General features: G+C 72.1%; 52 protein-coding genes (1 of these 52 only partly in view). 23 read left to right on the forward strand and 29 right to left on the reverse strand.

The window, feature by feature from the left end:
- Positions 1-155: 155 nt before the first annotated feature.
- Genes LNK82_RS01185 through LNK82_RS01200 form a run of 4 tightly spaced genes read right to left on the reverse strand, consistent with a single transcriptional unit; the run spans position 156 to position 5112 of the window.
- Positions 156-1883: a glycoside hydrolase family 13 protein gene (locus tag LNK82_RS01185; RefSeq protein ID WP_230564996.1), complete on the reverse strand. Its 1728-nt coding sequence runs from the start codon at positions 1881-1883 to the stop codon at positions 156-158.
- A gap of 19 nt (positions 1884-1902) precedes the next feature.
- A complete protein-coding gene (locus tag LNK82_RS01190; protein WP_230564997.1) occupies positions 1903-2805 on the reverse strand; it encodes a carbohydrate ABC transporter permease in 903 nt (300 codons plus the stop codon).
- Complete coding sequence (locus LNK82_RS01195; RefSeq protein WP_230564998.1) at positions 2792-3730, reverse strand: carbohydrate ABC transporter permease; 939 nt, start codon at positions 3728-3730, stop codon at positions 2792-2794. Before LNK82_RS01195 ends, LNK82_RS01190 begins: the two co-directional genes overlap by 14 nt.
- A gap of 20 nt (positions 3731-3750) precedes the next feature.
- Entirely contained in the window at positions 3751-5112 is a 1362-nt protein-coding gene (locus LNK82_RS01200) for an ABC transporter substrate-binding protein (protein WP_230564999.1), read from the reverse strand.
- A 191-nt stretch (positions 5113-5303) separates the two neighbouring features.
- Here LNK82_RS01200 and LNK82_RS01205 point away from each other — a divergent pair, with 191 nt between their 5' ends.
- The 3 genes from LNK82_RS01205 to LNK82_RS01215 all read left to right on the forward strand — a co-directional run bounded on the left by LNK82_RS01205 (position 5304) and on the right by LNK82_RS01215 (position 8193).
- Complete coding sequence (locus tag LNK82_RS01205) at positions 5304-6464, forward strand: ROK family transcriptional regulator (RefSeq protein WP_230565000.1); 1161 nt, start codon at positions 5304-5306, stop codon at positions 6462-6464.
- A 37-nt stretch (positions 6465-6501) separates the two neighbouring features.
- The gene (locus LNK82_RS48185) at positions 6502-6789 is read left to right on the forward strand and encodes a hypothetical protein (RefSeq protein WP_230565001.1); all 288 of its coding nucleotides are present in this window, start codon (positions 6502-6504) and stop codon (positions 6787-6789) included.
- A gap of 144 nt (positions 6790-6933) precedes the next feature.
- A complete protein-coding gene (locus LNK82_RS01215; protein ID WP_230565133.1) occupies positions 6934-8193 on the forward strand; it encodes an MFS transporter in 1260 nt (419 codons plus the stop codon).
- Positions 8194-8241: 48 nt separating this feature from the next.
- On the opposite strand, the gene LNK82_RS01220 is transcribed toward LNK82_RS01215, so the two are convergent.
- Together LNK82_RS01220 and LNK82_RS01225 are read right to left on the reverse strand one after the other, a co-directional pair.
- The gene (locus LNK82_RS01220; RefSeq protein ID WP_230565002.1) at positions 8242-9186 is read right to left on the reverse strand and encodes an anti-sigma factor RsbA family regulatory protein; all 945 of its coding nucleotides are present in this window, start codon (positions 9184-9186) and stop codon (positions 8242-8244) included.
- Positions 9183-10007, reverse strand: a complete 825-nt coding sequence (locus tag LNK82_RS01225; RefSeq protein ID WP_230565003.1) for an MEDS and STAS domain-containing protein — start codon at positions 10005-10007, stop codon at positions 9183-9185. The genes LNK82_RS01220 and LNK82_RS01225 overlap by 4 nt, the downstream gene beginning before the upstream one ends.
- Positions 10008-10195: 188 nt before the next feature.
- On the opposite strand from LNK82_RS01225, the gene LNK82_RS01230 reads away from it, so the two are divergent.
- The gene (locus LNK82_RS01230; RefSeq protein ID WP_230565004.1) at positions 10196-10483 is read left to right on the forward strand and encodes a hypothetical protein; all 288 of its coding nucleotides are present in this window, start codon (positions 10196-10198) and stop codon (positions 10481-10483) included.
- A 48-nt stretch (positions 10484-10531) separates the two neighbouring features.
- Here LNK82_RS01230 and LNK82_RS01235 read toward each other — a convergent pair whose 3' ends face one another.
- The 5 genes from LNK82_RS01235 to LNK82_RS01255 are packed head-to-tail and all read right to left on the reverse strand — an operon-like array spanning position 10532 to position 14697.
- Complete coding sequence (locus LNK82_RS01235; RefSeq protein ID WP_230565005.1) at positions 10532-11437, reverse strand: sugar kinase; 906 nt, start codon at positions 11435-11437, stop codon at positions 10532-10534.
- On the reverse strand, positions 11434-12048 hold the full coding sequence (locus tag LNK82_RS01240; RefSeq protein ID WP_230565006.1) for a bifunctional 4-hydroxy-2-oxoglutarate aldolase/2-dehydro-3-deoxy-phosphogluconate aldolase: 615 nt from the start codon (positions 12046-12048) through the stop codon (positions 11434-11436). Before LNK82_RS01240 ends, LNK82_RS01235 begins: the two co-directional genes overlap by 4 nt.
- A 10-nt stretch (positions 12049-12058) precedes the next feature.
- A complete protein-coding gene (gene dgoD / locus LNK82_RS01245) occupies positions 12059-13204 on the reverse strand; it encodes a galactonate dehydratase (protein ID WP_230565007.1) in 1146 nt (381 codons plus the stop codon).
- Between the two features lie 30 nt (positions 13205-13234).
- Positions 13235-13990 (reverse strand): SDR family NAD(P)-dependent oxidoreductase, encoded by a 756-nt coding sequence (locus LNK82_RS01250; protein ID WP_230565008.1) that lies wholly within the window; start codon positions 13988-13990, stop codon positions 13235-13237.
- A complete protein-coding gene (locus LNK82_RS01255) occupies positions 13987-14697 on the reverse strand; it encodes a FadR/GntR family transcriptional regulator (protein WP_230565009.1) in 711 nt (236 codons plus the stop codon). The genes LNK82_RS01250 and LNK82_RS01255 overlap by 4 nt, the downstream gene beginning before the upstream one ends.
- A gap of 129 nt (positions 14698-14826) precedes the next feature.
- On the opposite strand from LNK82_RS01255, the gene LNK82_RS01260 reads away from it, so the two are divergent.
- The 4 genes from LNK82_RS01260 to LNK82_RS01275 all read left to right on the forward strand — a co-directional run bounded on the left by LNK82_RS01260 (position 14827) and on the right by LNK82_RS01275 (position 20114).
- Complete coding sequence (locus LNK82_RS01260) at positions 14827-17118, forward strand: beta-galactosidase (protein ID WP_230565010.1); 2292 nt, start codon at positions 14827-14829, stop codon at positions 17116-17118.
- Between the two features lie 103 nt (positions 17119-17221).
- Positions 17222-18109, forward strand: coding sequence for a carbohydrate ABC transporter permease (locus LNK82_RS01265; RefSeq protein WP_230565011.1), 888 nt, complete (start codon positions 17222-17224; stop codon positions 18107-18109).
- Positions 18110-18348: 239 nt separating this feature from the next.
- Complete coding sequence (locus tag LNK82_RS01270) at positions 18349-18849, forward strand: carbohydrate ABC transporter permease (protein WP_230565134.1); 501 nt, start codon at positions 18349-18351, stop codon at positions 18847-18849.
- A complete protein-coding gene (locus tag LNK82_RS01275; RefSeq protein WP_230565012.1) occupies positions 18846-20114 on the forward strand; it encodes a cellulase-like family protein in 1269 nt (422 codons plus the stop codon). The genes LNK82_RS01270 and LNK82_RS01275 overlap by 4 nt, the downstream gene beginning before the upstream one ends.
- A 48-nt stretch (positions 20115-20162) precedes the next feature.
- Here LNK82_RS01275 and LNK82_RS01280 read toward each other — a convergent pair whose 3' ends face one another.
- Positions 20163-20615, reverse strand: coding sequence for a TetR/AcrR family transcriptional regulator (locus tag LNK82_RS01280; protein WP_230565013.1), 453 nt, complete (start codon positions 20613-20615; stop codon positions 20163-20165).
- Positions 20616-20645: 30 nt separating this feature from the next.
- Here LNK82_RS01280 and LNK82_RS01285 point away from each other — a divergent pair, with 30 nt between their 5' ends.
- The gene (locus tag LNK82_RS01285) at positions 20646-21080 is read left to right on the forward strand and encodes a hypothetical protein (protein WP_230565014.1); all 435 of its coding nucleotides are present in this window, start codon (positions 20646-20648) and stop codon (positions 21078-21080) included.
- Positions 21081-21110: 30 nt separating this feature from the next.
- Here the strand turns inward: LNK82_RS01285 and LNK82_RS01290 are convergent, their stop codons facing one another.
- Positions 21111-22295, reverse strand: coding sequence for a serine hydrolase domain-containing protein (locus LNK82_RS01290; RefSeq protein ID WP_230565015.1), 1185 nt, complete (start codon positions 22293-22295; stop codon positions 21111-21113).
- Between the two features lie 403 nt (positions 22296-22698).
- Here LNK82_RS01290 and LNK82_RS01295 point away from each other — a divergent pair, with 403 nt between their 5' ends.
- The 3 genes from LNK82_RS01295 to LNK82_RS01305 are packed head-to-tail and all read left to right on the forward strand — an operon-like array spanning position 22699 to position 27567.
- Entirely contained in the window at positions 22699-24729 is a 2031-nt protein-coding gene (locus LNK82_RS01295) for an ABC transporter ATP-binding protein (RefSeq protein ID WP_230565016.1), read from the forward strand.
- Positions 24726-26513 carry an ABC transporter ATP-binding protein gene (locus tag LNK82_RS01300; RefSeq protein WP_230565017.1) on the forward strand — a complete coding sequence of 596 codons (1788 nt, stop codon included), beginning with the start codon at positions 24726-24728 and terminating at the stop codon, positions 26511-26513. The genes LNK82_RS01295 and LNK82_RS01300 overlap by 4 nt, the downstream gene beginning before the upstream one ends.
- Positions 26506-27567, forward strand: coding sequence for an alpha-hydroxy acid oxidase (locus LNK82_RS01305; protein WP_230565018.1), 1062 nt, complete (start codon positions 26506-26508; stop codon positions 27565-27567). The genes LNK82_RS01300 and LNK82_RS01305 overlap by 8 nt, the downstream gene beginning before the upstream one ends.
- 131 nt (positions 27568-27698) lie before the next feature.
- On the opposite strand, the gene lipP1 is transcribed toward LNK82_RS01305, so the two are convergent.
- The 12 genes from lipP1 to LNK82_RS47505 all read right to left on the reverse strand — a co-directional run bounded on the left by lipP1 (position 27699) and on the right by LNK82_RS47505 (position 41346).
- A complete protein-coding gene (gene lipP1 / locus LNK82_RS01310; protein ID WP_230565019.1) occupies positions 27699-28598 on the reverse strand; it encodes a LipP1 family hormone-sensitive lipase in 900 nt (299 codons plus the stop codon).
- Positions 28599-28613: 15 nt separating this feature from the next.
- Positions 28614-29582, reverse strand: a complete 969-nt coding sequence (locus LNK82_RS01315) for an alpha-ketoacid dehydrogenase subunit beta (protein ID WP_230565020.1) — start codon at positions 29580-29582, stop codon at positions 28614-28616.
- Complete coding sequence (locus tag LNK82_RS01320; RefSeq protein ID WP_230565021.1) at positions 29582-30580, reverse strand: thiamine pyrophosphate-dependent dehydrogenase E1 component subunit alpha; 999 nt, start codon at positions 30578-30580, stop codon at positions 29582-29584. The genes LNK82_RS01315 and LNK82_RS01320 overlap by 1 nt, the downstream gene beginning before the upstream one ends.
- Entirely contained in the window at positions 30568-31467 is a 900-nt protein-coding gene (locus LNK82_RS01325) for a phytanoyl-CoA dioxygenase family protein (RefSeq protein ID WP_230565022.1), read from the reverse strand. The genes LNK82_RS01320 and LNK82_RS01325 overlap by 13 nt, the downstream gene beginning before the upstream one ends.
- 13 nt (positions 31468-31480) lie before the next feature.
- Complete coding sequence (gene hppD, locus LNK82_RS01330) at positions 31481-32563, reverse strand: 4-hydroxyphenylpyruvate dioxygenase (protein WP_230565023.1); 1083 nt, start codon at positions 32561-32563, stop codon at positions 31481-31483.
- A complete protein-coding gene (locus LNK82_RS01335) occupies positions 32544-32840 on the reverse strand; it encodes a hypothetical protein (protein WP_230565024.1) in 297 nt (98 codons plus the stop codon). The genes hppD and LNK82_RS01335 overlap by 20 nt, the downstream gene beginning before the upstream one ends.
- A 4-nt stretch (positions 32841-32844) precedes the next feature.
- Entirely contained in the window at positions 32845-34254 is a 1410-nt protein-coding gene (locus LNK82_RS01340) for a class I adenylate-forming enzyme family protein (protein ID WP_230565025.1), read from the reverse strand.
- A gap of 108 nt (positions 34255-34362) precedes the next feature.
- Entirely contained in the window at positions 34363-35712 is a 1350-nt protein-coding gene (locus LNK82_RS01345; protein ID WP_308257137.1) for an aminotransferase-like domain-containing protein, read from the reverse strand.
- On the reverse strand, positions 35709-37382 hold the full coding sequence (locus tag LNK82_RS47500; RefSeq protein WP_230565026.1) for a condensation domain-containing protein: 1674 nt from the start codon (positions 37380-37382) through the stop codon (positions 35709-35711). Before LNK82_RS47500 ends, LNK82_RS01345 begins: the two co-directional genes overlap by 4 nt.
- A gap of 3 nt (positions 37383-37385) precedes the next feature.
- On the reverse strand, positions 37386-39032 hold the full coding sequence (locus tag LNK82_RS01355) for a class I adenylate-forming enzyme family protein (RefSeq protein WP_230565027.1): 1647 nt from the start codon (positions 39030-39032) through the stop codon (positions 37386-37388).
- A gap of 173 nt (positions 39033-39205) precedes the next feature.
- Entirely contained in the window at positions 39206-40207 is a 1002-nt protein-coding gene (locus tag LNK82_RS01360) for an alpha/beta fold hydrolase (protein ID WP_230565028.1), read from the reverse strand.
- Positions 40204-41346, reverse strand: a complete 1143-nt coding sequence (locus tag LNK82_RS47505) for a glycosyltransferase (protein ID WP_230565029.1) — start codon at positions 41344-41346, stop codon at positions 40204-40206. The genes LNK82_RS01360 and LNK82_RS47505 overlap by 4 nt, the downstream gene beginning before the upstream one ends.
- A 57-nt stretch (positions 41347-41403) precedes the next feature.
- Here LNK82_RS47505 and LNK82_RS01370 point away from each other — a divergent pair, with 57 nt between their 5' ends.
- From LNK82_RS01370 to LNK82_RS01380, 3 genes are read left to right on the forward strand one after another with little or no spacing between them, the layout of a single operon-like run.
- Positions 41404-42333 (forward strand): 3-oxoacyl-[acyl-carrier-protein] synthase III C-terminal domain-containing protein, encoded by a 930-nt coding sequence (locus LNK82_RS01370; protein ID WP_230565030.1) that lies wholly within the window; start codon positions 41404-41406, stop codon positions 42331-42333.
- 28 nt (positions 42334-42361) lie between these two features.
- Positions 42362-42643, forward strand: coding sequence for a phosphopantetheine-binding protein (locus LNK82_RS01375; protein WP_230565031.1), 282 nt, complete (start codon positions 42362-42364; stop codon positions 42641-42643).
- Complete coding sequence (locus LNK82_RS01380; RefSeq protein ID WP_230565032.1) at positions 42640-43419, forward strand: hypothetical protein; 780 nt, start codon at positions 42640-42642, stop codon at positions 43417-43419. The genes LNK82_RS01375 and LNK82_RS01380 overlap by 4 nt, the downstream gene beginning before the upstream one ends.
- Before the next feature lie 47 nt (positions 43420-43466).
- On the opposite strand, the gene LNK82_RS01385 is transcribed toward LNK82_RS01380, so the two are convergent.
- Genes LNK82_RS01385 through LNK82_RS01395 form a run of 3 tightly spaced genes read right to left on the reverse strand, consistent with a single transcriptional unit; the run spans position 43467 to position 46373 of the window.
- Positions 43467-44888 (reverse strand): condensation domain-containing protein, encoded by a 1422-nt coding sequence (locus LNK82_RS01385; RefSeq protein WP_230565033.1) that lies wholly within the window; start codon positions 44886-44888, stop codon positions 43467-43469.
- The gene (locus LNK82_RS01390) at positions 44881-46116 is read right to left on the reverse strand and encodes a beta-ketoacyl-[acyl-carrier-protein] synthase family protein (RefSeq protein WP_230565034.1); all 1236 of its coding nucleotides are present in this window, start codon (positions 46114-46116) and stop codon (positions 44881-44883) included. The genes LNK82_RS01385 and LNK82_RS01390 overlap by 8 nt, the downstream gene beginning before the upstream one ends.
- Positions 46113-46373, reverse strand: coding sequence for an acyl carrier protein (locus LNK82_RS01395; RefSeq protein WP_230565035.1), 261 nt, complete (start codon positions 46371-46373; stop codon positions 46113-46115). The genes LNK82_RS01390 and LNK82_RS01395 overlap by 4 nt, the downstream gene beginning before the upstream one ends.
- 127 nt (positions 46374-46500) lie before the next feature.
- Between LNK82_RS01395 and LNK82_RS01400 the strand changes: the two genes are divergently transcribed.
- From LNK82_RS01400 to LNK82_RS47510, 8 genes are all read left to right on the forward strand, one after another.
- Complete coding sequence (locus LNK82_RS01400; protein WP_230565036.1) at positions 46501-47946, forward strand: AMP-binding protein; 1446 nt, start codon at positions 46501-46503, stop codon at positions 47944-47946.
- Positions 47937-48713, forward strand: coding sequence for a hypothetical protein (locus tag LNK82_RS01405; RefSeq protein WP_230565037.1), 777 nt, complete (start codon positions 47937-47939; stop codon positions 48711-48713). The genes LNK82_RS01400 and LNK82_RS01405 overlap by 10 nt, the downstream gene beginning before the upstream one ends.
- Positions 48707-49216 carry a phosphopantetheine-binding protein gene (locus LNK82_RS01410; protein ID WP_230565038.1) on the forward strand — a complete coding sequence of 170 codons (510 nt, stop codon included), beginning with the start codon at positions 48707-48709 and terminating at the stop codon, positions 49214-49216. Before LNK82_RS01405 ends, LNK82_RS01410 begins: the two co-directional genes overlap by 7 nt.
- Before the next feature lie 2 nt (positions 49217-49218).
- Entirely contained in the window at positions 49219-50688 is a 1470-nt protein-coding gene (locus LNK82_RS01415) for an AMP-binding protein (protein ID WP_230565039.1), read from the forward strand.
- Positions 50689-50696: 8 nt separating this feature from the next.
- The gene (locus LNK82_RS01420) at positions 50697-51620 is read left to right on the forward strand and encodes a thioesterase domain-containing protein (protein WP_230565040.1); all 924 of its coding nucleotides are present in this window, start codon (positions 50697-50699) and stop codon (positions 51618-51620) included.
- Positions 51621-51625: 5 nt separating this feature from the next.
- Positions 51626-53380 (forward strand): condensation domain-containing protein, encoded by a 1755-nt coding sequence (locus tag LNK82_RS01425; RefSeq protein ID WP_230565041.1) that lies wholly within the window; start codon positions 51626-51628, stop codon positions 53378-53380.
- Positions 53381-53502: 122 nt separating this feature from the next.
- Positions 53503-55488 carry a WD40 repeat domain-containing serine/threonine protein kinase gene (locus tag LNK82_RS01430; protein WP_230565042.1) on the forward strand — a complete coding sequence of 662 codons (1986 nt, stop codon included), beginning with the start codon at positions 53503-53505 and terminating at the stop codon, positions 55486-55488.
- Positions 55473-57437, forward strand: a complete 1965-nt coding sequence (locus LNK82_RS47510; protein ID WP_230565043.1) for a WD40 repeat domain-containing serine/threonine protein kinase — start codon at positions 55473-55475, stop codon at positions 57435-57437. The genes LNK82_RS01430 and LNK82_RS47510 overlap by 16 nt, the downstream gene beginning before the upstream one ends.
- 147 nt (positions 57438-57584) lie before the next feature.
- On the opposite strand, the gene LNK82_RS01440 is transcribed toward LNK82_RS47510, so the two are convergent.
- Positions 57585-57671, reverse strand: partial view of a cellulase family glycosylhydrolase gene (locus LNK82_RS01440; RefSeq protein WP_230565044.1) — the 3' portion only. The gene runs 1449 nt beyond the window's last position; 87 of the gene's 1536 nt are visible here — the last part of the coding sequence; its start codon lies off the right edge, out of view — the gene reads right to left on this strand; it ends in the stop codon at positions 57585-57587.

Raw genomic sequence — 57671 nt, forward strand, 5'->3', positions numbered from 1 at the left:
GCCCCCCCCGCGCGGCCCCCCCCCCCCCCCCCGCCCCCGCGCCGCGCCCGCCCCCGCCGGGCGGCGCGCCCCCCCGCTCGACTCAGTCTTGTTGCGGGCATGGCGAAGTCCCTCTTCTCGTCATTGGGAAGGGTTTGCGTCGTGCTACTGCGGCCTCATGCCATGAAGACGTGAGCGGACCACGGTTCCATGGCGATTCGGCCGTTCACGGCCGTCGGCTCGTCGACATTGGACAGCAGCAGGTCGGCAGTCGACCAACCGCCGTCCAGGGCGGCGGTTTGCGGTGTGCCGCTGAGGTTGGCCACGACGAGCAGCCGGTCGTCGTTCAGGGTGCGTTCGTAGGCGTAGAGGTAGGGTTCGTCGGCCAGGAGCATCCGGAAGTCGCCGCGGGCGATCACGGGGAGCGCGTGGCGCAGCTCGATGAGCCGTCGGTAGTGGTTGAAGACGGAGGTCGGGTCGTCGTACTGGGCGGCGGCGTTGAGCCAGGTGTGGTTCGGGTTGACCGCGATCCACGGTCGGCCGGTGGTGAAGCCGGCGTTGGGGGTGGCGTCCCACTGCACGGGGGTGCGGGCGTTGTCGCGGCCCATCGCGCGCAGGCCGCGCAGGACCGCTTCGGGGTCGGCGCCGGCGGCGACGGCTTGGCGGTAGTGGTTGAGCGACTCGACGTCGCGCATGTCGTCCACACCGGCGAACGGCGCGTTCGTCATGCCCAGCTCTTCGCCCTGGTAGACGTATGGCGTGCCGCGGTGCAGGTGGAGCACGGTGGCCAGCGCGGTGGCCGACTCGCGCCAGTACCTGCCGTCGTCACCGAAGCGGGAGACCGCGCGGGGCTGGTCGTGGTTGTTCCAGTAGAGGCTGTTCCAGCCGACCTCGCCCAGCGCGGTCTGCCACCGGCCCAGCGAGGCTTTGAGGTCTCGCAGGTCGAGCGGACGCGGGTCGAACTTGCCGCCGGGGCCGTGGTCGAGCGAGACGTGCTCGAACTGGAACACCATGTCCAGCTCCCGCCGTCGCGGGTCGGTGAACAGCCGGGCGTCCTCCCACGTGACGCCCGGCATCTCCCCCACGGTCAGCAACTCCCCCGACCGGCCCTCGAACACCTCGCGGTGCATCTCCTGGAGGAACTCGTGGATGCGCGGTCCCGTGCCGTAGTGCGGGAACCCGTCGCCGAGGCCTCCCGCGCCGGTGGTCGCCCCGTCGGGCAGGGCGGGGTCCTTGGAGATCAAGTTGATGACGTCCATCCGGAAGCCGTCGACGCCCCGGTCCAGCCACCACCGCATCATCGCGTAGACGGCCTCCCTGACCTCGGGGTTCTCCCAGTTCAGGTCCGGCTGCTCGGGTGCGAACAGGTGCAGGTAGTACTCGCCGGTCGTCTCGTCGAGGGTCCAGGTGGGGCCGGAGAAGAACGACTCCCAGTTGGTGGGCTCCGCGCCGGGCTCCCCGGCTTCGAACCCGTCCCGCGGTGGTCGCCACCAGTACCAGTCCCGCTTGGGGTTGTGCTTGGAGGAGCGGGACTCGACGAACCACGGGTGCTCGTCGGAGGTGTGGTTGACCACCAGGTCCATCACCAGCTTCATGCCGCGGGCGCGGGTCTCGGCGAGCAGGCGGTCGAAGTCGTCCAGCGTGCCGAACGCGGGGTCGATGGCCTGGTAGTCGGAGATGTCGTAGCCGTTGTCGGCGTGCGGGGAGGCGTAGACGGGCGACAACCAGATCACGTCGACGCCGAGCCGTTCGAGGTGGTCCAGCCTGGTGATCAGGCCGGGCAGGTCGCCGACGCCGTCGCCGTCGGAGTCGGCGAAGCTGCGCGGGTAGACCTGGTAGACCACGGCCGAGGTCCACCACGGGGCGGTGTCCACGGTGGTGGTCGCCGTCTGCTCGAGAGTCATGTACGTCCTTCGTGGGGTGTTATTTGACCGCGCCGAGGTTCACGCCGCGCATGAGCGTGCGTTGGAAGAGCAGGAAGAACACCAGTGCCGGCAGGATGCCCGCCAGCGACGCGGCGGCCAGTGCCGTGGGGTCGCTGGTGTACTGGCCGCTCAACGCGCCCAGCGCGACCGACACCGTTTGGTTGTCCGCCGAGGGCAGCAGCACCAGGGGCAGGAAGAAGTCGTTCCACGTCCAGATGAAGAAGAACGTCATCAGCACCGCCATGGTCGGCCTGGTCAGCGGCAGCACGACGAGCCGGAGCACCTGGAAGCGGGAGGCGCCGTCGAGCCTGGCGGCCTCCAGCACCTCCGGCGGGAAGGTGCCCAGCACCGAGGACAGCATGTAGGTGCCGAACGCGCTCTGGAGCACGGCCAGGATGATGATGACGCCGGTCATGGTGTCGTAGAGCCCGAGGTCGCGGGTGAGCACGAACAGCGGGTACACCAAGGCTTCCTGCGGGATGGTGAACGCGAGCATGAACAGCGCCAGGATCCACACCCGCCCGCGGATGCGGCCGATGCCGATGGCGAAAGCGGACAGCAGGCTCAGCGCGACCGCGATCAGGGCGACGCTGCCGCTGATCACCACGCTGTTGAGCAGCTTGCGGTTGAAGTCGACGCCGACCCAGAAGTCGACCAGCGCGGAGAGGTCCAGCTCGGCGGGCAGCGAGACCGGCCCGTTGGCGATGTAGTCGGGCGCGGGCTTGAACGCGTTGATGATCGCGATCCAGAACGGGAACAGCATCAGCAGACCGACACCGGCGACCAGGGCGAGCACCACCCAGCCGCTGACACCGCGCTTGCGGCGCTTGACCCGGCGCACGGGGGGCTCGGACGGGGGCGTCACGGTCACGGCCGGCTTCTCCAGGCTATCCACGGCCATCTTCGAACCCTTCGGAGTTGCGGGTCTGGTAGCGCAGCAGCGCGACCGCGACGACCGAGATCATCAGCGCCAGCACGGAGGCCACCGCGGCGCCGTAGCCGACCTTGGTGGTGGTGAAGAAGTTGGAGAACGAGAAGTAGGCGGGCACGATCGTGCTGGTGCCGGGACCGCCGCGGGTGAGCACGAAGATCGGCGCGAACACCTTCAGCGCGGCCACCGACGTGGTGATCAGCACGACCGCGATCTCCGGCCGGAGCTGGTTGAGCGTGATGGTGCGGAACTGCTGGAACCAGGTCGCGCCGTCCAGCTCGGCGGCTTCGTACAGCGCCGGGTCGACCCGGGACAGCCCGGCCATGAACACGACCACGGTGTAGCCGATCTGGAGCCAGACCAGGACGTTCATCACCGCGTAGATGGCCAGGTCGGAGTCGCCGAGCCAGTTCCGCGCCAGGCCGTCGAGCCCGAGGTCGCGCAGGGTGGTGTTGATGATCCCGTACTGGGGTTGGTACATCCACTTCCACAGCACGCCCGCGACCGCGATGGGCAGGATCTGCGGCAGGTAGTAGGTGGCGCGCAGGAAGCTCGCGACCTTCGACCCGAACTTCGGCGAGATGTAGTTGAACAACACGGCCGCCACCACCACCCCGATGGCGGTCGGGAGGATCGCCATGGCCACGATGAACGCCACGCTGTGCCGGAACGACGCCCAGAACAGCGGGTCGCCCAGCAGCCGCTGGTAGTTCTCGAACCCGATGAACACCGGGTCACCGACACCCCGGAAGGAGGTGAGGCTGTACCAGAGGTTCATCCCGAAGGGCACGGCGACGACGGCGAGGAAACCGAGGGCGCCGGGCAGGACGTACCACCAGTAGCCGCCGCGGCGTTCGGACGTGCTCCTGCGCCGCACGGCGGTGAGCGAGGACATGGCGATCCCTTCCCGGGCGGTTACGCGGTCGGCTTGCCGGCGTCGTAGGCGGTCTTGATCGCCTCGACCACCTGGTGCGGGGGCGGGGCGCCCCCCCCCCCCCCCCTGGGGTTGGCCCGCAGCCCCTCGTTAAGCCCCGCCCCCCCCCCCGCCCGGTGCGGTGACGCGTCACCGCCGACGAGGTCCGTGGTGTTGGCCAGCAGCACGTCGTTCAGCCCGGCCACCGGCCAGTCCGGGTACAGCGCGAGCCCGCCGCGGTCGCCGGACAGCAGCTCGGTGAACCGGTCGCCCACCAGCAGCCCCATCGCCGAGCTGGCCGAGCCCGGCTCCGCCGCCACCGGCACACCGCCCTTGTCGGCCAGGAAGTTCTGCACCTCGGGCCGTTGGGTGATCTCCAGGAAGTCGTAGGCGAGGTCCTTGTTCTTGGCCTTCGCGGGCACGACCCACAGGTTGCCGCCCGAGCCGGGGTGCAGTTCGTTGCCGGGGAACAGGAACTGGCCGGTCTTGAACGTGGGCTGCTCGGCGAACTGGCCGGACCACCAGGTGCCGGAGACGAACATCGGGTACTGGCCGGCGATGAACGCGTTGCCGGCGTCCTGGGCGGGGATGCCGGTGGAGTCGGTGCTGATGTACTTGCGCTCCACCCACTGGCGCATGGTGGTGGCGGCCTTCTCCCACGCCGACCAGTCGACGTCACCCTCGAACCGCTGGTAGGCGGCCAGGGACTGCTCGTCCATGTGGGCCAAAGCCAGCGAGTACAGCAGGTGCGGGCCGGGGTAGTCGGCGGAGCCGAGCGCGAGCGGCGTGACGCCCTTGTCGGAGAAGGTCTTCAGCGCGTTCTCGAACTCGGCCAGGGTGGTCGGCACCTGCACGTTGTGCTGGGCGAACAGGTCCTGGTTGTACCAGACGCCGACGTACTCGCCGTAGTTCGTGATCCCGTACCGCTTGCCCGATCCCATGAGCCCGTTGTCGTCGTAGAGGCCGACGTCCTGGGCGGTGTTGTCGAGCTTCCAGCCCCGGGTCTTGGCGACCTCGGTCAGGTCGCTGAGCAGACCCGCCTTGGCCACGACGCCGGCGGTGGCGTTGCCCTTGAGGTACTCCAGCACGTCGGGGGTGTCATTGGAGTCGAGGATGAGCTGGCCGGACTGCTGCATCTGCTCGTAGGTCTTGAGCTCCTGCTTCACCGTGACGCCGGGGTGCTCCTTCTCGAAGATCGAGACGGCCTGCTTCCAGGCGGCCGACAGCGCGCTGTCGTCGGTCTCCCACCACCACACCTTGAGCGTGTTCGGGTCACCGGAGTCACCTCCGCTCGAACACCCGGTCATCACCAGCGCCAAGGCGGCGGCCACCGCGGTGGCCAGCCGTAGGGGGTGCTTGCGCATGTCGATCCTCCAGAGTCGCGACGGCGGCGTCGCCTACCGAGGTTTTCTTTGTCGCAACATTAAGGGTGACGCCACTGTAACGCGTCAACCCGCAGCTAGTCACGTTTTCGTCACGCCAGAGGTCTTGCCAGGTAGTTTCGCGGCGGTACTATTGCGGTCCGGTTACCCCCGACCTCGACGAGGAGCGCACGGTGCTCGACGCCGCCTCACCCTGGGCACCCCTGCTGCCCTCCGCCCGCCGCGTGACGCTGGAGGTGCTGCTCCACGGCCCGCTGGCCCGGTCGGAGCTGGCGGATCGGTTGGGCCTGTCCACGGCGAGCCTGACCCGGCTGACCAAGCCCTTGATGGACGCCGGCCTGCTGCGCGAGGTCGCCACGCCGAACCCGCGCGGCGGCGGGCGACCACTGCAACCGCTGGACGTCGACCCGGACGTGCAGCGGTTCATCGGCATCAAGCTGGCCGGGTTCCGCGCCTACGGCGTGCTGACCGACCTGCGCGCGGACATCCTCGGCAGCGCCACCGTCGAGATCACCGACCAGAGCCCGGAAGCGGTCGTGTCCAGGATCGCCGAACTGGTGGACACCCTGGACGACCGGGCACGCCCGGTCGCGGCGATCGGCATCGGCATCGGCGGTGTGGTCCGCGACTTCACCCGCGTGCAGCGGGCGGTGTTCCTGCACTGGGGAGAGGTCGACCTGGGTGCGGCGGTCGCCGGGGCGACCGGCAGGCCGACCGTGGTGTCCAACGACCTCGACGCCCTGCTGGAGGCCGAGCACTGGTTCGGCGACGGCCGGGACGTGCAGAGCTTCGCCGTGCTCACCATCGGCGCCGGTGTCGGCGGCGGGCTCGTGATCCACGACCACCTCGTCAGCGGTCCGGACTCGGGCCTGGGCCTGCTCGGGCACTTCCCCGTCGACCCCCTCGGCCCGGCCTGCCCGGAGGGGCACCGGGGCTGCGTGAAATCCCTGCTCACCACCGACGCCATCCGGTCGCAGGCCGCCCTGACGCTGGGCCGGCCCGTCACGTACGACGAGGTGCTCGACCTCGCCGAAGCCGGGAACCAGGTCGCCGACCAGCTCGTCGGCCGCGCCGCGCACGCGTTCGGCACGCTGATCGCGGCCGTCGCCAACATCGCCCAACCCGAGCGGATCATCCTCACCGGAGAGGGCATCCGCCTCGCCCAGGTCGCCGAGTCACGCGTGCGGGCGGGCATCGCCCAGGCCCGGCACGCCGAGGCCTCCCCCATCGACCTGCGCTTCATCACCGACGACCCGACGCTCTGGGCCCGGGGCGCCTCCGCCGTGGCCATCCAGCGCACCGTGCTCGCCACGCTGCCCCTGCGCACCACTTGACCCCATCGCACGAGCCCTTCCCGCGGCGGTAGCAGCCGTGACGCTGGTGCTTCTGCTGGTGGTCGGGGAACAAGGTGATGAAGTACTCGCTCCAGCCACCCATGCGGACGCGCAGCCAGGTGATGGTGAGCAGGTTGGAACCGGTGCCGCGGGCGAACTCCTCGATGACCTCCACGAGGGCTTCGATGCGGCCGGCGCCCACCGTCGAGTCGATGAACGGCTCGGCCACGGACTCGCCCCAGTCGCACATCAGGGGCTCGACCAGTTCGGGCAGCGAGGTGGCGGCGGTGGGGTCGTAGACGAGGTGCTTGATCGCCAGAAGTGAGTTGATGGCGTTGGGCAGGGGCGATCAGGCCGGGTTCGAATCCCGCGAATGCGCCTGCGGACGCGCGCGTCTTGGCCTTGGATGGACCGAGACCCGCGTGGCCCGTGCCGGTGGGGGGACCGGGAAGGCGGTCTTGCGTTGATCATGCTTCGGCTCACGCCTGCCCCGCTGCGGGATCCCGCTTTTCGCCGGTACTTCACCGCGCGATCGTTCTCCCACCTCGGCGACGGCCTGATCTCGATCGCCCTGCTCTTCGGCGCCCTGCGCCTGGGCGCCTCCCCCACCGAGATCGGGTTGCTGCTGCTGGCGAGTCGACTGCCGGTCGTGGTGTTCACGGTCCTCGGCGGGGTGATCGGTGACCTCGTGTCCCGACGCGCGGTGATGCTCATCGCCGATGTCGTCCGTTGCGGCACCCAAGGGCTCACCGCGGTCCTGCTGCTGACCGGCGTCGGCACCCTGTGGCACCTCGCCGTGCTCCAGGCAGTGGCCGGCACGGCGACCGCGTTCTTCAACCCCGCCGCGGCCGGCCTGGTCGTCGACGTGGTGCCCGAAGAGCACAGGCACCAGGCCAACGCGCTCCTCACGGCCACCCAGAACGTGGCCATCCTCGTCGCGCCGGTGATCTCCGCGATCCTCGTGGCCACCGTCGGCGCGGGCGCCTCGTTCGCGGTGGACGCCGGCACGTTCGTCATCAGCGCCGTGGCGCTGATGATGCTGCGAGTCCCCGACCGTCCCGTGCACCAACGCCCGGGGATGCTCGACGCCGTGCGCCACGGGTGGCGCGATTTCCGCTCGCGGCCGTGGTTGCAGGCGACCACGATCCAGGTCGCCGTCATCAACGGCGCCTGCATCTCACCGTTCCTCGTCTTGGGGCCGATCATCACCGACGAGCGCCTCGGAGGACCGCTGTCCTGGGCCTTCATCGGCAACGGCTACGCCGCCGGCGCCTTGGTCGGCAGCGCCATCGCGATGCGGTGGCATCCCCGCCGTCCCCTGCGGGTAGCCGTCACCATCCCCGTCGCGCTGGCACCGCTCCTCGTCCTGCTCGCCGCCGGCGCCCCGGTGTTCCTGCTGGCCGCCGCAGCCGTACCGGCCGGCATCCAGTCCGCCATCTACGCGGTGCTGACCGACACCGCGCGGCAGACGCACGTGCCTCCCGACCTGGTAGCGCGCGCCACCGGCTTCTCGACCGTCGTCGGTCTGGCCGCGGCCCCCGTCGGGATGGCCGTCGCCGGCCCCGCCGCCGAGCGAATCGGTTCCGGCACCGTCCTGGTGATCGGCGCGGTCATCGCCGTCGTGAGCGTCCCGCTGGCACTCGCCGTTCGCGCGGTCCGCGACCTGCCCGCGCGACCGGAGTCCGCCCCGGCTCCGGACGGCGAGCCGGCGATCGCGGGGCACGGCTAGACGGGTCGCCCCGGCTCGGCATTCCGCGGACTCACCGTTCCGCGGCCGTCACCGGGTCAAGCGCAGGAAGGTGGTGACGGTGGTGCCGCGGGCGCCGGTGTGGGTGCGCACGAGGTCGGCGAGTTGGTTGACCAGCAGGAGGCCGCGGCCCCCGTGCTGGCCCGGTTCGGGTGGTCGACGACCGGCCAGGGGGTCGGCCAGGTGTCCGTGGTCCTCGACCGCGAAGACCAAGTGCTCCTCGTCGCGCCAGATCCGCACCCGGCACCCGGCGCCGGTGTGTCGGAGGCTGTTGACCACCAGCTCGGTGGCGATGAGTTCGAGGTCGGCCGTCCGGTCGGCGTCCAGTCCCGACAGCCGCGCTTGGTCGGCGACGAGCCTACGGACGTCGCGGAGCCCGTTGGTGGTCGTGACGGGGAGGTCGACGGCGTCCGGGGCGACTGTCAGCGGCTGGTTGTAGCGGTCCACCACGACGTCGGGAGCGTAGTGGTCGCTGTCGTAGCGGCCGGTGGCGTCCCACACCGTGGGGTGGGTGGCCAGGGCGTCGGTGAGCACGTGGTCGTCGAGGGCGCGGGTGTCGTAGGGACAGACGATCGTGACGTCGCGTCCGGCGAAGGCCGGGTTGATCAGCGCTTCGTGCTGTGCGCAGGCGGGGTACTCGAGCTCGGTGCGGCCGGCCCAGATCGGCTCGCCGACGATGCGCACGTGCCCGGAGCGGTGGGCGTCGGCGAAGCGTCGCAGCACGGTCGCGATGATCCGGCCGGGGTTGCGGCCGGCCACTTCCATGTCCAGCATCAGCACGTTGTCCGCGGCTGCGCCCAGGGCATCGCGCAACAGCCTCAGCCTCGCACCGGGTACCGCCACGGCGGCGGGTTGCGCTTCGGCCAGCCCCTCGGTGAGGAAGGGCACGAGTGCGCCCAGGTACTCCTCGTCGGAGCCGTAGAACAAGGCCGGGTGGACGAACCCACCTGGCGACGGCACGACCGGGGCGGTCACGCGACTTGGTCCACGCGTACGTCGCGGAGCTCGAGCAGCTCCACGAGGCGGCCCAGTCCCGGCCAGGAGGCCCGGATCGCCAGGGACGCGCCGCGGTGGGCGGCGTGGTCGGCCAGGCGCAGCAGACCGCCGTGGTCGAGGAAGGTCAACCCGGTGGCGTCGAGCACCAGCTCTCCGTCCCGAACGCGCAGGTCGACGCGGTCCAGCGCTTGGGCGAACAGGGCACCGGTGGCCGTGTCCACCTCGCCGCCCAGAGCGGTGACGTGATCGCCCGCGGCGTGCAGTCGGAAACCGGGCCACTGCGCGTTGGTGTTCGGGTGCAGGCACGCCAGCTGGGCGAAAGCCGAGTCGCCGACCTCGCCGACGGAGTAGGCGCACATCGCGGAGAACGGGTGGTCGGCCATGTAGTGGTCCATCAGGTGCTCGTAGCGGGTGAAGGCGGCGAGCTGCCGCGGGGTGCGGACCAGCGGGGTGGCCTCGGCCACCACCCGCAGCCCGGCGAACCCGTCGGCCACGGCGGCGTCGGTGGCCGCGGCGTAGGCACGCACCTGCGCCTCGGGCTCGACCACCGCGTCGATCGCGTACGTCGCGTCCACCGAGGCGACCTGGGCCGCGCCCTCCCGCAACGCCCGGTCGAGGCCGTCGATGCCCCGCAGGTCCTCCACCAGCGCTTCAGCATCCCCGGAGGCCACGTAGCAGACGCGGTAACCCTGCTCCAGCCCGTCGGCCAGGAACTCGCGGGCGCGAGCCCGGAACTCCCGCACGTCGTCGTAGCGCCAACACACGTGGTCGTGTACCCCCAACCCACGTGTGTCATCCACGAACCCAGACCTGCGCATCGCCCCAATGCTACCGACCCGGCCCTCGAAGGCCACACCGGTCACCCCTGCGTATGACGACCCGCCACTCGGATGCCCGTGGCACTCGGCCAGGGCGACGGCGGGATCACCGGCAGGTTCTTCGCCAGACGTCCAGGCCGTTGGGTTCGGGGCAGTCGGGATGGTGCTCGTTGATCTCCGGAACGGAGCCGTCTCCGCCGCCTCGGCCGCGGCGCGCCGGAGCGCCACCGAGATCATTCGAATCGCCCAGACCCGGGGACCACGCCACGCCCTACCTGCGCAGGGTCCTGGCCGAGGTCTTCGGCCTCGACCTGCACGTCGCCGAGGCGGAGTTGACCCACGCGTTCTGGAGCCCGGAGATGGCGTCGCTGCGAGGGCTGGCCGAAGAGTCGTCGAAGACGGGGCAGGAACGGGCCGCCGAGCACGGGCTGCGCGTCGCCCGGCTGATCAGCGCCTGACCACCCTGGGGATCGCCTGGCCAGCGTTCCGCCGACGCGCCACTGGCATCAGCGCAGGGTCGAGCCGCCGGCCAGGTCGAGCAACGACAGCTCGGACCTGGACGGCAGGCCCTCCCAGTCGCCGGTCGTCATGACCGCGAAGGCGCCCGTGGTGTTGCCCCTGGCCAGGCACTCGGCCGGGGGCAGCCCGTCGAGCAGGCCGGACAGGTACCCGGCGGTGAACGCGTCACCCGCCCCGACCGGGTCCACGGCTCGCACCCGGTGGGCGGGTGCGGACCACGTGCCGCCGTCGACACGCACCCGGGCCCCGTCGGCGCCCAGTTTCGTGACGACGTGGCCGGCGGCGTGGTCACCGCCCACGAGGTCGATCTCCTCCGGTGAGCCGATCAGCACCGACGCCCGACGCGCCAACGGGGTGAGGACCCGCGACGCCTCGTCTGCCGACCACAGGCGGCTTCGGTAGTTGACGTCGAAGGACACCAGCCCGCCCTGGTCCAGCACGTGGTCGACGGCGGCGTGCGCGGCGGCCAGCGGGCCGGGACCGAGGGCGGGGGTGATGCCGGTGACGTGCAGCAGCCGGGTGCCGCCGGTCAGGCCGGTGAGCGCGTCCTGTTCGGTCAGGCGCGATCCGGCGGAGCCACTGCGGTGGTAGATCACGCGGGTCACGTCGGGTGTGCGCTGTTCGAACAGGATGAGGCCCGTGGGTGCGCCTTCGTCGCGGGCAACCGCGGACGTGTCGACTCCTTCGGCCCTCAACGTGCGCAGCACCAGCTCACCCGGCTCGTCGTTCCCGACGCGACCCACCCAGCGGGCGGAGTGGCCGAGGCGGGACAGTCCGATGGCGACGGTGCTCTCCGCCCCGGCGATGGAGGTGGTGGCCGTGGCGCCCGAGCGCCACGTGCCGGTGGACCTCAACGACATCATGGTCTCGCCGAGGACGACGACGTCGATCACGGCCGGACCGCCTGGTCGACGAACGCGCGGACGCGACGGGCCAGGTCGACCGGATCTCCCCCGTCGGGTGCGTCGCCGGTGAGGGGTGAGCCGACACCGACCGCGAGCGCGCCCGCGGCGAGGTACCGCCGCACGTCGTCGGCTCCGATGCCACCCACCGGGACGAGCGGGATGTCGGGGAAGGGGGCGCGCAGCGCGGTGATGTGCCCGGGTCCGAGCGAGGAGGCCGGGAAGATCTTGACTGCGGTGGCTCCGGCGCGGTGCGCGGCGAGCACTTCCGAGGGGGTGAGCGCGCCCGCGAGCACCGGCAGGCCCAGTTCCACCGATGCCGTCACCCCCTCCCCCAGCGCCGGGGTGACGGTGAAGCTCGCGCCCGCGTCGCGGGCGTCGCGGGCGTCGGCGGCGGTCAGGACGGTGCCCGCGCCGACCTGCACGCCCGACGCGGCTACGCGTTCGATGACCTTGAGCGCGTCGGTCGACGTGAGGGACACCTCCAGCAAGGAGATGCCGTTGTCCACCAGCACGGCAGCGGTGCGCACGCACGCCGCCGGGTCGGTGCCGCGGATGACGGCCACGAGGCGGTGTGCGGTCAGGGCTTCGATCAGGGTCATGCTGGTGTCCTCACCACTCGGCGAACGAGCCGTCGTCGTGCCGCCACGCCGGTGGTCGCCACCGGTGGCCGATGGCGTCGGCGCGGCGCACCTCGTCCTCGTCGACGTCGATCCCCAGGCCGGGCGCGTCCCAGCGGTGGATCGTGCCGTCGTGGAAGGTGAACGGGGTGCGGTCGAGCACGTAGTCGAGCAGTTCGGCGTCCCGGTGGTAGTGGATGCCGATGCTCTGCTCCTGGATCAGGAAGTTGGGGGTGGCGAAGGCGACCTGGAGGCTGGCGGCCAGCGCGATGGGCCCGAGCGGGCAGTGCGGGGCCAGCAGGGCGTCGTGGACCTCCGCCAGGGACGCGATGCGCCGCACCTCGGAGATGCCGCCGGCGTGCGACAGGTCGGGCTGCGCCACCGCGATGCCGGCGCGCAACGCGGGCAGGAAGTCCGCTCGTGAGTACAGCCGCTCGCCGCACGCGATCGGCACGGGGCTCGCCCGGACCACGTCAGCGAGCCGGTCACCGTGCTCGGGGAGCACCGGCTCCTCGACGAACAACGGGTGCAGCCCGGCCAGTTGGGGCAGCACGCGCAGTGCCGCGGCGGTGGTGAAGCGGCCGTGGAAGTCCACCGCGACGTCGCGGTCGTCGCCGATGGCCTCGCGCACGGCGGCCACGCGGGCGACGACGGCAGCGGTGTCGGAGCGGGTGGGCACCGGGCTCGTCCGGCCGGCGGCGTTGACCTTCACGGCGGTGAGCCCGGCGGCGACCTGCGCGGCGGCGGCGTCGGCCACCTCGGCGGGTTCGTCGCCGCCGATCCAGCCGTAGACGCGCACCCGGTCGCGGACCGCGCCGCCGAGCAGTTGGTGCACGGGCACGCCGAGGGACTTGCCGAGGATGTCCCACAGGGCCTGGTCGACACCGGCGGCGGCGCTGGAGAGCACGGGTCCGCCGCGGTAGAAGGCGGATTTGGTGGTGAGCTGCCACAGGTCTTCGATGCGGCGGGGGTCGGCGCCGATGAGCACCTCGGACAACTCCTCGACGGCGGCGCGCACGGTCTCGGCGCGCCCTTCCACGACCGGTTCGCCCCAGCCGGTGATGCCCTCGTCGGTGCTGACGCGGCAGAACAGCCAGCGGGGCGGGACCAGGAAGGTCTCGACGGCGGTGATCTTCACGCGGTGCGCTTCTCTCGGGTCGGTGGCCGGTCAGGACGAGGTCTTGTAGACGCTCCACCCGCCGTCGACCGGCACGCAGGCGCCGGTGACGAAGGAGGCGTCGTCGCCGGCCAGGAAGGCGATGACGGCGGCTACTTCCCCCGGGCGGCCGAGGCGTCGCACGACGGTCTGCTCGGCGCTGGCGCGGCGGTCGTCCTCGCCGATGCCGTCCCACGCGGCGGTCAGCACCGGTCCGGGCAGCACGGCGTTGACCCGGACCTCGGTGCCGTACTCGGCGGCGAGTTGGCGGGTCAGACCGGTGAGACCGGCCTTGGCGGAGGCGTACGCGGCCCGCCCCGGCAGTCCGATCACGGCGTGCACGGACGAGACCAGCACGACCGCGCCACGCCCGTCGCGGCGCAGGTCGGGCAGGCACTCCCGGACGCCGAGGAACGCACCGGTGAGGTTGACCGCGAGCTGCCGCTCCCACGACCGCGTGCTGGTCTCGTGCGCGGGTCGCACGTTGACGGTGTAGGCGTTGTTGACCAGCACGTCCACCGGCCCCAGCCGGTCACGGCACGCGCGCACGGCGTCGGCCCAGTCGGCTTCGGAGCTCACGTCGCAGCGCAACGCGATCGCCCGGCCGCCGGCGGCGGTGACGTCCGATGCCACGGCTCCGACCTCGGGGGACACGTCGAGCAGGGCGACGACCGCGCCGTCACGGGCCAGCCGGTGCGCGGTGGCCTCACCGATCCCCCGCGCCGCGCCGGTGACCACCGCGACCCGGCCGGCGAGCGGCCCGGTCACCGGTGCTCCGCGCGGGCGGCGATGGCGTCGATGTCCTCCAGCGCCTTGGCCAGCAGGTCGAGCATGGCCAACTCGGCGCGCGGGGCGTCGCCGTCGCGCACGGCGTCCAGGACGGCGCGGTGGCTGGGCACGGGATCATCCGCGCCCACGTGGGCGTGCACCAGCCGGTCGCGAGCGCGCAGGCCGGGTTCGAGCAGGAGGTCCATCCGCGCGAACAGCTCGTTGCCGGTGGCGGCGAGCAGGGCGCGGTGGAAGGCGGCGTCGGCTTCCGCGGCGGCCGTCGCGTCGTCACCGGCCGTCGTCATGGCGTCCAGCGCGGCGTCGAGGGCGTCCAGATCGGACTCGGTGCGCCGGAGGGCGGCGCGGTGGGCGACGGCGGGCTCGATGACCGACCGCAGGTCCGCCAGGTCGCGCAGCACGCGGTCGGCGTCGCCGCCGTCGATGCGCCAGTCGATCACGTCGGCGTCGAGCAGGTTCCACGCCGAGCGCGGCCGGACGAACGTCCCGCGCTTCTGCCGCGCGTCGACGAGTCCTTTGCCGGTCAGCACCTTCAGCGCTTCGCGCAGCACGGTGAGGCTGACGTCGAGCTCCTCGCCCAAGGCCCGCAGGTCGAGCACGTCGCCGGGCGCGTACCGGCCGCCGACGACGCGCGAGCCGATGTCCTGCACGACCTGGTAGTGCACGCCGCGGCCGGTGTAGCGGGCCATGTTGCTCCTCCCCAGCGGTGGTGAGCCTCAGCGTAGCAAGTCGTCATTATTTATGAATAATTCTTGACACCGGTCTGACCGGTGCCCACGATGAACCCGCTGCCGACCACAGGAGTTCAGGAGCACCACATGCTCTCGCTGCACGTCCACGATCCCGTTCCCCCGCTGGTGGGGCACCTGCCCATGGGCACGGCCCCCGACGACCCCCGGCCGGTGCGGGTGGACAGCCGCGCGGTGGGTCGGGACGGACGCCCGTGGCTGCCCGTGATGGGCGAGTTCCACTTCAGCCGGTTCCCCGAGGCGCGGTGGCGGCGCGAGCTGCTGATGATGAGGGCCGGCGGGATCGACCTCGTCGCCACCTACCTGTTCTGGAACCACCACGAGGGCAGCCGCGGGCAGCTCCGCTTCGACGGCGATCGCGACGTGCGCCGGTTCGTCGAGCTGTGCGCCGAGCTCGACCTCGCCGTGTCGGTGCGGATCGGACCTTGGTCGCACGGCGAGTGCCGCAACGGCGGCTTCCCCGACTGGCTGGCCGATGTGGACTGCGCGCCGCGCACCGACGACCCCGCCTACCTCGACCTCGTGCGGCCCTACTACGCGGCCATCGCCGAGCAGCTCGACGGTCTGTGGTGGGCAGACGGCGGCCCGATCGTCGCCGTGCAGGTGGAGAACGAGCTGTACGACCAGCCCGACCACCTCGCCACGCTGCGCGCGCTCGCCGAGGAGGTGGGCATGAGCGCACCTTTGTGGACGGCGACAGGCTGGGGCGCCGCACAGCTGCCGCCCGACGTGGTGCTCCCCCTCTACGGCGGCTACCCCGAGGCGTTCTGGGAGGACGCCTCGGACGGCTGGGCGCGCGAGGTTCGCCGCCACTACTTCCCCACCCCGATCCGGGACGACCACGCGATCGGCGCGGACCTGCGCACCACGGCGCCCGAGGGCAGCGGCCCCGACGACACCCGCTACCCGTACGCGACGTGCGAGCTGGGCGGAGGCATGGCCATCGCCTACCACCGCAGGCCGCTGGTCCCGGCCGCCGACGTGTCCGCGCTCGCGTTGACCAAGCTCGCGAGCGGGTCGGCGTGGCAGGGCTACTACCTCCACCACGGCTGCTCGCAGCGCCTGGACCTGTCCACGCCGAACCAGGAGTCGCACGCCACCGGCTACCCCAACGACCTGCCCGTGGTGAACTACGACTTCCAAGCGCCGCTCGGCGAGTACGGGCAGGTGCGGCCGTCGTTCGCGGCGCTGCGGCTCCAGCACCTGTTCCTGCGCGACAACGGCGCGGACCTCGCGCCGGCCGAACTGCACCTGCCCGACGTCACACCGGCGGACCTGGACGACCGCGCCACGCTGCGCTGGTCGGTGCGGTGCAGCGGTGGTCCGGCTTTCCTGTTCGTCAACAACCACCAGCCGCACGAGCCGCTGCCCGACCACCACGACGTGCGGTTCGAGGTCGTGCTCGGCGACCGGACCGTCCGACTGCCGGCGGAAGGCGTGACCATCCCGTCCGGGGCGCACTTCGCCTGGCCGATCGGCTATCGGGTGGGTGAGGTCGACCTGGCCTGGGCCAGTGCGATGCCGGTGGCCAGGTCGACGTGGGACGGCGTGCCCACGGCCGTGTTCGTCGCCACCGCCGGCATCACCCCGCAGTTCGCCCTTCCCGTCGGCACGGAGGTCGACGGGGCGCGGGTGGACGAGCACGGCGTGACCACCGTCGCCAACCCCGGCGTCGACGCCCTGGTCACCGCGACCACGCCCGATGGCGCGACGGCACGGCTGCTGGTGCTCGACGAGGCGAACGGGCCGCGGTTGCAGCGCCTCGACGTGTCCGGGGTCGACACGCTGGTCCTGTGCGACGAGCCCGTCGTGGTCGACGGCGACTCGACCTGGTTGGAGACCGGCGTGGAGCAGGTGGAAGTGTCGTCCCTGCCCGCACCGGGGGTCACCCGCGTCCTCGCCGGCGCACCGCCCCTTCCCACACCGACGGTGGAGGTGGTGCGCGCCGAGGCCGAGGCCCCTCCCGCGCGGACGGGCGGGTCCCGGGACAGGGCGTCGGCGCCGCTGGACGAGGACTTCGAGCACGCCGCCGTCCATCGCGTCGTGGTGCCTCCCGAGGCGTTGGCCGGTGACGACGAAGTGCTCCTGGTGCTCGGTTACACGGGGGACGTGGCCCGCGCGTACCTCGGCGGCCGGCTCGTGGCCGACCACTTCTGGCACGGCCCGGAGTGGGAGATCGGGTTGCGCCGGTTCGCCGACGACGTGCTGGAGCACGGCGTCGAGATCCGGGTGCTGCCGCGTCCGGCGGAGAGCGCGGTGTACGTGGACCAGTCGGTGCGCGCCCAGTACAAGGCCTCGTTGGACACCGCATCGGTCGACTCGGTCCGGCTCGTCCGCCGCACCCGGGTGGAGCTGTGGTGAGCCGGCCGAGCCGGAGTTCCCTGCTGCTCGGCGCACTGGGCGCTGCCGCCGCACGTGCCGCGATCCAGGCGGGTATCGCGGCCTACCGGCAGCAGGTGGAGCGATGAGCACACCCACCCTCGAACGGCCGCCCACCACGGCTTCCCCGGCGACCGGACAGGGCTCGTGGTGGTCGCGGCACCAGCGGGAAGCGGCGCCGCACGCGTTCGTCTCACCGTTCTTCGTCCTGTTCGGGCTGTTCATGGCCGTGCCGATCCTGGTGGGCCTGTACCTCAGCTGCACCGGGTGGGCCGGGTTGGGCACGCCGAAGTGGGTGGGCTTGCGCAACTACGCGGATCTGCTGACCGACGCGAGCTTCTGGACCTCGGTCGGGAACACCGCGCTGTACGTGGTGTTCACGCTGCTGGTCGTGGTGCCCGCCGCGTTGCTGACCGCCCAGGCCCTCGACGCCCGGGGGCTGCGCGGGCGGGACGTGTTCCGGCTGGCGTTCTTCATGCCGGTGGTCATCTCACCCATCGTCATCACGCTGGTGTTCGGGCTGTTCTTCGACACCGAGTTCGGCATCGTCAACGGCGCCCTCAAGGCCGTGTTCGGGTTCGGCGGCATCGACTGGACCGGTGACCCGTCCTGGGCCAAGGCCACTGTGGTCATCCTGGTGCTGTGGCGCTGGACCCGATACCTGACCGTGTTCTTCCTCGCCGGTCTGCAGAACGTGCCGCGTGAGCTGCACGAGGCCGCCGCGATCGACGGCGCGGGACCGCTGCGGCGCTTCACCAGCGTGACGCTGCCGGCGCTCAAGCCGGTGACGGCGTTCGTGGCCGTGACCGTGCTGGTGAGCACGCTCAGATCTTCGACGAACCGTTCCTGCTCACCCAGGGCGGGCCGGGCGAGTCGACGTTGTCGGTGGCGATGTTCGTCTACCGCGCCGGTGTCCAGCGCCAGCAGCTCGGTTACGCCGCCGCCGCGGGCGTGGTGTTCCTCGTCGTCGTAGCCCTCGGGCTGCCGGCCAACCGCCTGCTCGGCGTGGGAAGGAACTCGCGATGAGCACCATGACCGCCCGTCGTTCGCCCGCCGGCCGCGTGCTGTACGGGTTCCTGATCGCCCTGCTGGCGGTCTTCGCGCTACCGCTGCTGTGGGCGCTGTCGGCGTCGTTCAAGAGCCGCACCGACATCTCTGCTGGAGGCGCAGCCGTTCTGGAGCTGGTTCACCATCAGCACGGTCGTCGCCGTGATGTTCAGCTCGTTGGCCGTGCCGTTCGCGGTGATCGTCGTGCCGCTGTTCATCATGGTCGCCAAGGCCCGGCCGACCGATCCCTGGTTCGCGCTCGTCGTGCCGTGGGTGGCGCCGGCGTTCGGGATCTTCATGATGCGCCAGTTCACCGAGCGGGCCGTCCCCGACGAGTTGCTGGACGCCGCGCGCATCGACGGCTGCACGGAGTTCGGCCTGTTCCGCCGGGTCGTGCTGCCCCTGCTGCGCCCGGCGCTGGGCGCGTTGGGCGTGTGGTCGTTCCTCGACAGCTACAACAGCCTGCTGTGGCCGCTGATCGTGATCATCGAACCGGAGGACTACACGTTGCCGATGGGAATCCAAACGCTGTTCGGCGCCACCGGGCGGCAGTACGACCTGGGGCTGGCGGGGTCCGTGTTGGCCGCCGTGCCGAGCCTGCTGGTGTTCTTCCTGCTGCGCAAGCAGTTGCCGGAGGGCTTGACCGCCGGGGCGGTGAAGGGGTGACCCCGGAGAAGCTGACCATCACGCTGTGGGACTTCACCTGGTACACCCGCACCGGGCCCGGTGAGCCGTTCGAGGACCTCGACCGGGCGTTCGCCGAAGCCGTGGAACGCGGGTACAACACCGTGCGGATCTGCGCCATGCCGCTGCTGCTGTTCGGATCCGGCGTCGACACCTCTCGACTGCGCCTCGGCCCGTTGGGCGGTGGTTACGGCTCCCGGGTGCGGTGGTACGACGTGGGCGCGGTCACCGTGATCGACGCCCGTGCGTGGTTGCTGGCGCTGTTCCGCGCCGCGCGGCGGCACGACTGCTTCGTCGTCCTGTCGAGCTGGGAGTACCAGCAGAGCCCGTCGTTCGCCCTGGACCGGGACTGGCTCGACGCCGTGGTGGCGATCGACCCCGAGGACCGCGCCGTCGCCCTCGCCGACGCGCTGGCCGACCTGGTGGACTTCCTCGCGGCGCACGGGCTGGACGACCGCATGGCGTTCACCGAGCTGCACAACGAGGTGCAGGCCGGTCACCTGGCCGACGGCCTCGACGGCGACCACGTGGTGGCGCTCCGGCCCCGGTTGGAACGCGGGATCGCGCGGTTCAAGCAGCGCCACCCCGACCGACCCGTCACGGTGAACTACGCGCGGGTCCCGGTCGGCTCGATGCGCGGCATCCCGCGCGGCGTGGACGTCGCGGTGTTCCACCCGTACGTGTACGGCGTGCTCGACGAACTGCTCGACGAGTTCGCGTTGCGCGACCCCGCCCGCCCGTTCCCGCAGGAACGGGCCCACCGCGAGCTGCTGCGCCCCGGCGCGCCCGACTTCGCCGACTGGCAGCCGCCCCGGGACCAGCGGTGGCGGCTGGACGCCACGATCGTCGGGCAGCGTGAGGTGTACGTGCACGACTGGTGCGACCCGGACAAGTGGGACGCCTGGCTCTACGACCGCTACGCCACCCACCGGACGGCCATGCGGCAACAACTGACCACCTGGATCGACGCCGCCGCCGACTGGGCCGCCGAGACCGACGTCCCCCTGGTCTTCGGCGAGGGCTGGATCGGCTACACCCCGTTGCACGGGACCTTCGAGGAAGGCCCGGTGGGGGCCGCTTTCTGCCGCACGGCCGCCGCCGAGGCCGCACGGGTCGGGGCGTGGGGCTCCGTCGTGTGCTCCAACGCCGCCCCGCACCACCCGATGTGGCAGGACGTGACGCTGCAACGCGAGTGCAACGCCCTGCTCCGCGGTGACCGACCTCCGGCTCCGGAACGTGCGCAATGACCCGCACCCGTCGACGGGCACGTAGAGGCCGGGGCTGAGCACTGTCATTCAGCTCCCTCCGGGGTGGGGGTCCTCCCCTTCCGCCGGTCGGGCGAGGATGTCGGTGGTGAGGTCGTCGAGGTTGTCGAGGACGAGTCGGGCGAGGTCGGGTCGGGCGTCGCCGGCCTGGTGGAGGCGGGTTGCGGTGACGCGCCGGACGAGCCCCTCGAAGCCGGCGAACACGGCGGCCATCCCGGCGTGCAGCGCCGGGGTGTCGGCGACGAGCCGCAGCCGGATCAGTTCCCGCTCCGGCTCGGCGGCGTAGTCCGCCGCCGCCCGGACGATCACCGCGTGCAGCGAGGCGAGCAGCGGTTCCCCGTCCGGGCGACGGGCGAAGAGCTCCCCGGCGAGGTCGAGATGGGACCGCAGCCGCCCGAGCACCAGGTCTTCCTTGGAGGTGAAGTAGCGGAGGAACGTCCGCAGCGACACCACGGCGTCGGCGCAGGCGCCGACCCGGACCACGGCACCCCGCGCCCCGCTTAAGGTGCCGGGATGGCGGAGGACGGGTTCGTCGAAGTACGCGGGGCCAACCGGGGCAACAACGTGGTCCTGCACCTGTTCGCCGTGGCGTTGATGGTCACCGGACCGATCGTCTACGCGGCCGACGACGACGGCGGCACCGTCGGCATCGTGCTCACCGTGGTCCTGCTGCCCCTGGGCATCGCCGTGTGGCGCGGTATCGCGCGCGCCAAGCGGCGGCTGCTGCGCCTGGACGAGGTGGGCCTGCCCGCGACCGCCGAGGTCCTGTCCATGGAGCCGATCAGCGAGGACTCCGCGGTCCGCGTGCGGCTCCGGATCAGCGGCCCGGACGTGCCCGAGTTCGAGATCGAGCACGACGCCGGGTACCACCCCGGTCTGAGGCCGGGGAACAAGCTCGTCGCGGCGGTCGACCCCGACGACCACCGCGACTTCGAACTGGACTACTGAGCCACGTCGCGCACCGGTCGACGTCGTCGGTCAGTCGTCGATCGCCTGGTAGACAGCGGTCCAGAGGTCGTGCCACAGCGGCAACCTCTGGTCACCCGTGTGCCCCCGCTGCAGGAAGAAGATCGCCGTCAGGTCCTCGGCCGGATCGTTGTACCAGGCGGTGCCGTAGAAGCCGGACCACCCGTAGCTGCCGACCGACGGGCCGAACCGACTGGGGTGGGTCAGGACCGACATCCCGAAGCCCCAGCCCAGCTCGTTCCCCAGCCAGAACCCGGGGACCGCCTTCTGCGCCGAGGTCAGGTGGTCGGTGGTCATCAGCGTGACCGACGGTCGGGAGAGCACCCGCCGACCGCCGTGGGAACCGCCGGCCAGCAGGGCCGCGGCGAAGGCGAAGAAGTCCTGGGCGGTCGTGACGAGCCCGCCGCCACCTGATTCGAACGCCGGCGGTCGGCTCCACCGCCCGTCGGGGCCGTCGTCCACGACCGGCTCGCCGGTGGCCGCGTTGTCGCGCTGGTACGCCGTCGACAGCCGGGCGATGTCCTCGCCGCTGACGCTGAAGGCGGTGTCCTTCATCCCGAGCGGATCGCAGACCCGTTCGCGCAAGGCGTCCCCGAAGGACATGCCGGTGGCCCTGGCGATGAGCACGCCGGTCACGTTGGAGGCGGTGTCGTACATCCAGTGCTCACCCGGCTGGTGGGAGAGCGGGAGCTTGCCCAGCCCGCGCACCCACTCGTCCGGCGACGAGTAGTCGAGCGCGTTCACCGCGTCGACGATCGGGACCCGTCCCGGCTTGGTCGGCAGCACGCCGATGCCGCAGGTGTACGTCAGCAGGTTCCGCAGCGTGATCGGGTGTCGCGCCGCGACGGTGTCGTCCAGCGGCCCGTGGGGATTGGCGAGCACGGTCATGTCCGCCAACTCCGGGAGGAGGTCGTCGACGGGGTCGTCGAGGCGCAGGGTGCGGTCGTCGACGAGCGTCATCGCGCACGCGGCGACGATCGGCTTGCTCATCGAGGCCAAGCGGAAGATCGTGTCGGCCGCCATCGGGGTCCCCGAGCCCGCGCCCTCGAACGCGAGGGTGCCCGTCGCTTCGACGTGCACCTCGCCGTGGCGGGCGAGAACGCCCACCGCACCGGGCACGAAGCCGGACTCGACCTGGCGCTCCAGCAGCTCCCGCACCCGGGCCGGCCGTTTCGACGAGAAGCCACCAGTGGCCATCCGCGCCCACCTCATCCCATCCGCCCGCACGTCGCCGTGGCGCGACGACCGTAGCCTCCCGCGACGACGCCGGGGAGAAGCCTTCGTCCCGGCACTACGGCTTGTCGGCATGTCGGGCTGCACGCCCTTCGGGTGTTCAGTCCAACGTGACGTCCTCTGTGGACAGCGCACTGGACCGACCGGAGCAACGTCCGGCGAGGTGCACGAGAAGACCCGTGCGGAGTCACGCAATCACTTCCTTGAAGGTGCTCGCACCCCTGTGCTTGGATGCCCTGGGGCCCCTGGCCGACCGGTTGAGGATTGGCGCCCATTCGACGTCACGAGAACCGTGGCACTGCGCCCGCGCCCAATTCGACGAGCCGTTGGTCGACGAACCGCACCACCGGAGAACCGCGGGAGCGCCATGACGACCGGAACACCTCCCGCGACGCCCTGGTTGCGCGCCACGTGGGCGAACTGGGTGGACGAGGCGGTGCGGCAGCGGCTGCGGATCGCGCGGTTGCTGCCGTCCGGGGGTGTGGGCCTGGTCGTGTTCCTGGCCGTGCTCAACCTCGTGCTCGGCCTGCTACCGGTCGCCTTCGTGGTCGCGACGAGCATGATGGTCGGCGAGGTGCCCGCCGCGGTCGACGGCGGGATCGGCAGCGCGGCCTGGGACCGGCTGACCTCGATCTTCCTGCTCGCCGCCGCCGCGTTCCTGCTCACCCAGATCCTCACCCCCGTGGGCAACGCCCTGGGCGAGCAGTTGCGCCGACGGGTGGACAGCGCGCTGCGGGACGACGCGATGGCGTTGATGCTGCGGCCGGTCGGCATCGGGCCGTTGGAGGACCAGCGCACGCTGGACGAGCTGAACGAGGCCGTGCGCGCCTTCGACCGCGACTGGGGCACACCGGGGCAGGCGTGCTTGGGCATGGTGGCGCTGATCGCCCGCTACACCCGCCTGCTGGCCCTGGTGGTCGTCATCGGACTGACGATCGGGTGGCCCGCGGGGCTCGGGGTCGGCGCGGCGGTGATGGCCTTCCGCTACGGCCAGCGCGGCGGGTTGCGCAAGTACTCGCGGGTGGGGCGCGACCTCATCGGCAGGATGCGCGAGATCGGCTACCTCAACGAGCTCACGATGACCGACGTGGCGGCGAAGGAGATCCGGGTGTTCGGCCTCACCGGCTGGCTCGCGGATCGCTACGCGGACGTGTGGAAGACCGTGCGCAACACCCTCGAACGGGCGCGCCGCCGCGTCTACCTGACCCCGTACCTGCTGCTGACGGCCGTCGGTCTGCTGCTGGCCGGTGCCGCGATGGTGTACGCCGCTCAACTCGGTGCGACCGGTCAGGTGAGCCTGACCGCGTTGGCGCTCGGGGTGCAGGCGGTCGCGTTGGCGATGTCGCTCGGCGGCCACTACCCCGAGTCGGACACCAGCACGCAGTTCGCGATGCAGTCGCTGACCGCGCTGCAACGGTTGCGCGACCGGCTCGACGAGCTGGACGAGGGGCAGCCGCGGCCCGGTCGGCTCGAGGTGCCCGCGGGCACGCCCGCCAGGTCGCTCGCCTTCGACCGCGTCGGCTTCCACTACCCCGGCTCGGACCGCACCGTGCTCGACGGCATCGAGCTGGAGCTGCCCGCCGGGCGCTGCACGGCGGTGGTCGGGGTCAACGGCGCGGGCAAGACCACCCTGGTGAAGCTGCTCGCGCGGCTGTACGAGCCGACGTCGGGTGCGGTGCGCGCGGACGGCGTGGACATCGCGGAGTTCGACCCGGTGCGGTGGCGCCGCCAGGTCGGGGTGATCTTCCAGGACTTCGTGCGCTACGAGTTGACCGCGGCCGAGAACATCGCGCTGGGCGCGGCGCACGTGCCGGTGGACCGGGCGGTGGTGCTGCGTGCCGCGCAACGGGCCGGGATCGCCGACGCGCTGCTCGCCCTGCCCGACGGCCTGGACACGCCGCTCTCGCGCGCCTACCCGGGCGGGACGGACCTGTCCGGCGGGCAGTGGCAGCGCATCGCCATCGCCCGTGCGTTCTACGCCTTGGAGGCGGGTGCGACGGTGCTGGTACTGGACGAGCCGACCGCGGCGCTGGACGTGCGCGCCGAGGTGGCGTTCTTCGACCGGTTCGTGGAGCTGACGCGCGGGGTGACCTCGCTGCTCATCTCGCACCGGTTCTCCAGCGTGCGGCGGGCCGACCACATCGTGGTGGTGGACGGCGGGCACGTGGTGGAGCGGGGCTCGCACGACGAGCTGGTCGCGGCGGGCGGCCACTACGCACGCCTGTTCGCCTTGCAGGCGAAGCGATTCGCCCGCGGGCTGGACGCCGAGGACGCCGAGGACACCGACGCCGTGGACGACGACGCGCCGGGCGCCGGCACGGCCACCAGGCACCCGGCAGATCAGCCGGCGGTCGATGGCGCGGCGGCGGACGTCGTGGTGGAAGGGGTCGGCCGGTGATCGAGGTCGTTCGCGGTGGCTGGGAGTTGTTCCTCATCGCCTGGCGGGAGAGCCGGTACCGGTTGGTGCTCGCCATCGTGCTCATGATCGCCCAGGCGTCGGCGATGCCGCTGGCCGCGCCCGCCCTGGCCGCGTTGGCGGACTCGGCGCTGGCGGGGGACGTCCGGGGCGCGTCCGTGGCGGCGGTGCTGGTCGTGGTCGCGGTGATCGCCGCGCTGACCGCCGGGCACTTCGCCCACATCTTCTACTTCGAGCTCGGCGACCGCGCGGTGCCGCGCCTGGAGCGCGAGCTGATCGAGATGACCAACGGCTCGGCCGGGCTGGAGCACCACGAGCGACCCGAGTACGCCGACAAGATCCAGGTGCTGCGCAACGAGCTGCACCGGGCCGGGTGGGGCTCGATGGAGGGCCTGCTGAACAGCCTCGGCCTGCTGGTCGCGATCTCCCTCACCGCGGTCCTGCTGGCGCGGCTCAACCCGCTGCTGTTGCTGCTGCCGCTCGCGGCCGTGCCGCCGGTGCTGCTCGGGCGGCGGGCGGAGTCGATCGTCAACGGCGCGCGCGAGCGTTCGGCGCTGCCGTCCCGGCGCGCCAAGCACCTGTTCGGGCTCGTGGCGAACGCGGCGTCGGCCAAGGAGCTGCGCGTCGGCGGGTTGGAGTCGGAGCTGCGTGCGCGCCAGCGCCGGGCCTGGGACGACGCGTCGGCGCAGCTGTGGCGCGGCGAGCGCCGGGCCGTGCTGCTGCGCACCGGCGGTGAGCTGTTCTTCGCCGTGGCCTACGTGTTGGGCACGTTGCTGGTGCTGCGTGACGCGGTGGCGGGGCGGCGCGGCGTGGGCGACGTCCTGCTCGTGCTGACCTTGGCGTCACAGGTGAACCAGCAGGTGACCTCGTCCGTGGCCACGTTGCAGGAGATGCAGCGCACCGGGCGGGTCATGGGCAACATGCGCTGGGTCCGGGCGCTGGTCGCGAGCCAGGCGCCGCCTCCGCCCGACCGGGACGTGCCCCGACGCGTCCGGGACGGCATCGAGCTGCGCGGCGTGTCCTTCACCTACCCGGGCACCGACCGGCCGGTCATCGCCGACGTCGACCTCACCCTGCCCGCGGGTGGCACCGTCGCGTTCGTCGGTGAGAACGGCGCCGGGAAGACCACCCTGATCAAGCTGCTGTGCCGGTTCTACCCGGTCACCACCGGCACGGTCTCGCTGGACGGCACGGACTTCACCCGCTTCCCCGTGGACGGGTGGCGCGCCCGCATCGCCACGGGGTTCCAGGACTTCGCCCGGTTCGAGATGCTCGCACGTGAGAACGTCGGCGTCGGAGAGCTGGCCGAGATCGAATCGGCCGACGCCGTGCACGACGCCCTGCGCCGCGCGCGCGCCGAGGACGTCCTGGACCGCCTTGAGGACGGTGTCGAAACCCGGCTCGGCAAGACCTACGCCGACGGCGTGGAGCTGTCCGGCGGGCAGTGGCAGAAGCTCGCGCTCGGCCGGGCCATGATGCGCCGCGAGCCGTTGCTGCTCGTCCTCGACGAACCGACCTCGGCGCTCGACGCGCAGGCCGAGCACCGGTTGTTCGAGCGGTACGCGGCCGGCGCGCGTGAGGTCGGCCGGCGGACCGGCGCCATCACCTTGCTCGTCTCGCACCGGTTCTCCACCGTGCGCATGGCCGACCTGATCGTGGTGGTGGCCGGCGGGCGGGTGGCGGAACACGGTTCGCACGACGAGCTCATGGCCGCGAACGGCCTGTACGCCGAGCTGTACTCGATGCAGGCGGCGGCTTATGCGTGACGTGTGGTCGACGGCGGACGTCGAGCGGTTGGCCGCCGAGCGGTCGGCGCCGGACGTGTGGGACTACATCGCGGGCGGCAGCGGTGAGGAGGTCACGCTCGCCGCGAACCGGGCCGCGTTGGACCGGGTCGCGGTCGTGCCGCGGGCGCTGGTGGACGTCTCGACCTGCGACACGGGCTGCGAGCTGTTCGGTGTCACGTCGACGCTGCCGCTGGCCGTGGCTCCGATGGCCTACCAGCGGCTGATCCACGACGGTGGCGAGCGCGCGGTCGCGGCCGCCGCGGCGGCGGCCGGTGTGCCGTACGTCGTGAGCACGCTGAGCTCCGACCCGATCGAGGACGTGGCCGCGGCGGGCGGCACGACGTGGTTCCAGCTGTACTGGCTGCGCGACCGCGAGGTGATGGTGAAGCTGCTGCGCCGTGCCGAGGAGGTGGGGTGCGGTGCGGTGGTGCTGACGGTCGACGTGCCGGTGCTCGGGCGGCGGCTGCGGGACCTGCGCAACGGGTTCGCGCTGCCGTCCTGGGTGAAGCCGGTGAACACCGACGGCGAGGTGGGTGAGCGGGTGGAGGGCGACTCGGTGATCGCCCGGCACACCAGCGCGGTGTTCGACCCGTCGTTGAACTGGCGTGACCTGGAGTGGATCCGGGCGCGCACGAGTCTGCCGCTGGTGGTCAAGGGGGTGCTCGACGCGGGGGACGCGGCGCGGGCCGTCGACCTCGGGGTGCAGGGTGTGGTGGTGTCCAACCACGGTGGGCGGCAGTTGGACGGTGCGGTGCCGAGTGCGGTCGCACTGCCGGCGGTCGTCGCCGCGGTGGGCGGGCGGTGCCCGGTGCTGCTGGACAGCGGGGTTCGCAGCGGGGTGGACGTCTTGCGGGCGTTGGCGCTCGGGGCCGCGGCGGTGCTGGTCGGCAGGCCCGTCCTGTGGGGACTCGCGGCGGGTGGTGAGCAGGGTGTGACAGCGGTGCTGGACGTGCTGCGGGCCGAGTTCGAGACGGCGCTGCGCCTGGCGGGCTGCCCGGACGTGGCCTCGGCCCGTCACCTCACCGTCGCGTGAGTCCTACGCTCACGCCGCGAGAGTCCTACGTTCAGAGCACCTGAGTTCAACGCTCACGCCTAACGCCGTTCGCCGTGAGCGTTGAACTCATGGTCCGCGAGCGTAGGACTCTCGGCACGTGGACGTAGGACTCACGGGATCGTGAGGTGCTGCCGCAGGAAGGTGGCGACCTCGGCCCTGGCTTCACGTGCCGCGTCCACGACACCCGACATGGCGAAGAAGCCGTGCGCCACACCGTCGTAGCGCGTGGCGACCACGGGCACACCGGCCTCACGCAGGCGTTCGGCGTACTGCTCCCCCTCGTCGCGGAGCGGGTCGTGCTCGGCCGTGATCACCAGGGCCGGCGGTAGGCCGGTCAGGTCCTCGGCCAGCAGCGGCGAGACGAGTGGGTTTCGGCCGTCGTCCGGGCTCGCCAGGTAGTGGCTCCAGTACCACGCGACGGACCGGCGGTTGAACGCGGCGGGGTCGTCGTTGACCCGCATGGACTCCGTCCCGCCCCGGTGGTCGGTGTTGGGGTAGACCAGCACTTGCGCGGCGAGCGCGAGTTCGCCGCGGGTGCCGAGGGCGGTCACGGCCGCCAGGTTGCCGCCCGCGCTGTCACCGGCCACGGCGAGGCGGTCGGGGTCGACGCCGAGGGAGGCGGCGTTCGCCGCGATCCAGGCGACGGCCGTGCGGCAGTCGTCCACGGCGGCGGGGAACTTGTGCTCGGGCGCCAGGCGGTAGCCGACGGTGATCACCTGGCACGGCACCGCGTTGGCCAGCGCGCGGCAGATCTCGTCGGACGTCTCGATGCTCCCGAGCGCCCAGCCGCCGCCGAAGAAGTAGACCACGGTGGGCAGGGGCTCGGCCGTGTCCACCGGCCGGTAGATCCGGATCGGCAGGTCGCCGTCCGGTCCGGGCAGGTGGTGGTCGGTGACGTGGCGCACCGGCTCGCCCTGGCCCGCCGCCGCCCGGATCGCCGCGAGGTCGGCCTCACGGGCTTCCTCGACCGAGAGCGTGTACAGCGGCCGGACCTGCGGGTCCAGTGACATGCGGACCTCCCGTGGTCAGTGTTTCAGCACCTTCTGGATCGCGGCCGTCAGCTGGGCGCGATCGGGCTGCACGGCGTGGTCCAACGCGAGGGCGAACGGCACCACGGCGCCGTCCGGCCTGGTCACCCGGACCGGCGGGGCGAGCAGGTCGAACCGCTCGGCCGCGGTGGCGAGGACCTCGGCCGCGATGCCGCACATGCGGTTGGAGTCGTCGACCACCACCAGTCGACCGGTCCGCGCCACCGACGCGGCCAGCCCGTCCCAGTCGAACGGGTACGCGGTGCGCGGGTCGAACACCTCGACCGACACCTCACCGGCCAGTTCATCGGCGACCGCGAGCGCGTCGTGCACGAGGTGCCCGACCGCGACGACCGTGACGTCCTCGCCCTCGCGGTGGATCCGGCCGACGCCGAGCGGCACCGGGGCCAGCGCGTCGAAGTCGACGTCCACCCGCACCCCGAGCGCCGCCGCCGGCGCGAACACCACCACCGGGTCGTCGTCCCGGACGGCGGTGACCAGCAGGCCGTAGGCGTCCTCGGGGGTGGCGGGCACGACCGTCTTCACGCCCGCGTGGGCGAACAGGGCGTACGGGTGGTCGGAGTGCTGCCCGGCCCAACCGGTCTTCGACCCGGAGCCGGGCACCAGGTAGGTCACCGGCACGCGGGCCTGACCACCGGTCATCAGCGAGAACTTGTGCGCCTGGTTGACGATCTGCTCGAACGCCAGGTACAGCAGCGCCGGGATCTGGAACTCGATCACCGGCCGCCGCCCGCGCAACGCCGCCCCGGTGGCGAAGCTCGTGAACGCCTGCTCCGACAGCGGCGTGTCGAGCACCCGGTCCGGCCCGAACCTCTTGAGCAGGCCCGCGGTCACGTTCGAGACCGCCACGCGGACGTCCTCGCCCAGCACGAACACCGCCGGATCGCGCGCCAGCTCGTCACCGAGCGCCCGGTTGAGCGCCTTCTGGTAGGACAACCACGGCATCACCCACCACCGCCCGGACGCGCCCGCATCCCGGTGGCGTACAGGTGGTCGAGCGCGCCCACCGGGTCGGGGTGGGGGCTGTCGAGCGCGAACGCGACCGCCGCGTCCACAGTGGACTCGACTTCGGCGTCGACCCTGGTCCGCTCCTCACCGGTCAGCCGCGCGCCCTGGATCTCGACCGGATCCCTTTCGCGTCCGCTGTGGACCTCGTCGTCGTCGCGGTAGCGGACCCGGGCTCTGTGCTCCCACGTGTGGTGCGCGTCGAACCGGTAGGTCAGGCACTCGACCAATGATGGCCCGCCGCCCGCACGAGCGCGGTCCACCGCCTCACGTGCCGCGTCGAGCACCGTGCGCGGGTCCATCCCGTCCACCGTCACCGACGGCATCCCGAACGCCGCGCCACGCCCGGTGATCGTGCCCGCCACCGCGTCGGCGACGGTCAGGGTGGTGGCGTAACCGTTGTTCTCGCAGACGAACAGCGCCGGCAACCGCCACAGGGCGGCCAGGTTCATGGCCTCCAGCAGCACGCCCTGGTTGACCGCGCCGTCACCGAAGAAGCTCACCGCGACCTGGTCGCCGCCCTCCTGCCGGGCGGCCCAGGCCGCCCCCGCGGTGATCGCGCCGTTCGCGCCGACGATCGCGTTCGCGCCGAGGATGCCCAACGCGAAGTCCGCGGCGTGCATCGATCCGCCGCGCCCCCGGTTCAGGCCGGTGGCGCGGCCGGCCAGCTCGGCGAGCACCCTGGCGGGATCGGCGCCCTTCGCGAGCACGTGCCCGTGCCCGCGGTGGGTGCTCGTGATCATGTCGTCCTCGCGCAGCGCCGCGCAGACACCGGCCGCGATGGCTTCCTGGCCCGTGTACGGGTGGATGCCGCCGACGATGTCGCCGGAGCGGACGAGCTCGACCGCCCGCTCCTCGAACCGGCGGATCAGCCGCACCGTCCGGTACAGGCCGATGTCGGTGTCCGGCGCCGGCCGCACCACGGTCAGGCCCGCCACACCGGAGGGCAGAACTCCGGGTCGGCGTAGTCGGGCCTGCCGTCCGGGGTGCGGCGCACGACGGAGTCGTGGTTGTAGAAGGCGAGGCTGCCGTCGGAGAGGGGGAACTCGCGGTAGGCGTTGTCACCGTCCTGGAGGTGCAGCGAGATGGCCTGCCGCGGCCGGGCCGCGCGGTTGGGTCCGCTGCCGTGGTAGGTGCGGCAGTGGTGGAAGCTCATGTGCCCCTTGGGGATGATCATCGGGATCTTGGTCACCTGCGTGCCGTTGTGCGCCGCGTTGACCGAGAGCAGGTCCTCCAGGTGGTTCGCGTCCCGCTCGGCGAAGTGCTTGGTCGCGCTGTCGTCCGAGCCGACCTCCTCCCAGCGGTGGCTGCCGTCGACCATGGTGATCGTGCCCAGTTCCTCGTCGCAGTCGTGGAGCGGGATGAACGCGGTGAGCATCCGGTCCGACGAGGACGACGACCAGTAGTGCTTGTCGAAGTGCCAGGGCACGACGTTGGACGGCTCCGCGGCGATCGGCGGCTTGTAGATCAGGGTCGACTGGAACACCCGGATCTCGTCGGCCTGCGCCAGGCGTGCGGCCACCGCGCCGAGCAGCGGCTTGAGCAACGCCTTGGCGATGCCGTCGCTCTCGTAGTGCACGTAGTCGTTGTGCCGCTGCACGTCGCCGTCCTCGGGCGTCCAGTAGGCCAGCCGGGGAGGTCGGGTCGGCAGCCGGCGGCTCCGCTCACCCGAGTAGTACCGGTCGACCGCGGCGGCCAGCTCGTCCACCTCGTCGTCGGTGAAGACCTTCTTGGACAGGTACCAGCCGTGCTCGGCGTAGAACCGGACCTCGTCGTCGGTCGGGAGCAGGGCGCGCTCCTGCTCGGTCAGCGTGAACTCGTGCACCGTGGTCACCCCTTCAGCCGGCCGTCGTGCCGGACAGTTCGCCCTGCTTCGCCTCGTACAGCGCCTTGATGTTCCCGCTGCCGAAGGTCAGCGCGCCCCGTCGCTCGATGATCTCCAGGAACAACGTCCGGCGCACGTGCATCGACTCGGTGAAGATCTGCAGCAGCTGGCCCCAGTGGTCCCGGTCGACCAGCACGCCGAGCTCGCGCAGCTCGTCCAGCGGTGCGTCCAGGTGGCCGACCCGATCTTCGAGCGTGTCGTAGTAGGTGCTCGGCGTGCCGAGGAACCGCACGCCCTTGTCGCCGAGCGTGCCCACCGCCTTGACGATGTCGTCGGTGCCGAACGCGACGTGCTGCACGCCCGCGCCCGCGTGCCAGGTCAGGAAGTTGTCGATCTGGCCGGGCCGGCGCTGCGGATCGGGCTCGATCAACGTGAAGGTGACCTGCCCGGACGGGCTCTGCACCACCTTGGAGTCCATGCCCTGGCCACCGACCTCGACGTACTCCTCGAAGATCTGCGTGAAGCCGAACACGTCCACGTAGTACCCGGCGGTCGGGGCGAGGCCGCCCGCGGGCACGCAGATCGCGATGTGGTCGATGGTGCGCAGCAGCTTGTCGTCCGTTTGCGGTTCGGGGTCGGTCACCTCGATCGCGCCGGGCAGGAACGCGCGCCGCGAGCCGTGCCGCTCGACCAGGCGGTGCGTCACGTCGGAGAAACCGGACACCTCGGCCGTGATCACCCGCTGGTCGCCCGCCCCTTCGGCCACGTACTCGCGTGGCGGCGAGACCGATTCGGCGCCGCGCTCGGTGAGGCCGCGGTAGGCGGCTTCGACGTCGTCCACGCCGATCCCGATGACCGCCACGCCGTCGCCGTGCCGGCGCACGTACTCGGTCGCCGGGTGGTCGGGCACCAGACCGGTGGTCAGGACGACCTGGATGTCGCCCTGCCGCAGCAGCAGCGAGCGCCGGTCCTCCAGCCCGGTCTCGGGGCCGCCCTGGCCGCACACCTTGAACCCGAAGGCGGTGCAGAGGTAGAACGCCGCTTGCCTCGCATCGCCCACGTACAGCTCGATGTGGTCAATCCCGGAGATGTTCATCAGGCATCCCGATCACTTCCCGGAGCACGTCAACGGCTCCCGAGACGGTGGTCATGCGGCCGTACTGGCCGCTGTCGAGTTCCATGCGCACGCCGTAGCGCTGTTCCACCTGGTGCACGAGCCAGGCCAGCTCCATCGACTCGATCAGCTCGGGGACGTCGTCCGCCGGTCTGCCGTCGAGGCTGGCGAGCATCGCCAGGATGTCGTCCCGATCGGGGGTGCCGTCCTGGCTCACCGCGGCACCGCGTTCCCCGCCGTCGTCCCCCGCTGTCCTCATCGGATCACCTTCCACCACGCGCGACCTCGCGGAGCACCGAGCGGTCGCGAACCAGCTTTCCCGTCGTGGTGCGCGGCATCGCGTCGAGCACGTGCACCCGACGTGGCCTCTTGTAAGCGGCGAGCCGTTCGGCCAGCCCCGCCTGGACGGTCGCCGCCGTGGCCGGGGCGTCGAGCTGCGCGTAGGCCGTGATCACGTCATCGTGCAGCACGACGGCCGCGACCACCCCGGGCAGTTCGGCCAGCGTCGCCTCCACCTCGGTCAGGTCGACCTTCAGCCCGCCGACCGACACCTGCGAGTCGAGGCGCCCCTTGACCGTCACCAGGCCGGTGTCCGGGTCGACGGCGCCCGCGTCCCTGGTGCGCAGCCAGCCGTCGGCCCAGCGGTCCGGGTCGGACAGACCGACGTAGGGCGACTGCGGCCGGCTCACCAGCAGCTCGCCGTCGCGCTCGACCACCGCGAGGCCCGGCGCGGGGGTGAGCGCGGGCCGGTGCTCGCCGAACAGGTCGGTCGCGATCACGCCGACCTCGGTCATCCCCCACATGTTGCCCAGCGGCACGCCGTACTTGTCCGTGAAGGCGGTCGCGGCCGCGGCGGGCACCGCTTCGCCACCGGTGGTCATGCGCTTGAGCTGCGGCAGGGACGGGGGGTCCACAACGGACGCGAGCAGACCGATGTGGAACGGCACGCCCAGCACCGTCGCCGGTGTGGCTTCGGCCGCCACCGCGTCCAGCACGCTGTCGCCGGTGAGCCGTTCGGGCGGTCTGACCTGCACGCCCGCGTGCAGGCCGTAGAGCAGCGCGCCGACGAGCCCGAGGACGTGCACCATCGAGGCCAGCACGACGATCCGCTCGCCCGGCAGCGGCACGCCGTCGATCCGGGTGTACCGCTCGACCTCGGCGATCAGGTCGGCGGCCGTGCGGCCGATCACCTTGGACGGACCGGTGGAGCCGGAGCTGAACTGGATCACCGCGTGCGGTGTCGCCGCGGGACGGCCGGGGCGGGTCGTGACGGTCTCCTCCACCTCGGCGAACGCGCTGAGCGGGCTGCTGGTGATCCGTCCCGGCTCGACCACCACCTGCGGTGCGAGCCTGCCGAGCGCGGCGTCGACCTCGAACGCGGTCAGCCGGTGGTCGAGGAGGCTGACCTGGGCGCCGATGCGCCACCCGGCGAGCAGGTTGGCCACGTACGCCACCGACGGCGGCAGGCGCAGCGCGAGCGACCCGCCCGCGCGCAGTCCCGCCTCCGCCAGGCGCGCCTGCCGGTCGGTGACCATCCGGCGCAGCGCGGCCCGGTCGACCGGGCCGCCCGAATACAGGCAGACATCGTCGTCCGCGCCGCGGAGCAGGATCTCGTCCACCCATTCCGGACTCGTCCCGAGTTCGAATCCGGGCGACGCCAGGCCTTTTGTCATCAGGTCTCCCGCCTGGTCCCGCGCAGCTCTTCGAAAAGTTTCGCAGAAGTTCTGCGATCAATCACGGTCCGAGTGGGCAGAATCGTACGTCACGGTTCACCCGACGCACTATCGGCCAATCGGCCGCGATGGATCATCACGTTCGCCGGTCGGGCGCACGTCATTGATCAGTGCGGCCAGCCGATCGAGGCCGAGGTCGATCTGCTCGACCGAGACGGCGCTGCACGAAAGGCGCAGCGCGCGGACTTCCGAACTGTCGTCATAGAAATAACTCATTGGTGTCCACAACACGCCGTAATCGCGCGCCGAGCGTTCCAGGAGCCGGTCGTCCACCACGAACCCGACGGTGACCACGACGAAGAACCCGCCGGTCGGCACGGTCCACGTGACGCCCGATCCGGGTGGGAAGCGCTCCGCCAGCCCGGTCACGAGGCGCCGCAGGTTCCGGTCGTAGAGTTGCCGTTCGGGGGCGGTCGCACCGGCGAGGCGGCAGCCGTGCGCGAGCAGCTTGCCGCCGACGACGGCCTGCGCGATCGGCGACGTGTTCACCGTGAGCATGCTCTTGATCTTCGACAGCTGGTCGGCGAACAGGCCGATCGTGCCGTCGGCGCCGACTACCCGCTGGTCGGCGACCACGTAGCCGACGCGTGCGCCGGGCAGCACGGACTTGGCGAACGAGCCCAGGTAGACGACGCGGCGGTCGGCGTCCAGGGCCTTGAGCGTCGGCACCCGGTCCGCGTCGCCGTGGAACAGCCCGTACGGGTTGTCCTCGATCAGCAGGACGTCCTCGGCCGCCGCGACCTCCAGCAGTCGCTGCCTGGTCGCCAGGTCCAGGCTCAGCCCCGACGGGTTGGTGAAGTCGGGGACGACGTAGCAGGCGCGCGGCCGGCGGCCGGCGGCGCGTTCCCGGCGGATCACCGCGACCAGGTCGTCCAGGTCGATCCCGCTCTCCCCGGTGCGGACCGGGCGCACGGGCAGGTCGACCAACCGGGCCGCGCCGGTCAGCCCGACGTACGTCGGCGACACCGCGAGCAGCACGTCGCGTTCGTCGGCACGCAGCGCGCGCAGGACGAGGAACATCGCTTCCTGACAACCGGCGGTGACCACGACCGATTCCGGGTCGACGGGTATGCCCTCGTCCAGGCCGAGGTTTTCCGCCACCAGTTCGTGGATGATCCCCTTGGTCCGACCGTACTGCAATACGGTGCGCCGCACCTGTTCCTCGGTGAGGTGCCGGCCGAGGTGCTGGGAGAAGATGCGCAGATATCGGTGCACGTCCTCCAGTTCGAAGAACTCCTCGCTCGGCCTCCCGGCGGCCAGCGGTATCGCGTCCGGATAGTGGATCGCCACCTCGTTGAGGAAATTCATCGAGTTCAGAGCGGGATCCTCCAGTGCGCCGAACAGCGTGCCGGTGGCCAGGTCGGCGATATTCTCGGCGGCGGTGGTCGTGGTGCTCACCCCCCGGTCGACCGGCGGCGTTCGCGGGTGGCCACGACGGCGCGGAGCAGGTCGTCCAACTCGTCGTCGGACAACTGCGCCAACCGGGCCGCCCGGTCGGCTTCCGCCACCCGATCCGCTCGGGTGGCCTCCAACTCCGCCGACACGAACTCCGCGAGTGCCGCGATGGTCGGCGAGGCGAAGATGCGCGGGAGGGGCAGGGTGACGCCGTAGGTGTCGGCGACGAGTGAGGCGAACCGCACCGCCGTGAGCGATCCCCCACCCAGGCCGAACAGGTTGTCGTGCACGCCGACCTCGTCGAGCCTGCGGAGCAGGTCGGCCCAGGTCTTGGCCATGACCTGCTCGATCTCACCCCTTGACGGCACCGGGCTCACGTCCACCTCAGCCTCAGCGGCCTCTGTGGCGGCGGACCCGACCGCGCCGTTCCGCGACAGCTCGGTCGGCAACGGCTCGGTCGCCGCGGACCACGTGCCCTCGGGGACCGGCACCGGCAGTTCCGCCACCGCGCTGTCCGCGGCCACGTGCTCCAGCACCGCCACCACCGACGACAGCAACCAGTCGGCGAACGCCGGGTCGGTGCGGTGGTCCAGGGTCAGTGCGCCGTTCTCGTCCGCACGCAAGTCGAGATCGGCCTCGGCGGCGACGGTCAGGACGACCTGGCTCCGCACGGTCACGCCGGGCAGGTCCAGCGCGGGCGTGGCAGGCGGCGGGGAGGTGAACCGCACCGCGCCGGAGAGGTCGACCCCCAGTTCCTCGGCGAGCACGGTGAGCGGAACCTCGGCGTGCGACACCGCGTGTGCCGCGGCGTCCCGCACCCGGACGAGCAGGTCGGCGAAGGCCGGTTCACCCGCCAAGGACACCCGGACTGGCACCACGTCGGCGAACGGACCCGCGATCGGCGCCAGCTCCACCCTGATGCGACCACTCACCGGGACCCCGATCACGACATCGGTCCGGCCCGCGTACCGGGACAGCACGACCACGTACCCGGCGAGGACCGCCGTGGACAGGGTGGCGCCGACCTCCTCCGCCACCGCGGCCAGTCGCCGGACCGCGGCCGAGTCGACCACCGCGGTCAGCGAAGCGGCACGGTGCCCGGCCGGGAGTCGCAGCGGTCCGGGAACGTCGCGCAACACCTCGCGCCAGTGCTCCAGCTGACGTGCCAACTCCTCACCGCGCAACCACTCGCGTTGCCACACGGCGTAATCACCGTAGTCCATCCACGACCCAGGCAACTCCGACGATCCGTCGCGGTACACAGCGGACAGTTCCGCGAGCAGCATCGCCAGCGCGGAACCATCGGCCACGACCCGGTGTGCCACCAGCGCGAACAGCCTGCGGTCCACGCCGACCTCGATCACCGCGGCCCTCACCAAGGGCTCGCGCGAAAGGTCGAACGGCCGCTCGGCCAGCTCCGCGGCGATCGACTCGGCCCGCTCCACGTCACCGCGCAGCACGACGTGCTCCACCACCACGCGCCCCGTCTCCGAGACCACCTGCTCCCCGGAGTCGGTGACGTGCGTCCGGAGCGTCGAGTGCCGCGCGACCACGACGTCCATCGCCCGTTGCAGGGCGACGGGGTCGACCGGACCGTCCAGCCAGGTCGCGTGGGACAGGACCGCGGGCCGGGAGAGCGCCCACTCCTGCGCGAACGAGAGCGGATACCGCACGAGCTACCTCCCGTGTGGCGCGTCCGCCAGGACCCGTTGGCGCATCAGGAACTTCCGCACCTTCCCGGTCGGCCCGACGGTCAGCTGCCCGTCCGGCACCACGTCGATGCGCCGCACCGTGCGCGCCACCGCCTCGCCGAGCGCGGCCCGCACCGCCTCGCCCCGGTCCAGCCCCGGATCGGCCCCGTCGTGCAGCACCAGCAGCACGTCGGTCACCGGGGTTCCGTCGTCCTGCTTCGACGCGAGCACCGTGCAATCGCGCACGTCCGGGCAACGGGCCAGGACGCGCTCCTCGGACAACGCGGTGTAGAGCCAGTCGCCGTCGCCGAGGTCGACCGCGTCGTTGGCCCGGTCGAGGTGGTAGTAGTACCCCTCCTCGTCCCGGTACATGAGGTCGCCGGTCAGGTAGTAGCCGTTGAGGCGGCTGCGGTAGGTGGCGGTCGAGTCGTTCCAGTAGCCGGGCGCGATCGTCGGCGACTTGAGCCCGCACTGCCCGACCTGGCCGACCGGCACCTCCTCGCCCGTCGTCACGTCCAGCAACGCCACCTCGGCGAACGGGTACGGCTTGCCGACGCACCGGTCGTAGCGGTCGCTGCCGGGCCGGTGGCTGATGGCGAACGCGCTGTGGCCCATCTCGGTCGAGCCGAGCGTGTCGATGAACTTCGAGCCCGGCTCGTCCACCACGCCGTCCGGCGTCCACACCGGGTGGCTGCCGACCGCGACCAGCTTGCGGATGTGCGCCTCGTGCGCGCAGTCGCCGGTGCTGGACCAGTTGCGCACCGAGCTGAGGTCGCGCTTGCCCAGGTCGAACCGCGCCAGCTCGGCCCACGTGACGGCGAAGCCGAACACACCGGTGGGTCGCCAGCGCTCGATCGCGTCCAGCACCACCTCGCCGCTGCGCTCGAACGGCCCGCCCTGCGCGGACAGGCACAGCAGCTCGTAGCCGTTGCACAACGCCTGGTTCACCACGATGATCCCGGCGGCGTGCGCGGCGGGCAGCACGGACATCTCGCGCACCTGGCCGTACGGCCTGGCCTCGGTGAGCCGCACCGCGCGCACGGCGGCGAACAGGCTGTGGTGCGAGTGGACGACCGGCGTCGGCATCCGGGTCGTGCCGGAGGAGTGCGTGATCGCCACGGGGTCGTCGCCGTGGTGGCGGTAGGGCGGCGGCGCCTGGTCGGGGTCGCCGGTGCCGGTCTCCGACGCGTCGCCCAGGACGGGCACGCCGAGTTCGTGGTCCCGCAACGCCGCGTGGTCGGCGTCGAGGAGCACGCCGACGCCGCGCAGCCGGCGGACGAACTCCGCGGCGATCTCGATCGGCATGCTGCCGTTCATCAGCGCCGGGATCGCGCCGAGGTGGTTGAGCGCGAAGAAGTTGAGGAACACGTCGGCCGCCGAGGTGACGAACACCGCGACGGGGTCGCGTCGGCCGATCCCCTTGCGGGCGAACCAGTCCGCCCGCGCCGCGACCCGTTCGACCAGGTCGCGCAGCGACAGCGGGGTCCACGCGGGTATGCCGTCCACGTCGACGTCGAAGGTCATCCGCGGGGCGTCGAGGTCGGCGCCGTGCTCCACCAGCATGGGCAGCACGTTGCCCGCGCCCACCCGCATGTCCTGCGCCAACGCGGTGCGCAGGTTCGCCCCGCTCATCGGACCTCCTGGTTGCAGCGAACAGTGCACCGCCGAAAACGGTCGCCACCGAGCGGGGTTCCCGCATCGGCGGCGGCGTGGGTTCGGACGGTGGGCGGTGTCCCGCCGACTGCGACGCCGACCGCAGGTCTCGTGAACCGGGCGAGGGGCTGACGCGGACTCCTACCCAGAGACTAGGTTCGCGATTCCCCTGTAGCAATAAGGCTTTCGGATGCGGCCGCGGTCGGTTCGGGCGACTTCGGGTTTGCACCGGGTCGGGGCGGGACCGCGCCACCGAGGCGGGCGGAGATCGCGGCCCCGATCCGGGCGACCGGCGCGGGCAGCAGCATGTGCTCGTGCAGGCAGTCCACTTCCACCACGTCGACCGGTCCGCCCACGTGGTCATCCCATGAGGCCACCTTCGCCTCGGTGGTCAGCTCGCTCTCGGTGGCGGAGAGGAACAGCACCGGGCAGCGGACGCGCCCGGCGGGATGGCGTTGTGCCACCGCGAGGTTGTTCCTGATCACGTGCGGCAGCGCGAGCAGCTGGCGATCCGGCCACTCGTGCAGCCCCAACCCCGGCCGACCGCGGACCACTTCCAGCATCCGGCGCACCGGGTCGGGGTCGTCCGGCTCGACCACGGGCTGGTAGCCGAACTCGCGGAGCACGAAGTCGCACACCAGCCACAGGTTGTCGTCGGCCACGCTGAGGCTGTTCGGCAGGCCGGGCATCGCGTCGCCGATGACGAGCAGGCCGACCTCGTGGCCGCGCTGCTCCAGTTCCTCCGCGATCGCGTGCGCGGTGGTGCCGCCGATCGACCACCCGAAGAGGTGGTACGGGCCGTGTGGCTGGGTGAGCCTGATCTGGTCGGCGAAGTCCCGCGCCAGCTCGGCCATGTCGACCGGCAGCGGTTCGGGCCTGCGCAGCCCACGCAGTTGCAGGCCGTAAACCGGGTGCTCGGGCGCGAGGTGCGGCAGCAGCGCGAGGTAGCACCAGCTCGCCCCGACCAGCGGCGGCGCGCAGAACAGCGCCGGCCCGGCACCACCTTCCCGCAGCGGCAGCACGAGGTCGAGCACGCCACCCGCGCGGCGGATGTCGGCCCGCCGCTGCCTCGCCCACGCGAACTCCTCGGCGCCCGGCAGCGCCTTGACCCTGGACCCGTCCACCAGACCGTCCTCCCGCTCGCGTGTGGTCACGTGCCGGACGCCAACTCGACCAGGTGGGCCGCGGCCGTCGCGGCCCCACCGGCGGCGGCGAACTCCGCCCCGATCCGACGGGCGTGGCGCCGGTAGTCCGGCTCGTCCAGCACCGCTCGCACGGCGGTGTCCAGCTCGGCCACCGTGACGTCGAGGATGGACACCTCGATGCCCGCGCCCGACCGGGCCACCTGCCGCGCCAGCGCCACCTGCTCGGCCCGGACCGGTGCGACGACCATCGGGACCCCGAAGGTGAGCGCTTCGTTGACCGCACCTCCGGCGTGGCACACCACCGCGTCCAGCTTCGGCATCAGGTCGAGCATCGGCACCAGCTCGGCGGTGATGGCGTTGTCCGGGAAGGACTCCGCGGCCACGCCGGAGGTCACGAAGATCGCCTGCACCTCGTCCGCCATGGGCGCGAGCACCGCCGCGGCCCGGTCGTAGAAGTCGCCGATCATGTGACCGACCAGCGTGCCGACCGTGACCAGCACGTGCCTGCGGTCCGGATCCCAGCGGTGCCAGGGGAAATCGGGTGCGTTCGGCCTGGCGCCCAGCGCCGCGCCGGCGAGCACGCAGCGGTCCGGCAGCTCGACGTCGCCCACGAGCCCGGGTGTCATCAGGGCGATCACCAGGTGCGGCGAGAACCGGGGGTCGATCGGCGCGTCGGACAGGCCCGCCATCGCCACCGCCTGCGCCATCTTGTCGGCCACGTAGTCGTCGAAGCCGAGGAGGTCGGCCGGCGGTGTCAGCTCCAGCGTGCCGGTGCACAGGGTCGCCCACGGCACGCCGTGCCGGTGCGCCACCAACGCGCCGGCCAGCGCGTACTGCTCGGTGACCACGACGTCCGGCTTGTGCTCCAGCACCGCCTCGTCGACGGGGCCGAGGGTGAAGCGGGTGAACGGGATCAGGTACCCGTCCCACATCGCCCGCACGCCGGCCATGCCCGTCTCGTCGTAGCGGCGGTAGGCCCGCGCGCCGGTGGCGTGCACCGTCGCATCCGGACCGACCAGCGGGCGCAGCACGTCCTCCGGGCCGCACCAGACGACTTCGTGACCCGCGCGGGCGAGTTCCTGCCCGATCGCGAGCATGGGGTAGAGGTGGCCTTGCAGCGGCAGCACGACCAGCAGAAACCGCGACACCGCAACATCGTGGCACACATTGACGTTCCCGGGAACGACGTGGTGGGATCCCGAAGTGTGACCGCTCTCGACGCGGTGTCGGTGTACACACCGGCTTTTCGCGTCCCCATCGAGGACTTGGCCGACCCGCTCGGCCTGACCGACATCCAGGTCAGGCTCTTCCGGCGGTTCCACGGGCTCGACCAGGTCCGGTTCGACCCGGACCGGTCGCCCGCCGAGCTGTTGCGCGCCGCCGCCGAAGGGCTGACCGAGCTGCGCGGTCAGGAGCACCGGGTGCGGTACGTCGTCCACGGCCGGGCGATGCCGGTCGTGGTGCCGTACCCGCACAACCCGCTGCACGAGGTCTGCCGTCGACTGGGACTCGGTCACGCGCTGGCTTTCACCGTCACGCAGCAGAGTTGCGCGAGCGGGCTGCTGGCGGTCGAGCTGGCAGGCCGGCTGCTCGCCGGTGATCCGGACGAGGACGCCTTGGCGCTGGTGCTGACGGGTGAGAAGGCGTTCACCAGGCACGCGCGGCTGATCCCGGGCACGTCCCTCTTCGGCGAGGGCGCGTCCGCGTGCCTGGTGAGCGCCAACGGACCACGTGACCGGATGCTGTCCTTCGTGTGCGCTCAACGCGGGGAGTTCGACGGCGAGTTCGGCGATCGCGAGGACGAGTTCCAGCGCCAGTACCGCCCGTCGCTGGCCGAGGTGATCAACCGGGCGGTCGCCGACGCCGGGCTCGTCCTGGACGACATCCGGTTGGTCCTGCCGCACAACGTGAACGTCGTGACCTGGCAACGCCTGTGCTCGCTCATGGGCTTCCCGGTGCAGCGCGTGCTGCTGTCGAACGTGCCCGACAACGGTCACCTGTTCTGCACCGACGCCTTCGCCAACTACCGCACCGCCCGGGAGCGCGACCTGCTCCGCGAGGGCGACCACTACCTCGTCGCGACCGTCGGCGCCGGAGCCGGGGCGACGTTCTCCGCGATGGTGTTCCAGCACTGATCCCCCGTCCTTACGCCAGGAGGCCGACATGACCGCACCCGACGCCCAGGTCGACAGCGCATTACGGGACCGCGTTGTCCAGGCGATGACCACCGTCCTCAAGCGGCTGGTCGAGCGCGCCGAGCCCATCACCGAGGACATGCACATGGCCGACGAGCTGGGGGTCAGCTCGTCGCTGGGGTTGGAGCTGCTGCTGGAGGTGGAGGAGCAACTCGGCATCCAGATCGACGTGGAGCGGATGCGCCCGGACGAGCTGCTGACCGTCGGCGAGCTGGCCACGTTCATCGCCGGCCACAGCCGGCCCTGGTGATGCGCCTGGTCCGCGCCGGGCGCAGGGGTTTCACCGGTGACGCCGCCGTCCTCGCCGACGACGACCACCGCGCGCAGGTGACCGACTACTTCGCGGACCTGGTCCGCCCCTTCGGCGCCGAACCCGTCGCCGTCCTGTCCGGCCACTCCTACGGTGAGATGGCGAAGGAGTTGGTGGCGGAGGTCGTGCCCGCGGCGGAGCCGGTCGACCTGCTGGTGCTGGCGTTCTCCGTCCACGACGTGTGGCCGGGCCGGGCGACCGCGACCTACCTCAGCCACGTCTGCCCCGGCACGCCGATGTCGTTCGCCATCTGCGACCAGGGCAGCGCTTCACCGTTCACCGGTTTGCGCGTCATCCGCGACTACGGCGTGCGGCGGGCGTTGCTGGTGGTGGTCGAACAGGCTGCGCTGCCCTACGAGTCGACGGCCGCGACACCGTTGGCACACCGGGGCGTGGCCATGCTGTACGAGGACGGGGCGGGCACCCGGGTGACCGACGTGCGCCAGTACCCCGACGTGGGGCCGGAGGCCGTGCCGGAGGTGGCTCGCCTCGGGGTGGCCGAGCTGTCGGCCGGCCACCCCGGCGCGCGGGTCGTGCTGAGCGACTCGCTCGCCGCGGCCTGGCCGGGCAGCCCCGACCACACCCGCGTGCCGTCCGGGCAGCCCACCACGGGGGTGTGGTGGCACCTGGCCGAGGAGCGCGAGGGCGCGGTGCTGGTGGGTGACTACGACCGGGAACTGCGCTACCTCTGCTTCGCCGTGGTCGCACAGTCCTGAGTGGACGGACGCGCCGCGACCCGGCAGGGCGGTGGCCGGAGCCGGCGCTACCTCGATCCGGTGACGGTGACGGCCGGTCGCGGTGCCGCGCCGGTCGGCACGTCCGAGTGGAACGCGGCCTCGATGGCCACCTCCTCCACCGCGTGCAGCAGTGCTTCCACCTGCTCCGGGGGGAAGACGTCCATGTCGCTGACCACCTGGAGGTGGACGGTGTCCGCGTGGTCCTCGATGTTGACGAAGAGCTGGTCGGTCCACCGGTAGACGAACTTGTGCCACTTGAGGTACGTCTCGGGCTGCCTGGCCCGGATCTCGTCCTCGGTCGACGGCGGTGCGCCCACCACCGCGTCGGCCCGGGTCCTGGTGCTGAACCGCCGGTCGTTGATCCGGCACGTGATCCGTGCCGGGTAGCCGCGTTCGGCGTCCAGGCGCTCGGCCAGCTCCGCCAACTGGTCGGGGTCGTAGTAGGAGTGCATCAGGGCCGAAGTCGTGGCTCGGCGGGCCTGCGCGATCACGTCGTCGACCGTGCCGTCGAGGTCGAGGGTGAGCACGGCGTTCTGGACCACCGAGCCGATGACGTCGGCCAGCCCGGGTCGGTACCGGTTGCCCGAGGCCACGTGCAGGGTCAGGGGGGTGACGCCGGTGGTCCGGGCGATCGCGGTGGCGATCACCGCGAGCAGCACCGGTCCGGTGTCGGTGCGGATCCGCCGGGCGATCTCGACCACGGCCAGGTAGGTGGCCCGGGACTGGAACCGCACGTTGCGGCACCGCCGCCCGGCCTCGTAGTCCGGCGCGCCCGACTCGCCGAACGTCAACGGCGGCAGGGACCGGAGGTGGCCTTCCCAGTAGCGCATGGCCCGGTCGCTGATCCGCCGCGCCTGCGGCGTCGCCTCCCACCGGGCGAGGTCGGCGAGCCGCACCGCGTCCGGGTCCACCGGGCGGCCGACCAGCTCGCCGAGGTCGAGGTCGGTCATGAGCAGCAGCCCGCCCACGCCGTCGACGACCATGTGGCCCAGGGTGAGCACCAGGTACACGGCTTCGCCCCGGTACTGCATCACGCCCATGCGCAGCGGCCACGGGGTGTGCTCTTCCAGCGGGGTCGCCATCCACTTGAGCCACAGCCTGTTGCCGTGGTCGACGGCGTCGGTGCGGTCGAGGTGGTCGGCGAAGGTCATGACCTCCAGCTCGATCTCACCGGACCCGTGCACGACCTGGCACGGCTTGCCGTCCTCGTCGGTGCCGAACCGCGTCCGCAGCGCGGGGTGCTTGCTCATGAGCCGGCCGAGGCGTTCGGCGACGTCGGCGACGGTGAGGCCCTCCGGCACGTGGTGCGCACCGCTGATGTTGTAGGTCCAGTCGCTGTTGCGCATGTCCTGGAGGATGGCCCTCTGGCCCCAGCTCAACGGCGCGGTGCCCGCACCGGGGCCGGAGAACGGCACGGCGACCCGGTCGTGGACGATCCGTTCACCCATCGGCACTCCCGAAGATCACGCTCACGTTGTGGCCGCCGAAGCCGAACGAGTTGGACATCACCGCGCCCACCGCGGCGGGCACCGCCTCGCCGCGCACGTGGTTGAGGTCGCAGGCCGGGTCGGGGTCGTCCAGGTTGTGGGTCGGTGGGAGCAGTCCCTTGCGCATGGCCGTGATGCCGATCGACGCCTCGACCACACCGGACGCGCCGAGCATGTGCCCGGTGACCCCCTTGGTCGAGCTGACCGGGGGCATGGCGTCGCCGTACACGCTGCGGATCGCGGTCGCCTCGGCGGTGTCGCCCGCCTTCGTGCCGGTGCCGTGCGCGTTGAGGTAGTCGATGTCGCCTGTGGACAGTCCGGCATCCCGAAGTGCGATCCGCATGCTCTCCGCCGCGCTGGAGCCGTCCGGTCGGGGCGTGGTCGGGTGGTGCGCGTCGTTCGTCGCACCCCAGCCGAGCACCTCGGCGTGCACGGCCGCGCCGCGCGCCCGCGCGAAGTCGTACCGCTCCAGCACGAGCACACCGGCGCCCTCGCCGAGCACGAAACCGTTGCGGCGCCGGTCGAACGGGCGGCTCGCCATGGCGGGGTCGGACCAGCCCCGGGAGAGCGCGAGGGCGTTGCCGAAGGCGTCGGCGAACGTCGGGAACAGCGGTGCTTCGGTGCACCCGCACACCACGACGTCGGCTTCGCCCGACCGGAGGATGCGCATCGCCTCACCGATGGACTGCCCGCCCGCGGCGCACGCCGTGCCGGACGACGACGTGTACCCCCGAATGCCGAACTTGATCGCGACCCGCGCCGCCGCCATGTTGGGCAGCACGCCGGGCAGCATGAACGGGCTGACGCCCAACCGTCCGCGCCGGGACCGCTCGACCGCCTGTTCCGCGAACGTCCCGAGCCCGCCGACCCCGGAGAGCACGACCGCGACGCGGTACGGGTCGACGTCCCGGCCGACCTCGATCCCGGCGTCGGCCAAGGCGTCGCCCGCGGCCCGCACGGCCATCACGATCGAGCGGTCGACGACCCGCGCTTCCTTCGGCGGTATAACGCTTTCCGGGTCGATGACCGGCCCGACCCCGGCCGCGTCGACCACACCGTGCAGCGGGTGGTCCTCCGGCGGGCGCACGATCCCGGACCGGCCGGCGCACACCGCCTCGAAGACCTCCTCGACCGCGGTGCCGACCGGGCTGACCAGCCCGATCCCCGTCACGGCAACGCTTCGGCTCACGTCGCCGTTGCGGTCTGCGCGCGCCGGGCCACCTCGGCGCAGAACTCGCCGACCGTCATGGCGGCGAACCGCTCGGCCTCGTCCTCGTCGAACCGGACGCCGAAGTGGTCCTCCACCCGCAGCGAGAGCTCGGCCAGGGCGAGCGACTCGAGGTCGGCGCCTGCCGGCCCCAGCACCGTGTCGTCGTCCATGTCGGCGGTGCTGTACTTCATGACCGTCAACGAGTCGAAAAGGAACTGGCGGATCTCGGAATCCATGGCGGCACTTCCCCTCTCCGGGAGGTCAACGGGAATCTGCACCACCGGGGTCGAGGCCGTCAAGCACGAGATCGGCACCGCATACGGGCTATGGACCGCGGTCCGGAACAACCGCAGAATGTGCGCCATGCCCTCGGCGATGCTGGATCTCGTGACGCACGAAGAGGCGCCGCCGCGGTCCCCTGCCGTCCACCTCGTCGGCGGACGGACGCTGTCCTACGGCGAGTTGGCCGCACTGGTCCGCGAGGTCGAGCGGTCCCTGCGCCACGACACCAAGGCGTTGGTGGTGTGCGCCGGGGACCGCGACCTGCCCACGCTGCTGACCTACCTCGCCGCTCTGCGGCTCGGCCACACGGTCGCGTTCATGCCGGCCTCGGCCGAGATCCTCTCGGCGTACCAACCGGAATTCGTCGTGCCGGGTCCCGGTGACGGGCCGGACCTGGCCGACCTCGGCTACGTGCCCGGCGAGCCGGCAGGAGGGTCGCCGGTCCTCCGCAGGCGCTCGGCGCAACCGGCGGGCGACATCTTCCCGGACACGGCGCTGCTGCTGTCGACTTCCGGAACGACGGGGAGCCCCAAAGCGGTCCGACTCTCGTACGACGGTCTGGCCGACAACGCCGAAGCCATCGCGCGCGTATTGGACATCACCACCGCGGAACGCGCACCGACCACTCTTCCTATTACTCATGCCTATGGGTTATCGGTGCTCAACAGTCACCTCCGGTCCGGCGCCAGTATCGTGTTGAGCGACCGGACGCCGCTCTCGCTGGCCATGTGGGACCACCTGACCAGAGCGGGCGCCACCTCGTTCGCCGCCGTGCCGACGACCTACGCGGCGTTCGGCCCAGCGCACCTGAACCTGTTGGAGCGCACGGAGATCCGCACGATGACCCAGTCGGGCGCACGTCTCGGCGACGAGCTGACCATGCGGCTGGTGCGGATGATGCAGCGGCGGCGGGGCCGGTTCTTCCCCATGTACGGCCAGACCGAGGCCACCTCGCGGATCACGTGCCTCGACCCGGCCGACCTCCCGGACCGCCTCGGCTCGGTCGGAAGGGCGGTGCCCGGCGGCGTCATCACGATCGCGCCCACCGAAGCGCACCACCGGGCCGCACCCGGCGAGGGCGCCGTGCACTACCGCGGTCCCGGCGTGATGCTCGGCTACGCGACCGGTCGCGACGACCTCGCCCGAGGCCCCGAAGTGGACGTCCTGGACACGGGCGACCTCGGCTACCTGCGCGACGGCTACCTCTACCTGACCGGCCGCACCAAGCGGATCGTCAAGGTGCTCGGCGTCCGCACGAGCCTGGACGACCTGGAGCGCCTGGTCGAGCGGCCCGACCACCCGTCCGCCGTGGTCCGCGGCCACGACGACGTGGTGTACCTGTTCGGCGCGGGCGACCCGGACGTGCACGAGCAGCAGCGGCGGCGGGTGGCCGAGGCGCTGGGGGTGCCGAGTCGGCACGTGGTGGTCCGCCACGTCGACCGCCTGCCCCACACGCCCGGGGGCAAGGTCGACTACCGGGCGCTGGCCGCGGCCGTGGACAACCAGGAGGTCGGGCAGTGGAACTGACGCACTGGCGACAGCTGTCCGACCGCGGGCCGGACCTCGTGCTGTGCCTCGACTTCCCCGGCGGCCGGGCCGCGGCGGGGTTCGCGGACCTGGCGCCCGGTGTCCCGGTGGACGCGTGCTTCCTGCACCTCGCCGAGCCGGGCTCGGGGCCGCTCGACGCGTGCGTCGACCGCTGGGTGGCGGACGCGGTGGCGACCGGCCGGCCGGTGCGCGCGGTGCTGGGGTACTGCGCGGGGTCGTCGCTGGCGACCTGCGTCGCCGACGCCGTGGCCAAGTCCGCGCCGACCCCGGTGACCCTGCTCTTCGACGCCGAGGCGACCACAGCCGGCTCGCTGTCCCACCAGTTCACGTCCACCCTGGAGACCTCCGCGGACCACCTGACCGCGGAGGAGCTGGACGGCGCGCGTGCCCTGGCGGACGAGCTGGTCGAGGCGCACCCGGACGACCTGCCCCGCATCGCCGCCGCCCTGGTCGACCGGTACGACGCGGTGATGGGCGAGGTCGCCGCACGGCTGTCGCTCAACCAGTTCTTCCGGCAGCAGCTCACCGGCGGGTTCACCGCCTACGTGGAGTACATGCTGCTGGCCGCCCAGGGCCGGTTCGACACGCGCTCCGGGACGCCGTTGTTCGTGTCCTCCAAGGAGCACGAGCCACCCGTGGACGGCGCACGGCACCTCGCGCTGGACGTGGACCACACCGACCTGCTGCGCGAACCCGCGGTGCACGACCTCGTCGCCGAACTGCTGAAAGGAGAGCGCCCATGGTGAACGTGGCCGAGATAGCCGACGTCCTGTCCGCGCACCCCGGCGTGAGCCGGGCCGGGGTCGCCGTCGTGCGCCACGACGGGCGTGACGTCACGGTCGCCGCCGTCGAGCTGACCGAGTACCTGAGCGGGCCGGTGCTGCGCAACCACGTGCGCCACCGCCTCGGCGAGGACTGCGGGCTCAACGGCGTGCTCGTCGTGGACCGGCTCCCGATGGCGGACGGCGCGGTGGACGCCGAGCAGCTGGCGGCGGCCGTCGCGGACGGCCGGTGCACCCTGTTCGAGGACCCGCGCGACGACGTCGAGCGGCGGGTGGCGGAGATCTGGTCGACGCTGATGGACGTGCGGCCGGTCGGCGCGACCGACGACTTCCTGGAGCTGGGCGGCGACTCGCTGTCGGCGCTGGGCATCATCGCGGCCCTCGAAGCGGAGTTCGACCGGCCGCTGGACGTGTACGAGTTCATGACCGCGTCCAGCGTCCGGCGGCTGGCCGAGATGCTGCGGTAGCGATGGCCCTCCCCGTGCACCGGCGGATCACCGACATCGCCCGCGCCGAACCCGGTCGGACGGCCCTGATCGGGTTCGACCCCGAGCTGGCCGAGCAGGTCCTGTCGTGGGGGGAACTCGCCGACTCGGTGGCGGACGCGGTGGCCGCGCTGCGGGCGGCGCTCGACCCGGACGTGCCGTCCTGCGTCGTCGTGGAGGCGGCCAACACCCTGGCCGCGGCGACCGGCATCGCGGCGGCGCTCGCGGCCGAGGTGCCCGTCTTCCCGCTGAACCCGGCCACCCCCGCGGCCGAGCGGGACGTCCTGTTCGGACTGCTCGGCCGCCGGTACGCCCACGTGCACCTGATGGACGCCGGGAACCGACCGGGGTCGGCGATCGTGTCGGCCACGCCACCGTCGACCCACGACGGCGCCGCGGCCTACCTGCTGGCGACCGGCGCGAGTACGGGCGTGCCGAAGATCTCGGCGCGACCGGGGCCGCTGCGCTACGACCCCGCGCGGACGCCGTCGCTGGTGATCCGGCAGACCGGGTGGCGGACCGGCCAGCGGCAGCTCATCGTCGGTCCGCTGTACCACGCGGCGCCGTTCACCGCGTTCGTGGACGCGCTGCTGGACCTGAACACCGTTGTCCTGCAACCGTTCTTCGCCGCGCAGTGGACGGTCGACCTGGTGCGGGAGCGCCGCATCGAGTGGGTGCAGCTGACGCCGACGCACATGCGCGAGATCCTGATGCTCGCCGACGCGGACCCGGCGGCGTTCGACAGCCTGCGTGCGCTCCTGCACACCGCGGCCTCCTGCGACGCGGACACCAAGCGCGGCTGGATCGACCTGCTCGGCCCCGAGCGGGTCTTCGAGCTGTACGGCGCGACCGAGGGCATCGGCGTGACGCTGGCCCGCGGCGACGAGTGGCTGGCCCGGCCGGGCACGGTCGGGCGCGGCGTGCTGACCCAGCTCCGCGTCCTGGGCGACGACGGCGCACCGGTCGCGCCGGGCGAGGCCGGCACCGTGTTCATGCGCACCCCCCAGCGGGTGGGCCGCTCCGACTACGTCAACGACCAGGTCGTCCGCACCACCCCGGACGGGTTCGCCACGGTGGGCGACCGCGGCAGGCTCGACCGCGACGGCTACCTCTACCTCGAACCCCGCGACCACGGCACGATCAACGTGGGCGGCGAGAAGGTCGACCCGAACGAGGTAGAGGCCGCGTTGCTGGCCCACCCCGCGGTGGTCGACGCCGTCGCGCTGGCCGTGCCGCACCCGACCCTCGGGTCGGTGGTCGGCGTGCGTGTGGTGCTGCGGCCCGAGGTGAACGTGCGCAAGGCCGACCTCGCCGCGCACTGCGGCCGGCGGCTGGCCGGCTACAAGATCCCGAAGCACTTCACGTTCGTCGACCGACTCCCCCGCTCCGCGGCCGGGAAGATCCAGCGCTGGCGGCTCGCCGCCGATCACGAGGGCGGTGCACCCACACGATGAACCCGACCGTGGACGATGTGCTCGAGACCGACTACCGGCGCCCCCGCGACCCGGTGGAGCTGTGGCTGGCCCGGCAGTGGCAGGAGGTCATCGGGTTCACCGTCGGCATCCGGGAGAACTTCTTCGAGGTGGGCGGCAACTCCCTGGACGCGGCCCGGGTCGTCAACGCCGTGTTCGACGAACTGGGCGTCCAGCTGCCCCTGAACGTGATGACCGAGCACCCCACCGTGGAGAGCCTCGCCGCCCGGCTGCGCGACCACAACGGGCAGCTGTCCGACCCGCTGGTGGAGATCCAGCGCGGCGACGGGACCGCTCCCCCGTTGTTCCTGGTCCACCCGGCCAACGGGCAGGTCGGTCCGTACGCCGGGCTCGCCCAGTCGCTGGGCGAGGACTTCACCGTGTTCGGGCTCCAGGCGGCCGGGCTCTACTCGGACGTCGACCCGGTCCCCTCGGTGCGGTCCATGGCGCACACCTACGTCGAGGCCGTCCGCGCGGCGTGGCCGACCGGCCCCTACCTGCTCGGCGGCTGTTCGACCGGCGCGGCGATCGCCCACGAGATGGCCGCCCGGCTCACTGAGGACGGCGCCGAAGTGCGGCTGCTGGCCCTGGTCGACCCCGAGCTCCTGGACATCGGACCCCGGTTCGACCAGCCGCCCGCTGACCTGGTCGCGGTCCTGGACCGGTGGAAGGAACTCGACCTCGTGCCGTCGGACACGACCCCCGAGTTCGTCAGGCGTTCGGCGCGCGTGTGGCAGGCGAACGAGGACGCCGTCCGCGACTGGGAACCCCGTCCGTACTCCGGTCCGCTCGATGTCCTCCTCAGCCCCTCGGGCGACCGGCCGGCGTTCGCGGACTGGCCGTCGGCGGCGGCGCGCGAGCACACGCCGCGGGACGGGGACGTGGCAGGCGTGCTGCGCGGGTTGATCGGCTGACCGGGATGAGCACCTCGACCGACACCGGTCAGCGCAGGCGGCGCGTGCGGCTCACGCCCGTCGACGCCATCCAGGTCACCGCCACCGGATCGCGTGCGGCCGAGGGACCCGTCACCCTCGGCCAGCTCAACACCCTCCAGTGGTTGGAACCCGACGCCGACCACCTCGCCGCGGTCCTGCGCGTCGAACTGCCCGTGCCGCACGGGAGGTCCGCGGCCGACGTGGTCGAGGCGGCCTCCGTGCTGGTGGCCAGGCACGAATCTTTACGGACCACCTACATCCGGGGCGAGGACCCACGTCAGGTGGTCGCGGCGACCGGCACGTTCACGCTCCACGTGTGCGCCCTCGGCGAAGGTCCGTGGGGGCCTCGCGACCGCCCGGCGGTCGCCGTGAGGCTGCTCGCGTGGTTGCGGGAACGGCGCGACACGGCGGCCACCACGCTGCGGATGGCGGTAGCCACCGACGAGCACGGCGCGGTCATCGCCTGCGTCGCCGCGTTCTCGCACCTGGCCGTCGACTTCGGCTCCCTCGAGGTGCTCAAGCGCGAGTTCGCCGAGATGCTCGCGCACCCGGACCGCCGACACGTGGGCGAACCCCGCCACCAGCCGCTGGACCAGGCCGAGCTGGAGGCGACGCCCGCCGAGCGACGTCGGACCCGGGCGGCGAACGACTACATGCGGGAGCTCGCGTGGCGGCAACCCCGCTGCCTGCTCGCGCTGCCCGGGGCCAGGGAGTCCGGCGAGTCACTGGCGGTGGAGCTGTTGTCCCCGGCCGCCGCCATGGCGGTGCGACAGGTGGCGGCACGCAGCCGGTCCAGCCGGTCCTCCGTCGTGCTCGCCGCGACGTGCGCGGTGCTGGCGCGGCGCACCGGCTACCGCGAGCTGGTGTTCCCGTCGCTGTCGAGCAACCGCTTCGACCGCCACCTCGTCGACTTCGTCGGTTCCCTGGCACAGGGCAGCCTCCTCGCCGTCGACGTCGGCGACCGGAGCTTCGACGCGCTGGTCAAGCACACGTGGGCGGCGGTGCTGGAGGGGAGCAGGCACGGCAGGTACGACGGCGTCGAGCGCGGCACGTGGGACGATCAGATCCGGCACGAACGGGGTATCCACTTCTCCTACGACCCGTTGTTCAACAGCCTCGTGCCCGAGTCGTGGTCCGGGGTCACCGCGGGCGTCAAGCACCGGCCGGAGGAGATCACCGCCGCGCTGCGGCAGACGGAGCTGCGGTGGCGTCCGGTGCCCCACAACGGGACGCCGGTGCGGTTCGGCCTGGACGAGGTGGACGGCAGGGTCCGGCTCGACCTGTGGAGCGCGGACACCGGGCTGGTGCCGCGAGCCGAGATGGAGTCGTTGTTGCTGGCCGTCGAGCGCCTGCTGGTCGGCGCGGCCGGGGGTGACCTCGACGCCTCGCGCATCCGCGAGGTCACCGGCCTGGACCCGATCGCCCGCACGCCCGACTGGGTGCTGGTCGACTCGTGCTGGGTCGACCTCGCCGAGATGCAGCAGCTGCTCGACGAGGCCCTGGCGCCTTCGACGACCCGCATCTTCGGCTCGGTCGACGGCCGCGACCTGGTCGCCTACCTGACCGCGACCGATGCCGTGCGGACACCCGAAGAGGCCCATGCCCGTTGCCTGGCCGCCCTGCCCGACCACCTCAACGCCCTCACCCCACGCCACTACGTCCTGTGCCCCACCGCCCCGGTCGACGTGGCGAACCCGGCCGCGTGGCCCGCACCCCTCATCACCGGCACCGGGCGTTGACCACCGGAAGCCCCCGTTCGGCGCGGTGCGAGGGGTACCGTGTCGTCCCGCCGGAGCAGTAGGGCGAAGGGCAGGTCGGTCGGGTGTCGTTACCTGGTGGTGTGGAATCGGGGTGGCCGCTGGTGGCGCCGCCCCATCACGCCCCGGAGCCGGGTGATCCGGCGGCGGTGGGGACGTATCAGGTCGAGGGGGTGTTGGGCGAAGGGGGAATGGGCCGGGTCTACCTGGGGCGGACACCGGCCGGGGGCGCGGTGGCGGTGAAGGTCGTGCACCGGGAGTTCGCCGCGGACGGCGGGTTCCGGGCGCGCTTCGAACGCGAGGTGGCGACGGCCCGGCAGGTGCACGGGTTGTACACGGTGCCGGTCGTGGACGCCGACCCGCGCGCGGAACGGCCCTGGCTGGCGAGCGCCTACGTGGCCGGCCCCTCGTTGCAGCACACGGTGACCGAGCACGGGCCTGGCTCCACGGCGACCGTGCTGCGGCTGGTCGCCGCGGTGGCGGAGGGGTTGCAGTCGTTGCACGCGGCGGGCGTGGTGCACCGGGATCTCAGACCGTCCAACGTCCTGCTCGTCGCCGGTGGGCTGCGGTTGTCCGACTACGGCATCGCGAACGCCGTGGAGGGCACGTCGGTGACGCGGGCCGGCGCACCGGCGTACCTGGCGCCCGAATACATCCGGGGCGATGAGGTCACCGGGGCCGCGGACGTGTTCGCGCTGGGGCTGGTGGCGTACTTCGCGGCGACCGGCCGGTTGGCCTTCGGCGGGGGGCACGCGCACGCGATGACGTACCGGATCGTGGAGCAGGAGCCCGACCTGGAGGGCTGCCCGGAACCGCTGCGGGACCTCGTCGTCGACTGCCTGCGCAAAGACCCGCGGCAGCGGCCCGCTCCGGCCGAGATCGTCGAACGGTGCCGGGTCACCGCCCACGGCGACGGTCACGCGAGCCCACCGCCGGCCGTGCAGCCAGCCGTTCAGCCGCCCGTGCAGCCAGTTGTGCAGCCAGGTGTGCAGCCGATCGAACCCACGGTCACCCGACCTGTCATCCCGCCCGGACCTCCGCCACCCCCGCACCTCCCCGGCGCGTCGGGTCCGCAGGGGCTCACTCGGCGGCAGCTGCTGCTGGGTGCGGGCGGCGTGGTGGGCGTGGCGGGGCTCGGCATCGCCATCGCGGCCCTCTGGCCGGACGACTCGGACCACGGCGACGTCCCGCCCGTGGTGACCGGTCCGTTCCGCCTCGCCGGGACCTTCACCGACCACACCGCCAGCGTGAACAACGTGGCGTTCAGCCCGGACGGCCTGCTGCTCGCCGGCATGAGCGGCGAGGACATCCGGTTCTGGGACGTGGCCGGTCACGAGCAGCGCGCCGTGCTCACCGGGCAGGCGAGACCCACCTTCGGCATGGCCTTCAGCCCGGACGGCAGGCTGCTCGCCACCGCTGACGACCGGACGGTGCGGCTGTGGGACGTCGAGAGCCGCGAGGCCAGAGCGGCCCTGTCCGGCCACACCGGTGAGATCGGCGACATCGCGTTCAGCCCGGACGGTCGGCTCCTCGCCTCCGCCGGCGAGGACAAGACCGTGCGGTTGTGGGATGTGGCGAGCGGTGGGGAGCGCGCTGTCCTCACCGGGCACGGCACGAACGTGCCGAGCGTGAGCTTCCACCCGGGCGGTCGACTTCTGGCGTCCTGCTCCGGTGAATCCGTGTTCTTGTGGGACGTGCCCGAGGGACGGCTCCGCGACGTTCTCGACGTGCACAAGGGGAACGTCTGGGCCGTGGCGTTCAGCCCGGACGGCGCGGTCCTGGCCGCGTCGGACACCGGCACCGGCAGCGCCGGCGGCCGGGTGGTCTTCTGGGACGTCGAGGTGGTCGGTCAGCAGAACGCCGTGCTGGGCGGCAACGAGAAGCCGATCCGCGACCTGGCGTTCAGCCCGGATGGCCGGCTGCTCGCCACGGCCGCCGAGGAGCTGAAGGTCTGGGACGTGGCCGGCGGCGGGCTGCTCGCCGTGCTCGACGGGCACGACCTCGGCGTCAACGACGTGGCGTTCAGCTCGACCGGGCTGCTGGCGTCCGCCGGCCTGGACGCCCGGGTGCTGCTGTGGGAGCGGGTGTAGTCGTGGCGCAGCCGGGTGGTGTGGGGTGGCCGGTCGTCGTGCCGCGGCACCGTGGACCGGAGCCGGGTGATCCCGAGACCGTTGGCCCGTACCGGATCGACGGCGTGCTGGGCACGGGCGGGATGGGTCGGGTCTACTTGGGACGGACACCCGCCGGGGTCGCGGTGGCGGTGAAGGTCGTGCACCGGGAACTCTCCGAGGACGGCGGCTTTCGCCGGCGGTTCGAGCAGGAGATCGCGACGGCCCGACTGGTGCACGGGCTGTACACCGTGCCCGTGGTCGACGCGGACGTCCGTGCGGAGCGGCCCTGGTTGGCCACCGCGTACGTGCCCGCGGCTTCCCTTCAGCAGGTGGTGGACGAGACCGGACCGCTGACCGGCGAGACCGGACTGCGGTTGGCGGCGGGGCTGGCGGAGGCGTTGCAGTCGCTGCACGCGGCCGGGGTGGTGCACCGGGACCTGAAGCCGTCGAACGTGCTGCTGACCGCCGACGGCCCACGGGTGACCGACTTCGGCATCGCACGGGCCGCGGACGTCACCTCGTTGACCGGGACCGGCGTGCTGACCGGAACGCCCGCGTACCTGGCGCCGGAGTACCTCCGCGGCCAGGAGGTCACCGGGGCGGCCGACGTGTTCGCGCTGGGCGTCCTGGCGTACTTCGCGGTGACCGGTCGGTTGGCGTTCGGCGGCGGTCACTCGCACGCCGTGACGTACCGGGTCCTGGAGCAGGAACCCGACCTGTCCGGCTGCCCGGAGCCCTTGCGGAGCGTCATCGTCTCCTGCCTGGCCAAAGATCCTGGACGGCGACCCGCACCGGCCGAGATCGTCCAGCGATGCCAGGCAGGTGCCCAGCCCTTCCCACCGGCGGCACCGTACCGACCTGGCGCGCCCGGGTTGACCCGGCGACGGCTGCTGCTGGGTGCGACCGGGCTGGTCGGCGTGGCGGGGCTCGGCATCGCCGTCGCGGTCCTGTGGCCGGAAGACGACGACCCGCGACCCGTCGTGACGCCCTCGAGCGAACCACCCGGCGACGGCGGCTCGTTCCGCCTCGACGCCGAGCTGCCCGGCCACGACCAAGGGGTGGTCAGCGCCGTGGCGTTCAGCCCGGACGGGCGGACGTTGGCGACCGGCGGCGGGGACCGCACGATCAGGCTGTGGGACGTGCGCAAGCGCCTGCAACGCGCCGTCTTCACCGCCCAGGAGCACGGGCTGACGGACGTGGCGTTCAGCCCGGACGGGCAGGTCCTCGCCTCCTGCGCCGACCTCGACGAGTCCGGCCAGCGGCACGACACCGTGATCAGGCTCTGGGACGTGGCGACCCGCCAACCGCGAGCCGTCCTCGCCGAACACACCTCCGGTGTCGGCGGCGTGGCGTTCAGCCCGGACGGCGCGCTGCTCGCCTCCGCGGGCTCCGACGACACGATTCGGCTCTGGGACGTGGCTGGTGGCGTGCAGCGAGCGGTGCTGGCCGGGCGCACCAGCCCGTACGCCCGCATCGCGTTCAGCCCGGACGGGCGGCTCGTCGCGTCCGCCAGTTCGAAGAACGCGGTCGGGGTGTGGAACGTGGCCGACGGTCGGCAACTCGCCGACCTCACCGGGCACACCGAGGAGGTGCGGGCCGTGGCGTTCAGCAAGGACGGCCTCCTCGCGTCCGCGAGCCGAGACCGCACGGTACGACTCTGGGACGTGACCACGGGCCGGCAACGCACCGCCCTCAAGCACGACTCGGGCCTCACCGCGGTCGTGTTCAGCCCGGACGGCAAGGTGGTCGCAACCAGCAACTGGATCGACAACGCGGTGGTCCTGTGGGACGTGGACACCGGCGACCGACGCGCCACCCTCACCGGCAAAGGCCGCGGTCACGTCGAGAACCTGGCGTTCAGCCCGGACGGCAGCATGCTGGCCACGGCGAATTCCAACGGCACGGTGACGCTGTGGACGCGCGGGTAGGCACGGGTTGACGGCTACCGGCGGGCGTTGATCGGCTGGTCCGCGGTCGGCCCGCCGCCGAAGCGGGCCGACCGGGGGGGGGGGGGGGGGGGCCCGGGGGCCCCCCCCCCCCCGCCCGCCCCCCCCCCGCGGAACTGGTGCGGGTGGTTACGGCGTGACGGAGAGCAGGTGTGCCTTGAAGCCCTCACCGACGCCGGGCTCGGGCGTACCGCTCCAGTCCTTGATGAGCACCGC

It is taken from the genome of Saccharothrix luteola, assembly GCF_020859565.1.
GTDB lineage: Bacteria > Actinomycetota > Actinomycetes > Mycobacteriales > Pseudonocardiaceae > Actinosynnema > Actinosynnema luteola.

Excerpts from the sequence above, each read along its gene's own strand:
- LNK82_RS01185 (WP_230564996.1), bottom strand. The coding sequence starts at position 1,883 with ATGACTCTCGAGCAGACGGCGACCACCACCGTGGACACCGCCCCGTGG.
- LNK82_RS01190 (WP_230564997.1), bottom strand. The coding sequence starts at position 2,805 with ATGGCCGTGGATAGCCTGGAGAAGCCGGCCGTGACCGTGACGCCCCCG.
- LNK82_RS01195 (WP_230564998.1), bottom strand. The coding sequence starts at position 3,730 with ATGTCCTCGCTCACCGCCGTGCGGCGCAGGAGCACGTCCGAACGCCGC.
- LNK82_RS01200 (WP_230564999.1), bottom strand. The coding sequence starts at position 5,112 with ATGCGCAAGCACCCCCTACGGCTGGCCACCGCGGTGGCCGCCGCCTTG.
- LNK82_RS01215 (WP_230565133.1), top strand. The coding sequence starts at position 6,934 with ATGCTTCGGCTCACGCCTGCCCCGCTGCGGGATCCCGCTTTTCGCCGG.
- LNK82_RS01240 (WP_230565006.1), bottom strand. The coding sequence starts at position 12,048 with ATGACCCTGATCGAAGCCCTGACCGCACACCGCCTCGTGGCCGTCATC.
- LNK82_RS01255 (WP_230565009.1), bottom strand. The coding sequence starts at position 14,697 with ATGGCCCGCTACACCGGCCGCGGCGTGCACTACCAGGTCGTGCAGGAC.
- LNK82_RS01260 (WP_230565010.1), top strand. The coding sequence starts at position 14,827 with ATGCTCTCGCTGCACGTCCACGATCCCGTTCCCCCGCTGGTGGGGCAC.
- LNK82_RS01265 (WP_230565011.1), top strand. The coding sequence starts at position 17,222 with ATGAGCACACCCACCCTCGAACGGCCGCCCACCACGGCTTCCCCGGCG.
- LNK82_RS01270 (WP_230565134.1), top strand. The coding sequence starts at position 18,349 with ATGTTCAGCTCGTTGGCCGTGCCGTTCGCGGTGATCGTCGTGCCGCTG.
- LNK82_RS01285 (WP_230565014.1), top strand. The coding sequence starts at position 20,646 with ATGGCGGAGGACGGGTTCGTCGAAGTACGCGGGGCCAACCGGGGCAAC.
- LNK82_RS01290 (WP_230565015.1), bottom strand. The coding sequence starts at position 22,295 with ATGGCCACTGGTGGCTTCTCGTCGAAACGGCCGGCCCGGGTGCGGGAG.
- LNK82_RS01295 (WP_230565016.1), top strand. The coding sequence starts at position 22,699 with ATGACGACCGGAACACCTCCCGCGACGCCCTGGTTGCGCGCCACGTGG.
- LNK82_RS01305 (WP_230565018.1), top strand. The coding sequence starts at position 26,506 with ATGCGTGACGTGTGGTCGACGGCGGACGTCGAGCGGTTGGCCGCCGAG.
- lipP1 (WP_230565019.1), bottom strand. The coding sequence starts at position 28,598 with ATGTCACTGGACCCGCAGGTCCGGCCGCTGTACACGCTCTCGGTCGAG.
- LNK82_RS01315 (WP_230565020.1), bottom strand. The coding sequence starts at position 29,582 with ATGCCGTGGTTGTCCTACCAGAAGGCGCTCAACCGGGCGCTCGGTGAC.
- hppD (WP_230565023.1), bottom strand. The coding sequence starts at position 32,563 with ATGAACATCTCCGGGATTGACCACATCGAGCTGTACGTGGGCGATGCG.
- LNK82_RS01335 (WP_230565024.1), bottom strand. The coding sequence starts at position 32,840 with ATGAGGACAGCGGGGGACGACGGCGGGGAACGCGGTGCCGCGGTGAGC.
- LNK82_RS01340 (WP_230565025.1), bottom strand. The coding sequence starts at position 34,254 with ATGACAAAAGGCCTGGCGTCGCCCGGATTCGAACTCGGGACGAGTCCG.
- LNK82_RS01355 (WP_230565027.1), bottom strand. The coding sequence starts at position 39,032 with ATGAGCGGGGCGAACCTGCGCACCGCGTTGGCGCAGGACATGCGGGTG.
- LNK82_RS01375 (WP_230565031.1), top strand. The coding sequence starts at position 42,362 with ATGACCGCACCCGACGCCCAGGTCGACAGCGCATTACGGGACCGCGTT.
- LNK82_RS01385 (WP_230565033.1), bottom strand. The coding sequence starts at position 44,888 with ATGGGTGAACGGATCGTCCACGACCGGGTCGCCGTGCCGTTCTCCGGC.
- LNK82_RS01395 (WP_230565035.1), bottom strand. The coding sequence starts at position 46,373 with ATGGATTCCGAGATCCGCCAGTTCCTTTTCGACTCGTTGACGGTCATG.
- LNK82_RS01400 (WP_230565036.1), top strand. The coding sequence starts at position 46,501 with ATGCCCTCGGCGATGCTGGATCTCGTGACGCACGAAGAGGCGCCGCCG.
- LNK82_RS01410 (WP_230565038.1), top strand. The coding sequence starts at position 48,707 with ATGGTGAACGTGGCCGAGATAGCCGACGTCCTGTCCGCGCACCCCGGC.
- LNK82_RS01415 (WP_230565039.1), top strand. The coding sequence starts at position 49,219 with ATGGCCCTCCCCGTGCACCGGCGGATCACCGACATCGCCCGCGCCGAA.
- LNK82_RS01425 (WP_230565041.1), top strand. The coding sequence starts at position 51,626 with ATGAGCACCTCGACCGACACCGGTCAGCGCAGGCGGCGCGTGCGGCTC.